Origin of the sequence: Agrobacterium sp. CNPSo 3708 (assembly GCF_028674915.1) — a bacterium.
GTDB lineage: Bacteria > Pseudomonadota > Alphaproteobacteria > Rhizobiales > Rhizobiaceae > Agrobacterium > Agrobacterium cavarae.
In genome coordinates, this window is the sequence record NZ_JAQZSF010000012.1 from 1 (window position 1) to 55,748 (window position 55,748).

Annotated in this window: 57 protein-coding genes (1 of these 57 running past the window's edge); 21 read left to right on the forward strand and 36 right to left on the reverse strand. The window is 57.7% G+C overall.

Annotated features, from left to right (window positions below; genetic code table 11):
* Window positions 1-73: 73 nt before the first annotated feature.
* A complete protein-coding gene (locus PVA19_RS21325) occupies window positions 74-1,006 on the forward strand; it encodes a DMT family transporter (protein ID WP_062425357.1) in 933 nt (310 codons plus the stop codon).
* Window positions 1,007-1,037: 31 nt separating this feature from the next.
* Here PVA19_RS21325 and PVA19_RS21330 read toward each other — a convergent pair whose 3' ends face one another.
* Window positions 1,038-2,765 (reverse strand): ABC transporter ATP-binding protein, encoded by a 1,728-nt coding sequence (locus PVA19_RS21330; protein ID WP_274104110.1) that lies wholly within the window; start codon window positions 2,763-2,765, stop codon window positions 1,038-1,040.
* A gap of 222 nt (window positions 2,766-2,987) precedes the next feature.
* On the opposite strand from PVA19_RS21330, the gene PVA19_RS21335 reads away from it, so the two are divergent.
* Window positions 2,988-4,202, forward strand: a complete 1,215-nt coding sequence (locus PVA19_RS21335; protein ID WP_440598639.1) for an AI-2E family transporter — start codon at window positions 2,988-2,990, stop codon at window positions 4,200-4,202.
* A gap of 9 nt (window positions 4,203-4,211) precedes the next feature.
* On the opposite strand, the gene PVA19_RS21340 is transcribed toward PVA19_RS21335, so the two are convergent.
* Window positions 4,212-4,667, reverse strand: coding sequence for a GNAT family N-acetyltransferase (locus tag PVA19_RS21340; RefSeq protein ID WP_062438880.1), 456 nt, complete (start codon window positions 4,665-4,667; stop codon window positions 4,212-4,214).
* Window positions 4,668-4,768: 101 nt separating this feature from the next.
* Here PVA19_RS21340 and PVA19_RS21345 point away from each other — a divergent pair, with 101 nt between their 5' ends.
* On the forward strand, window positions 4,769-5,167 hold the full coding sequence (locus PVA19_RS21345) for a hypothetical protein (protein ID WP_111850632.1): 399 nt from the start codon (window positions 4,769-4,771) through the stop codon (window positions 5,165-5,167).
* 154 nt (window positions 5,168-5,321) lie between these two features.
* Here the strand turns inward: PVA19_RS21345 and PVA19_RS21350 are convergent, their stop codons facing one another.
* The 3 genes from PVA19_RS21350 to PVA19_RS21360 form a co-directional block, all read right to left on the reverse strand.
* Window positions 5,322-6,458, reverse strand: coding sequence for a DUF2336 domain-containing protein (locus PVA19_RS21350; RefSeq protein ID WP_274104111.1), 1,137 nt, complete (start codon window positions 6,456-6,458; stop codon window positions 5,322-5,324).
* A gap of 149 nt (window positions 6,459-6,607) precedes the next feature.
* Window positions 6,608-7,213 carry a flavin reductase family protein gene (locus PVA19_RS21355; protein ID WP_274104112.1) on the reverse strand — a complete coding sequence of 202 codons (606 nt, stop codon included), beginning with the start codon at window positions 7,211-7,213 and terminating at the stop codon, window positions 6,608-6,610.
* On the reverse strand, window positions 7,213-7,794 hold the full coding sequence (locus PVA19_RS21360) for a nitroreductase family protein (RefSeq protein ID WP_274104113.1): 582 nt from the start codon (window positions 7,792-7,794) through the stop codon (window positions 7,213-7,215). Before PVA19_RS21360 ends, PVA19_RS21355 begins: the two co-directional genes overlap by 1 nt.
* Window positions 7,795-7,902: 108 nt before the next feature.
* Here PVA19_RS21360 and PVA19_RS21365 point away from each other — a divergent pair, with 108 nt between their 5' ends.
* Window positions 7,903-8,883: a hypothetical protein gene (locus tag PVA19_RS21365; RefSeq protein WP_274104114.1), complete on the forward strand. Its 981-nt coding sequence runs from the start codon at window positions 7,903-7,905 to the stop codon at window positions 8,881-8,883.
* Between the two features lie 98 nt (window positions 8,884-8,981).
* Here the strand turns inward: PVA19_RS21365 and thrS are convergent, their stop codons facing one another.
* The 4 genes from thrS to PVA19_RS21385 all read right to left on the reverse strand — a co-directional run bounded on the left by thrS (window position 8,982) and on the right by PVA19_RS21385 (window position 12,358).
* Window positions 8,982-10,991, reverse strand: coding sequence for a threonine--tRNA ligase (gene thrS / locus PVA19_RS21370; RefSeq protein WP_062425364.1), 2,010 nt, complete (start codon window positions 10,989-10,991; stop codon window positions 8,982-8,984).
* A gap of 109 nt (window positions 10,992-11,100) precedes the next feature.
* The gene (locus tag PVA19_RS21375) at window positions 11,101-11,535 is read right to left on the reverse strand and encodes a DUF2267 domain-containing protein (protein WP_274104115.1); all 435 of its coding nucleotides are present in this window, start codon (window positions 11,533-11,535) and stop codon (window positions 11,101-11,103) included.
* A 9-nt stretch (window positions 11,536-11,544) separates the two neighbouring features.
* Complete coding sequence (gene yidD / locus PVA19_RS21380) at window positions 11,545-11,907, reverse strand: membrane protein insertion efficiency factor YidD (RefSeq protein WP_113260634.1); 363 nt, start codon at window positions 11,905-11,907, stop codon at window positions 11,545-11,547.
* A 4-nt stretch (window positions 11,908-11,911) separates the two neighbouring features.
* The gene (locus tag PVA19_RS21385; protein ID WP_274104116.1) at window positions 11,912-12,358 is read right to left on the reverse strand and encodes an iron-sulfur cluster assembly scaffold protein; all 447 of its coding nucleotides are present in this window, start codon (window positions 12,356-12,358) and stop codon (window positions 11,912-11,914) included.
* Between the two features lie 274 nt (window positions 12,359-12,632).
* On the opposite strand from PVA19_RS21385, the gene folE reads away from it, so the two are divergent.
* The 3 genes from folE (at window position 12,633) to PVA19_RS21400 (ending at window position 14,807) form a co-directional block, all read left to right on the forward strand.
* The gene (gene folE / locus PVA19_RS21390) at window positions 12,633-13,259 is read left to right on the forward strand and encodes a GTP cyclohydrolase I FolE (RefSeq protein ID WP_062425368.1); all 627 of its coding nucleotides are present in this window, start codon (window positions 12,633-12,635) and stop codon (window positions 13,257-13,259) included.
* Window positions 13,260-13,291: 32 nt separating this feature from the next.
* Window positions 13,292-13,753, forward strand: coding sequence for a phosphoribosyl-AMP cyclohydrolase (gene hisI, locus PVA19_RS21395; RefSeq protein WP_116493712.1), 462 nt, complete (start codon window positions 13,292-13,294; stop codon window positions 13,751-13,753).
* Between the two features lie 103 nt (window positions 13,754-13,856).
* On the forward strand, window positions 13,857-14,807 hold the full coding sequence (locus PVA19_RS21400) for a patatin-like phospholipase family protein (RefSeq protein WP_113274066.1): 951 nt from the start codon (window positions 13,857-13,859) through the stop codon (window positions 14,805-14,807).
* A gap of 57 nt (window positions 14,808-14,864) precedes the next feature.
* On the opposite strand, the gene PVA19_RS21405 is transcribed toward PVA19_RS21400, so the two are convergent.
* A complete protein-coding gene (locus tag PVA19_RS21405; RefSeq protein WP_274104117.1) occupies window positions 14,865-15,299 on the reverse strand; it encodes a CBS domain-containing protein in 435 nt (144 codons plus the stop codon).
* Between the two features lie 129 nt (window positions 15,300-15,428).
* A complete protein-coding gene (locus PVA19_RS21410; protein WP_274104118.1) occupies window positions 15,429-16,193 on the reverse strand; it encodes a rhomboid family intramembrane serine protease in 765 nt (254 codons plus the stop codon).
* A gap of 310 nt (window positions 16,194-16,503) precedes the next feature.
* Between PVA19_RS21410 and PVA19_RS21415 the strand changes: the two genes are divergently transcribed.
* Both PVA19_RS21415 and PVA19_RS21420 read left to right on the forward strand, forming a co-directional pair.
* Window positions 16,504-17,109, forward strand: a complete 606-nt coding sequence (locus PVA19_RS21415; RefSeq protein WP_062425373.1) for a PilZ domain-containing protein — start codon at window positions 16,504-16,506, stop codon at window positions 17,107-17,109.
* 642 nt (window positions 17,110-17,751) lie between these two features.
* A complete protein-coding gene (locus PVA19_RS21420) occupies window positions 17,752-18,363 on the forward strand; it encodes a transglutaminase-like cysteine peptidase (protein WP_062425374.1) in 612 nt (203 codons plus the stop codon).
* Window positions 18,364-18,578: 215 nt separating this feature from the next.
* On the opposite strand, the gene PVA19_RS21425 is transcribed toward PVA19_RS21420, so the two are convergent.
* Complete coding sequence (locus PVA19_RS21425; protein WP_062437550.1) at window positions 18,579-19,013, reverse strand: DUF1489 family protein; 435 nt, start codon at window positions 19,011-19,013, stop codon at window positions 18,579-18,581.
* Window positions 19,014-19,077: 64 nt separating this feature from the next.
* Window positions 19,078-20,481, reverse strand: a complete 1,404-nt coding sequence (locus tag PVA19_RS21430) for an L-serine ammonia-lyase (protein WP_062425376.1) — start codon at window positions 20,479-20,481, stop codon at window positions 19,078-19,080.
* 768 nt (window positions 20,482-21,249) lie between these two features.
* Between PVA19_RS21430 and PVA19_RS21435 the strand changes: the two genes are divergently transcribed.
* Window positions 21,250-21,603: a hypothetical protein gene (locus tag PVA19_RS21435; protein WP_062598976.1), complete on the forward strand. Its 354-nt coding sequence runs from the start codon at window positions 21,250-21,252 to the stop codon at window positions 21,601-21,603.
* Here the strand turns inward: PVA19_RS21435 and PVA19_RS21440 are convergent.
* Entirely contained in the window at window positions 21,598-22,353 is a 756-nt protein-coding gene (locus PVA19_RS21440; RefSeq protein ID WP_274104119.1) for a phosphodiester glycosidase family protein, read from the reverse strand. The two genes, PVA19_RS21435 and PVA19_RS21440, sit on opposite strands and share 6 nt — an antisense overlap.
* A 235-nt stretch (window positions 22,354-22,588) precedes the next feature.
* Between PVA19_RS21440 and PVA19_RS21445 the strand changes: the two genes are divergently transcribed.
* Window positions 22,589-23,326 (forward strand): ParA family protein, encoded by a 738-nt coding sequence (locus tag PVA19_RS21445; protein ID WP_274104120.1) that lies wholly within the window; start codon window positions 22,589-22,591, stop codon window positions 23,324-23,326.
* A gap of 205 nt (window positions 23,327-23,531) precedes the next feature.
* Here the strand turns inward: PVA19_RS21445 and PVA19_RS21450 are convergent, their stop codons facing one another.
* Complete coding sequence (locus tag PVA19_RS21450; protein WP_062425379.1) at window positions 23,532-23,693, reverse strand: entericidin A/B family lipoprotein; 162 nt, start codon at window positions 23,691-23,693, stop codon at window positions 23,532-23,534.
* A 116-nt stretch (window positions 23,694-23,809) separates the two neighbouring features.
* Window positions 23,810-24,760: a LysR family transcriptional regulator gene (locus tag PVA19_RS21455; protein ID WP_186330186.1), complete on the reverse strand. Its 951-nt coding sequence runs from the start codon at window positions 24,758-24,760 to the stop codon at window positions 23,810-23,812.
* A gap of 196 nt (window positions 24,761-24,956) precedes the next feature.
* Here PVA19_RS21455 and PVA19_RS21460 point away from each other — a divergent pair, with 196 nt between their 5' ends.
* Both PVA19_RS21460 and glgX read left to right on the forward strand, forming a co-directional pair.
* Window positions 24,957-25,157: a hypothetical protein gene (locus PVA19_RS21460; protein ID WP_274104121.1), complete on the forward strand. Its 201-nt coding sequence runs from the start codon at window positions 24,957-24,959 to the stop codon at window positions 25,155-25,157.
* A gap of 136 nt (window positions 25,158-25,293) precedes the next feature.
* Window positions 25,294-27,369 (forward strand): glycogen debranching protein GlgX, encoded by a 2,076-nt coding sequence (gene glgX / locus PVA19_RS21465; RefSeq protein WP_274104122.1) that lies wholly within the window; start codon window positions 25,294-25,296, stop codon window positions 27,367-27,369.
* Between the two features lie 107 nt (window positions 27,370-27,476).
* Here the strand turns inward: glgX and PVA19_RS21470 are convergent, their stop codons facing one another.
* Window positions 27,477-27,887 carry a response regulator gene (locus PVA19_RS21470; RefSeq protein ID WP_246666337.1) on the reverse strand — a complete coding sequence of 137 codons (411 nt, stop codon included), beginning with the start codon at window positions 27,885-27,887 and terminating at the stop codon, window positions 27,477-27,479.
* Between the two features lie 381 nt (window positions 27,888-28,268).
* Here PVA19_RS21470 and PVA19_RS21475 point away from each other — a divergent pair, with 381 nt between their 5' ends.
* A complete protein-coding gene (locus PVA19_RS21475) occupies window positions 28,269-29,303 on the forward strand; it encodes a GlxA family transcriptional regulator (protein ID WP_062426109.1) in 1,035 nt (344 codons plus the stop codon).
* A gap of 210 nt (window positions 29,304-29,513) precedes the next feature.
* Here PVA19_RS21475 and gndA read toward each other — a convergent pair whose 3' ends face one another.
* The 5 genes from gndA to ccoG all read right to left on the reverse strand — a co-directional run bounded on the left by gndA (window position 29,514) and on the right by ccoG (window position 35,613).
* Window positions 29,514-30,950, reverse strand: coding sequence for an NADP-dependent phosphogluconate dehydrogenase (gndA, locus tag PVA19_RS21480; RefSeq protein ID WP_116493860.1), 1,437 nt, complete (start codon window positions 30,948-30,950; stop codon window positions 29,514-29,516).
* A 133-nt stretch (window positions 30,951-31,083) separates the two neighbouring features.
* On the reverse strand, window positions 31,084-31,239 hold the full coding sequence (ccoS, locus tag PVA19_RS21485) for a cbb3-type cytochrome oxidase assembly protein CcoS (RefSeq protein ID WP_113227305.1): 156 nt from the start codon (window positions 31,237-31,239) through the stop codon (window positions 31,084-31,086).
* Window positions 31,236-33,536, reverse strand: a complete 2,301-nt coding sequence (locus tag PVA19_RS21490; protein WP_274104123.1) for a cation-translocating P-type ATPase — start codon at window positions 33,534-33,536, stop codon at window positions 31,236-31,238. The genes ccoS and PVA19_RS21490 overlap by 4 nt, the downstream gene beginning before the upstream one ends.
* A complete protein-coding gene (locus PVA19_RS21495) occupies window positions 33,533-34,033 on the reverse strand; it encodes a FixH family protein (RefSeq protein ID WP_274104124.1) in 501 nt (166 codons plus the stop codon). Before PVA19_RS21495 ends, PVA19_RS21490 begins: the two co-directional genes overlap by 4 nt.
* Window positions 34,030-35,613 carry a cytochrome c oxidase accessory protein CcoG gene (gene ccoG / locus PVA19_RS21500; protein ID WP_274104125.1) on the reverse strand — a complete coding sequence of 528 codons (1,584 nt, stop codon included), beginning with the start codon at window positions 35,611-35,613 and terminating at the stop codon, window positions 34,030-34,032. Before ccoG ends, PVA19_RS21495 begins: the two co-directional genes overlap by 4 nt.
* A 112-nt stretch (window positions 35,614-35,725) precedes the next feature.
* Between ccoG and PVA19_RS21505 the strand changes: the two genes are divergently transcribed.
* A complete protein-coding gene (locus tag PVA19_RS21505) occupies window positions 35,726-36,127 on the forward strand; it encodes an SRPBCC family protein (RefSeq protein ID WP_112952697.1) in 402 nt (133 codons plus the stop codon).
* 42 nt (window positions 36,128-36,169) lie between these two features.
* On the opposite strand, the gene ccoP is transcribed toward PVA19_RS21505, so the two are convergent.
* From ccoP to cobU, 6 genes are all read right to left on the reverse strand, one after another.
* Window positions 36,170-37,033: a cytochrome-c oxidase, cbb3-type subunit III gene (gene ccoP / locus PVA19_RS21510; protein WP_274104126.1), complete on the reverse strand. Its 864-nt coding sequence runs from the start codon at window positions 37,031-37,033 to the stop codon at window positions 36,170-36,172.
* 4 nt (window positions 37,034-37,037) lie between these two features.
* Window positions 37,038-37,190: a CcoQ/FixQ family Cbb3-type cytochrome c oxidase assembly chaperone gene (locus PVA19_RS21515; RefSeq protein ID WP_062425388.1), complete on the reverse strand. Its 153-nt coding sequence runs from the start codon at window positions 37,188-37,190 to the stop codon at window positions 37,038-37,040.
* Window positions 37,191-37,202: 12 nt separating this feature from the next.
* Window positions 37,203-37,934, reverse strand: coding sequence for a cytochrome-c oxidase, cbb3-type subunit II (ccoO, locus tag PVA19_RS21520; protein WP_062437571.1), 732 nt, complete (start codon window positions 37,932-37,934; stop codon window positions 37,203-37,205).
* A gap of 11 nt (window positions 37,935-37,945) precedes the next feature.
* Complete coding sequence (gene ccoN / locus PVA19_RS21525; protein WP_113176213.1) at window positions 37,946-39,568, reverse strand: cytochrome-c oxidase, cbb3-type subunit I; 1,623 nt, start codon at window positions 39,566-39,568, stop codon at window positions 37,946-37,948.
* A gap of 167 nt (window positions 39,569-39,735) precedes the next feature.
* Window positions 39,736-40,413: a hypothetical protein gene (locus tag PVA19_RS21530; RefSeq protein ID WP_274104127.1), complete on the reverse strand. Its 678-nt coding sequence runs from the start codon at window positions 40,411-40,413 to the stop codon at window positions 39,736-39,738.
* A gap of 231 nt (window positions 40,414-40,644) precedes the next feature.
* Window positions 40,645-41,169 (reverse strand): bifunctional adenosylcobinamide kinase/adenosylcobinamide-phosphate guanylyltransferase, encoded by a 525-nt coding sequence (gene cobU / locus PVA19_RS21535; RefSeq protein ID WP_113179605.1) that lies wholly within the window; start codon window positions 41,167-41,169, stop codon window positions 40,645-40,647.
* A gap of 1,066 nt (window positions 41,170-42,235) precedes the next feature.
* On the opposite strand from cobU, the gene PVA19_RS21540 reads away from it, so the two are divergent.
* The gene (locus tag PVA19_RS21540) at window positions 42,236-42,922 is read left to right on the forward strand and encodes a DUF599 domain-containing protein (protein WP_274104128.1); all 687 of its coding nucleotides are present in this window, start codon (window positions 42,236-42,238) and stop codon (window positions 42,920-42,922) included.
* Window positions 42,923-43,000: 78 nt separating this feature from the next.
* Window positions 43,001-43,960 (forward strand): DUF1624 domain-containing protein, encoded by a 960-nt coding sequence (locus tag PVA19_RS21545; RefSeq protein WP_062425393.1) that lies wholly within the window; start codon window positions 43,001-43,003, stop codon window positions 43,958-43,960.
* Between the two features lie 24 nt (window positions 43,961-43,984).
* On the opposite strand, the gene PVA19_RS21550 is transcribed toward PVA19_RS21545, so the two are convergent.
* The 3 genes from PVA19_RS21550 to mgtE form a co-directional block, all read right to left on the reverse strand.
* Complete coding sequence (locus tag PVA19_RS21550) at window positions 43,985-45,763, reverse strand: bifunctional diguanylate cyclase/phosphodiesterase (protein ID WP_274104129.1); 1,779 nt, start codon at window positions 45,761-45,763, stop codon at window positions 43,985-43,987.
* Window positions 45,764-46,097: 334 nt separating this feature from the next.
* The gene (locus PVA19_RS21555) at window positions 46,098-46,484 is read right to left on the reverse strand and encodes a MerR family transcriptional regulator (RefSeq protein ID WP_062426111.1); all 387 of its coding nucleotides are present in this window, start codon (window positions 46,482-46,484) and stop codon (window positions 46,098-46,100) included.
* Between the two features lie 66 nt (window positions 46,485-46,550).
* A complete protein-coding gene (gene mgtE / locus PVA19_RS21560) occupies window positions 46,551-47,921 on the reverse strand; it encodes a magnesium transporter (RefSeq protein WP_112519267.1) in 1,371 nt (456 codons plus the stop codon).
* A gap of 386 nt (window positions 47,922-48,307) precedes the next feature.
* Between mgtE and PVA19_RS21565 the strand changes: the two genes are divergently transcribed.
* From PVA19_RS21565 to PVA19_RS21575, 3 genes are read left to right on the forward strand one after another with little or no spacing between them, the layout of a single operon-like run.
* The gene (locus tag PVA19_RS21565) at window positions 48,308-50,614 is read left to right on the forward strand and encodes an FdhF/YdeP family oxidoreductase (RefSeq protein ID WP_274104130.1); all 2,307 of its coding nucleotides are present in this window, start codon (window positions 48,308-48,310) and stop codon (window positions 50,612-50,614) included.
* Window positions 50,614-50,940 (forward strand): hypothetical protein, encoded by a 327-nt coding sequence (locus PVA19_RS21570; RefSeq protein WP_274104131.1) that lies wholly within the window; start codon window positions 50,614-50,616, stop codon window positions 50,938-50,940. Before PVA19_RS21565 ends, PVA19_RS21570 begins: the two co-directional genes overlap by 1 nt.
* On the forward strand, window positions 50,937-51,428 hold the full coding sequence (locus tag PVA19_RS21575) for a peptide deformylase (protein WP_274104132.1): 492 nt from the start codon (window positions 50,937-50,939) through the stop codon (window positions 51,426-51,428). The genes PVA19_RS21570 and PVA19_RS21575 overlap by 4 nt, the downstream gene beginning before the upstream one ends.
* A gap of 28 nt (window positions 51,429-51,456) precedes the next feature.
* Here the strand turns inward: PVA19_RS21575 and PVA19_RS21580 are convergent, their stop codons facing one another.
* Window positions 51,457-51,879 (reverse strand): OsmC family protein, encoded by a 423-nt coding sequence (locus PVA19_RS21580; RefSeq protein WP_274104133.1) that lies wholly within the window; start codon window positions 51,877-51,879, stop codon window positions 51,457-51,459.
* Window positions 51,880-52,111: 232 nt separating this feature from the next.
* Between PVA19_RS21580 and PVA19_RS21585 the strand changes: the two genes are divergently transcribed.
* Window positions 52,112-52,279 (forward strand): Thivi_2564 family membrane protein, encoded by a 168-nt coding sequence (locus PVA19_RS21585; protein ID WP_111850603.1) that lies wholly within the window; start codon window positions 52,112-52,114, stop codon window positions 52,277-52,279.
* 169 nt (window positions 52,280-52,448) lie between these two features.
* On the opposite strand, the gene PVA19_RS21590 is transcribed toward PVA19_RS21585, so the two are convergent.
* The 4 genes in view from PVA19_RS21590 to PVA19_RS21605 are tightly spaced (at most 37 nt apart) and all read right to left on the reverse strand, a layout consistent with a single transcriptional unit that may run on beyond the window.
* Complete coding sequence (locus PVA19_RS21590) at window positions 52,449-53,522, reverse strand: BMP family ABC transporter substrate-binding protein (RefSeq protein WP_062425400.1); 1,074 nt, start codon at window positions 53,520-53,522, stop codon at window positions 52,449-52,451.
* A gap of 37 nt (window positions 53,523-53,559) precedes the next feature.
* Entirely contained in the window at window positions 53,560-54,480 is a 921-nt protein-coding gene (locus PVA19_RS21595; protein ID WP_274104134.1) for an ABC transporter permease, read from the reverse strand.
* On the reverse strand, window positions 54,480-55,568 hold the full coding sequence (locus PVA19_RS21600) for an ABC transporter permease (protein WP_113225606.1): 1,089 nt from the start codon (window positions 55,566-55,568) through the stop codon (window positions 54,480-54,482). Before PVA19_RS21600 ends, PVA19_RS21595 begins: the two co-directional genes overlap by 1 nt.
* Window positions 55,558-55,748 carry the 3' portion of an ABC transporter ATP-binding protein gene (locus PVA19_RS21605; RefSeq protein ID WP_274104135.1) on the reverse strand. The gene runs 1,399 nt beyond the window's last position, so only the last 191 of its 1,590 coding nucleotides appear in the window; its start codon lies off the right edge, out of view; the stop codon is at window positions 55,558-55,560. Before PVA19_RS21605 ends, PVA19_RS21600 begins: the two co-directional genes overlap by 11 nt.

Here is a 55,748-nt window from a genome sequence, read left to right on the forward strand (position 1 = left end):
TGGTTTTCCAAAAATCGAGGCCGTTTTGCGTAAAACCACGATGCGTAGCCCGCCATAGACGCAAGGACATGACATGAACAAGACCGGGTTGGGGCTATTTTACGGAATGCTGGCGGGGGCGCTGTGGGGCGGGATTTTTCTTGCACCGAAGCTCATCCCGGCAGGCTTCACACCGTTGCAACTCTCCACCGCCCGCTATCTGACCTTTGGCGTTATCGCGCTTGTGCTGATTGCGCCGAAGATCAAACGTGTCTCGGCGCAGTTCGGCCGTGCAGAGTGGATAGCCCTCCTGTGGCTTAGCCTTGTTGGCAACCTGCTCTACTATGTGTTCATCTCGACCGCCGTTCAATTGAGTGGGGTCGCCTTCACCTCCATCATCATCGGCTTTCTGCCGGTCGCCGTCACCATTATCGGCAGCATGGACCATGGCGCCGTCTCGTTGAAGCGGCTCTGGCCATCCCTGTTTTTTGGCGCCGTCGGTATCATCGGCATTTCATGGCAGTCGCTGATGCATGACGGAACACCAATGGATGCTCGCAAGCTCATAGGGCTTGCAGCCGCGATCGGCGCGCTGGCATCGTGGACGGCATTCGCGGTCGGCAACGCGCGCTGGCTCGTTCGCTTGCATGCTGTCAGTGCGGATGAATGGAACCTGATGACCGGTGTCGTCACCGGCGGCATCGCGCTTGTTCTTGCTGTCCCCGCTTTCGCCTTTGGCGGTGTTGCCCATCCCGCTTCGGACTGGATGCAGTTTACCATGGTTGCCGTCGGTCTTGGCATTTCGGCATCGATTTTCGGCAACGCGCTTTGGAACCGCATGAGCCGACTCCTGCCACTAACAATGGTAGGGCAGATGATCCTATTCGAAACGCTGTTCGCCCTGCTCTATGGCTTTCTATGGGAAGGCCGTGGACCGACGCTGATCGAAAGCGTCGCGATCGTCTCTGTTGTTCTCAGCGTTTTGCTGTGCATGCAGGCGCATCGGCCGCGTAAGGTGCATGGTTGAGGGCACAGCCCTCAGCCACATGTTCGATCTACTACGCGATAAGGCCTGCGCCAAACTGTGCTTCATAAAGCCGGCTGTATGGTCCTTTCGCGGCAAGAAGCTCCTGATGGTTTCCGCTTTCGACGATGCCGTTGGCATCGACTACGACAATGCGCGAAGCGTCACGGATCGTCGCCAGACGATGGGCGATGATGAGCGTCGTGCGGCCTTCGGCAAGTTCACCAAGCGATTGCTGAATGGCGCGTTCGGTTTCGGTGTCGAGTGCGGATGTCGCCTCATCGAGAATGAGGATTGGCGGGTTCTTCAGGAACATGCGGGCAATCGCGAGACGCTGCTTCTGGCCACCGGAGAGCTTGACGCCACGCTCGCCAATGACCGTCTCCATGCCGTCTGGCATGGCTTCGATGACCTGATCGAGCCGCGCGCGCCGCGCTGCAATCCAGATATCCTCATCGCTCGCGCCAAGACGGCCGTACTCGATGTTCTCGCGCACGGTACCACCGAACATGAAGACGTCCTGTTGCACGATGCCGATCTGACTGCGCAGCGATGCCAGCGTCATGTTGCGAATATCGATGCCGTCGATGGTAATGGCGCCGTCCGTGACCTCGTAGAAACGCGGCAACAGCGAGCAAAGGGTCGTCTTTCCGGCACCCGAAGGCCCGACGAAGGCGACGGTTTCGCCGGCATCAATCGTCAGATCAATGTTGGACAAGACGCTCTTGCCGTCGGCATAGCCAAAGCTGACGTTCTTGTAGGCGATGTCTCCACGAAGCGACGGAGCCGTGATCGCGTCCGGCGCGTCGGCGATATCCGGCTCGGTATCGATCAACTCGGTAAAACGACGGAACCCGGCGATGCCCTTGGGGTAGGTTTCGATCACGGAATTGATCTTCTCGATCGGGCGGAAGAAGACGTTGACCAGCAAGAGGAAGCTGACGAAGCCACCATTGGTCAGATCGCCGTGCAGGACGAGCCACGCGCCGCAGATCATGATCACCATCTGCGTCAGGCGCATGCTCATATAGCTGAGCGACGTACTGGCAGTCATGATCTTGTAGGCGTCGAGCTTGGTGCGGCGATAGCGCTGATTGTCCTTTTCGAACAAAGCGCGCTCGTGATCCTCATTGGCGAAAGCCTGAACCACGCGCATGCCGCCGACATTCTCCTCGATGCGGGCATTGAAGGCGCCGACGCGATTGTAGAGCGAGCGGAAATTGTTGGTCATGCGCGTGCCATACCGGCTGGTGACCCAGGCCGTCAGCGGCACGATCACAGCTGTGATCAGCGCGAGAGGCACATTGACCCAAAGCATCAGCAGGAAAGCGCCGATGAAGGTCATGATCGCGATGAAAAGATCTTCCGGTCCGTGATGCGCAACCTCACCGATCTCCTCCAGATCCTTCGTCAGGCGACCGACAAGATGGCCGGTCTTCTGATTATCGAAAAAGCGGAAGGGGAGTTTCTGCAAATGGTCGAAAGCGGCACGGCGCATATCGGTTTCGATGTTGATGCCGAGCATATGTCCCCAGTAGGTGACGGTCGCCATCAGGCCGGTATTGAAGACATAGATCACCAGCAGGCCGAAGGATGCGGCCATGATCACCGGCCAGTTCGATGATGGCAGCAGGACATCAACGAGAAGCTTCACCGCCATGGGAAAACCGAGTTCGAGAAGACCCGAGAGCACGGCGCAGGAGAAGTCGAGAATGAAGAGCCCCCGATATGGGCGGTAGTAAGCAAAGAATCGGCGCAGCATGATGAATAGCCCAGAACGGAGCAGGAAACCTCAGAGGTTGTAAAAGTGCCTGCTCATTCTCACATTCATGTCAGAAGTCCAAGCTTGTTGCTCAATTTTTACCAAATTCGTTCAATATGTTTTGCGACAACATAAAAGCGAAATAACGGGGGAATAGATTGCACCCCATATCTCACCTGTGACAGTGTGACCCGCTGCTCCGGGAATGCGAAAGAGACTAGAGTGAATAAAGCCGACAATCATCATCCGGATGGAGAACACCGGTGGCTGGGTGCTGCTACCCACGCCCGCATTGCCTTGGTCCCCTCTATTTCGGCGGCGCGCTGGCTTCTGCTTTTGATTGTCGCAGCCGGGATCTACTTCTTCTACGGCTTTCTCGTTCCGGTTCTTGCCGCTCTCGTCATCGGCTTTGCAAGCTGGCCGATCTATCGGCGCCTGCTGACCCGTGTGGGCGGCAACAATACGATCGGGGCGACGGTCGCAATCCTGCTGATTATCACCTTCCTCATCGTGCCGATCGTGATTGCTGCGTCCTATACGGCCGGTGAGATTCGCGAATGGTTCGGCTGGGCCGTCGAGGTCAACAAGACGGGCGCGCCCGTTCCACAGTGGATTGCAGCGCTTCCGGGTGTCGGCGTCTGGATGAGCGAACAGTGGACACGCTATGTCGGCACACCTGGCGCGATCGGCGAAGTGATCCAGCTCGTCAGCGGCGCCAATATCGGCAACATCTATCGCGCGATCGTGGCGGCAGGTAACGGAGCATTCCACCTTGTCCTGACGCTGCTCTTTATGCTGATCGCGCTGTTTTTCGTCTATCGCAACGGTGTGGGCTTTGCCCGCCAGGTCGACCTTGTCGGCGAACGCATTTTGCCAAACCGCTGGGAGCGCATCTCACGCGTCGTTCCTGCGACGATCAGCTCCACCGTGACAGGCATGACGCTGATCGCGATCGGCGAAGGCATCATTCTCGGTATCGCCTACTGGATCGCCGGCGTCCCCTCCCCGGTCACGCTTGGTGTGTTGACGGGCGTCATGGCACTCATTCCAGGTGGCGCGCCGCTTTCCTTCACGCTGGTCTCGCTCTACCTTCTCGCAAGCGGCTCGCCCGCGGCTGGTATCGGCCTCTTTATCTGGGGCTCGGTCGAGCTCTTCATCGTCGACAAGACGATCCGTCCGCGCCTTGTTGGCGGCCCTATCAAGCTTCCTTTCCTACCAACCTTCTTCGGCCTTGTCGGCGGCGTGAAGACCATGGGTTTCCTTGGTCTCTTCATCGGTCCCGTGCTGATGGCGCTGCTGGTTGCCGTCTGGCGCGAGTGGGTGCGCGAAGCCGAAATATCGGCGGGCGAACCCGTGATCGTCCATGACGTTCTTGAGGAGGAGATAGAGCTGGTGGAGGAACCTCCAAGGCCGCGGAAGGCCGCCAGCTCCGTTTAGGCGCCCCGCTTAAAGACGAAGTTCCATGAACATGCTGAGCGGATCCGGCTTGTAAGGCGGGAATGGCTCGATCTCGACAAATCCGGCCTTGCGATAAAGGCCGATCGCCTCCGGCTGACTGATGCCGGTTTCGAGGCGAATGGCTGAGAGCTTTAGCGCCTGTGCGCGTTCAATCAGCGCCGCCATCATGCGTTTGCCGATCTGAAGGCCTCTCGCTTCGGGATCGACGAACATGCGCTTGATCTCCGCCGTGCCGTCTCCAGCCTCCACCAGCGCACAACAACCGACAATGGCTCCGTCATTTCGCGCAACCAGGAATGAGACAGTGGGTTTTTCAAGCGCCTCGAGATCGACAAGGTGGTTGCTTTCAGCGGGATAGAGCGATGCCATGTAGGCATTCGACAAATCCATGAGGCGGGCGATTTCTGGCTGACGGGGTGATTCCGGATTGATTTCAACTGGCATGCTATTTCCATAATAATTGGGCGGCTTCAGCCGCAATAAGACTGCAATCATATTGAATGACACGCTGAGTAAACCAGCTCTTTCGTCCGGAGAAAAGTGAAATGCGAACCGCGCTCGTCTTGATGACAATCCTCGGCTGCGACGACACAGCATCCGATTGCCGCTACATCGCGACAATGCAACAGCGTTGGACGAGCGTTGAACTCTGCGACGCCGAGTCGGAAAAGCAGCTTGGCCAATTCACCAATGTCTCTTATCCGGTCGTCGTTGCCGTGTGTCAGATGCCGGACGCGCCCGTCGAGCAGGCAACCACCGGGCAGGATACTCCGAAGCAAACGCCGCAAACCGAGGAGCAAGAGGAGGAGAACCTTGCGCAGCGAGCGATTGGCCGCGTACGAAAAATCCTTCCCTCGACGGAAGGTGTAAGGGAGGTTCTGGGCAAACCAGTGCGCATGGTCGAAGACAGCTATTCCTGGATTGCCAGACGCCTATCCAAATAAGGCTTGCCACGCGGCCGTTGGACGACAGCATGTCATGCAAACGCGTGGAGCGGTTTTGCGATAACCACATGTGATAAACCAAGGGCATGAAGCGTATGAACGAATCTGAAAGATCGCAACACGCTTTATGCGTCATAGCTGTCTGTTCCGAAGATCAGGCGGCCTCGGCGATCAGTTCCTCGGCGAAGGAGCGTGCTCTCTGACGTTGATCGACGATCAGAAGCTTTTCAATCATCGACATCATTTCGTAGACGCTTGGATCGCTCTCACTATTCGAGAACGTATCGAGAAGCCTTTCGGCGACCCGCTGGACCGCTCCACCATAGGGCATCTCGGCCGCCTGGCGCCACAGACGAGTCGCCTCGATAAAAACCTCAAGGGCGCGGCCGGACAGACCGGTCGACTGATAGAGCGCCTTGACCGCATGGTTTCTGCCTGTTGCAAGGATCGAGCGGACACGTCGCTCCTCAAGCCCGGAGAGGTTGGACATGGCCTCGGAGAAGAAGTCGAGCTTTCCGGTGCAAAGAAGCTGCAGAAGAAAGGAAGGCGTCAACTGTCGGTGCTGGCGCAGATGCTCGACCAGATATGATCTTTCCTGACCGGATGCCTCGCCGGCAATCAGCGTAACAGCTGCGTCCGATGCATCCTGAACGATCTGACGGGCGCGTGCCACGGTGATGACCTGACCCACGATTCCAGCAGAGGCCAGCGCCTCTCCAACCAGAAGGACGAGGGTGTGGCGGACATCGGCTGGGAGATCGTTGCGATCCAGTAGGAGATTGCGGATTTCGGACTCTTCTCCGAAACGCTCCGAGACACGCCGCAGTGTGAAGGGTGTGATCTGGGCTGATAGGTTTTCCAGCATGATCATCACTTCACATTCGCTGCCGATTTCCGCCATGGCGGCGCAAACGCCGGCGCTCAGTTCAGCACGTGCCGCAATCAGCGCTCTGGTGGTCGACGATCCTCGACCGATCAGATCGACAAGATCCGATTCCCGAAGCACGGGGGAATTGATGATCACCGGACAGGCAATCTCGGCCTGGTCTTCAGCGAGTGCGATAATGATAGGACGAGGAGCATCGTCAGAGCAGGCAAGCGCGTCTGCAAGCGCCTGGCGGACTTTGGGCGATGGATCGTCCAGAAGGTAGGACATCGCCATATAGGCGCCTGCCTGTTTGTCTTTGGGCAAGGATGAGGTGACATAGGCTGCCCCCAAGGCCTTCGCAGCCTTGGCTCTATCGCCAGCACGCGCCTTATCCGTCCAGCTGAGAAACGCCTCTACGACCACCCTGCACCCCAAGAAATGTTCTTATGACCCCGCGGAGGTTATCGCGACTCGCTACCGAGCCGGCGATCACCTCCCATGGGTGAAACCTAGGGGGAAAAGGTTTACGATTGGTTCACCATGCTCCTTAACCATGGCGTAAATGGAGGCTATTAGGCCTTCGGGCGGGCCAGCTGGAAGACATCCGCGCCGCCGTCGGCGTAGTCCATATAGCCCATCCGGGCTACGGGCCGCGCAAGGCCCATATCGATCCGGCCATCGCGGATGATCGATTTATCGATATGAATGCCCATCACCTGCCCGAAGACCACCCAGGAGTCGGCCGCCTTGCCGTCGATATCATGCGGCTGCACGATCTGCGTGACGCGGCACTCCAGCGCGGCAAGAGCCTCCGCCACATAGGGCGCATCGACCACCTCGCCCGCACGTGCGGTCAGGCCAGCCAGAGCAAACTCGTTGACGGCGTAATCGACAGGTGCCGACGAGGCATTCATTCGGTCCACGAGATGGCGGCTGACGAGGCTTGCGGTGAAGACACCGCTTTCGCGAACATTGCGCAGGCTGTCCTTCTGTCCGCTCGATGAGAACATCACCAGTTTGGGCTTGTCCGCGATGGCGTTGAAGAAAGAATAAGGGGCGAGGTTCAGCGTTCCATCGCTTCCCTTGGAACCGATCCAACCGATGGGTCGCGGCGCGACGATCGCCTTGAAGGGATCGTGCGCCATGCCATGCTGGTTCGTGTCTGTGGTGTAGAACATCACGCTTCACCGACCCAGGTCACAACCTCGGCCAGTTCCGGGCGCGGACGCTCGACAGGCGGGAACGTCGTCGATCCGATATAGATAAGCCCAGCCACCTTCTCTCCATCCTTCACGCCCAACTCAGGTAGAAACTCAGGATCGTAGGACACCCATTCCGTCAGCCAGTTGGCGGCATAACCAAGCGCGTTCGATGCCATCAGCAGGTTGAGGCATACGGCGCCTGCCGACATCACCTGTTCCCATTCCGGGATTTTCACGTGAGGACCAGCCTTGCTGACCACGGCGATGACGACCGGTGCTCTGGTGAAGCGGGTTCTTTCCACCGATTGGAAGTCGGCGCTCAAGTCAGGGTTCTTTTTCAGAGCGAGTGCCAATGCGGCTTCGCCCAATCTCACCCTTTCTTCGCCTCGGATCACGATGAAGCGCCAGGGTGCAATCTTGCCATGGTCTGGAACGCGGACCGTCAGGCGAAGAATCTCCTCGAGTTCCTCACGGCTCGGGCCCGGCTCCGTCAATTGTGGGGCGGGGGTCGAGCGTCGTACATTCAGATAGTCGATGAGCTTGATGTCAGTTGTCATGGTCGCACCGTTCCATTCGCATGCAATGTAAAGACAGGCCTTGAAATAGCCTTGCGGTTCGGATTGAAGTGGTCCCACAAAAACAAGAAGTCAATCCGGTCGAGAGAAATGACGTTTACCAAAATCGGAGTAGGTCTGTGCATCGCGCTCGTCTCGGCTAGCGCGCTACCCGGTATTGCCATCTCGCAGGATGCCTTCAAGGAATTCAAGCAGCTTGGCGGCACGCCTAAAATGCCGAAGCTGAACGCGTTCGCCGTTCCCTCGCCCAGCGAGCCGGAGCCGGCCAAATCCCGTGATATTGTGCTGGAAGCAAAGCTGACCCAGCAAGGCGAGCCGATGATGGAGGGGCTTGCCTGGCGGGTCTTCAGCCCTATTCCGGGCGCCGATGGCAAGCTGCCGATGCTGGCGAGTTCCGAAGGCGGTTCAGCCGAGTTTCACCTTGAGCCGGGAGATTACTTCGTCAACGTCGCCTTCGGTCGCGCCGGTGTCACCAAGAAGCTCAGCGTTCCCGAAACCGGTAAGATCGACAAGCAGGTCCTCATTCTCGATGCTGGCGGCTTCGTCCTCAATGCCGTTGCCGGCAACGACAAGACCATTTCCGCCAATCAGTTGAAGTTTTCCATCTACGCCTCTGAAGCCTCCGAAAACGGAGAGCGGAAGCTGGTGATGACCGATGTGAAGCCGAACACTATCGTCCGTCTCAATGCCGGAACCTACCATGTCGTATCGGAATACGGGTCGGTCAATGCGGTGGTGCGCGCCGATATCCAGGTGGAAGCCGGCAAGCTGACCGAAGCAACGCTGCAGCACCATGCGGCACAAGTGACGCTGAAACTCGTCTCCGAGCATGGCGGCGAGGCGATCGCCGATACGGCCTGGTCTGTGCTGACGGGCGCCGGCGACGTGGTGAATGAGAGCGTCAGCGCCTTTTCCACCATGGTGCTGGCCGATGGCGAGTACACCGCGATCGCCCGTAACAAGGACAAGGTGTACCAGCGCAATTTCAGGGTGAAGGCCGGACAGGATTCCGATGTCGAAGTGCTGATGAAGGACCAGGCACCGGAAGACGCTACGGGCGATTTCGAATAGCCGTCTCCCCACAGATCCGCTCCGCTGCGGTAGTCCCCAACAAGCCCCACAGCAGCATCTTATGAAAACGGCGCCCGAAGGCGCCGTTTTCTTTGAGATCAAGCAAGCTTGGCTTTCGCCTTTGCAGCGCGCTTGCGCTTGACGTCAGGCGGCGTCGCCTCGTCAACCAGATTGGCAATCGCCTCATCCAGAGCAAACGAGGTCTGGGCCTGCGAACCGAGGCGGCGGATGTTGACCGTGCGCTCTTCGGCTTCCTTTTTGCCGCAGACGACGATCACCGGAACCTTGGTGACCGAATGCTCCCGGATCTTGTAGTTGATCTTCTCGTTGCGGAAATCGGTTTCCACCGAGAGACCGGCCTCCCGAAGCGCCTCGGCAACTTCACGACCATAATCGTCGGCATCTGAGGTGATCGTGGCAACGACAACCTGTAGCGGCGCGAACCACAGCGGCATGTGGCCAGCGAAGTTCTCGATCAGAATGCCGAGGAAGCGTTCCATCGAACCACAGATCGCGCGGTGGATCATCACCGGTTGGCGCTTTTCAGACGCCTGGTCGATATAGAAGGCACCGAAACGTTCCGGCAGATTGAAGTCCACCTGGGTGGTGCCGCACTGCCATTCGCGGCCGATCGCATCCTTCAGGGTGTATTCGAACTTCGGACCGTAGAAAGCGCCCTCGCCCGGCAGAATGCCGGTCTTGATACGTCCGCCAGATTGATCCTCGATGGTCTTCAAGACCTCGGTCATCACGCTCTCGGCGCGATCCCAAAGGTCGTCCGAACCGACGCGCTTTTCAGGGCGCGTGGACAGCTTGACCACAATCTCGTCGAAGCCGAAATCCTGATAGACCGACAGGATCAGATCGTTGATGCGCAGGCATTCCGCTGCCATCTGCTCTTCAGTGCAAAAGACGTGGGCGTCATCCTGGGTAAAGCCACGAACGCGCATCAGGCCGTGGAGAGCACCCGACGCTTCATAGCGGTGGACAGTACCGAACTCTGCAAGTCGAACAGGCAGTTCTCGGTAAGACTTCAACCCATGCTTGAAGATCTGAACGTGACCAGGGCAGTTCATCGGCTTCAGGGCGAAGACGCGATTGTCCGCTTCCTTGTCCTCCGGATGGGTGAAGGCATAGGCGGATTTTACCGCGAACATGTTTTCCTGGTACCAGCCCCAGTGACCGGAGGTCTCCCACAGCGAAGCATCCAGAACCTGCGGTGCGTTCACTTCCTGATAGGTGCCTTCCAGATGGCGGCGCATATAGGCGGTCAGCGTCTGGAACATGCGCCAGCCCTTGCCGTGCCAGAACACCACGCCCGGACCTTCTTCCTGGAAATGAAACAGGTCCATTTCGCGGCCAAGGCGGCGGTGGTCGCGCTTCTCGGCTTCCGCCAGGATGTGCAGATACTGATCCAGTTGTTCCTGCGTGGCCCAGGCGGTGCCGTAGATGCGGGTCAGCATGGGGTTGTTGCTATCACCACGCCAGTATGCACCGGCAACCTTCATAAGCTTGAAGGCCGTACCGATCTGCCCCGTATTGGCCATGTGCGGGCCGCGGCAAAGGTCGAACCAGTCGCCCTGATAATAGATCTTGAGGTCCTGACCTTCAGGAATCGCATCGACGAGCTCGACCTTGTAGTTCTCGCCCTTGGCGGCAAAGACTTGCTTGGCCTTCTCTCGCGACCAGATTTCGCGCGTAAAGGGCTTCGAGCGGCCGATGATCTCTTTCATCTTCTTTTCGATCTTTGGCAGATCGTCCGGGGTGAAAGGCTCGTTCTTGGCGAAGTCGTAATAGAAGCCGTTTTCGATCACAGGACCGATGGTCACCTGGGTGCCGGGCCACAGTTCCTGCACGGCTTCGGCCATGACGTGAGCGGCATCGTGGCGGATAAGCTCAAGCGCACGCTTGTCATCACGGGTGACGATCTCGATTGCGCCATTGGCAATCGTATCGGAAAGGTCGCGCAATTGGCCGTCCAGCGCGATGGCGACGGCTTTCTTTGCAAGCGACTTGGAAATGGATTCGGCAACATCACGTCCGGTCGTACCCGCGGGATACTGACGAACGGAGCCATCTGGAAATGTAAGGGAAACGGCGTCTGACACTTTGAATTCTCCTGTCCAGTCCCGCCAACGAATGCGGGTGGGGTAACGGTCAGCCGAAAGGACTGACAATGCAGCGCGTGGATACTGAAATTTGCCTGTTCAGTAAAGTCTATTCAATTTCGGTCGAAAAACCCCAGAAAGAGAGCGCATCCGGTGAAACGGATTTGAGAAAGCTCTTCAACTTCTCCTCGTCCATGTGGAGACGCAACGCTTCCGTCACATCGCGGATAGCCGTGTCTGGTGAAAGATTATGGTCTCGCCTGAACGACATGACCTCCTCTTGCATCTTGGGCCTGGCGGCGAAAGGAACGACGGGCTCGTCCATCGTCCAGTCAGCGACGAAAAGCGCTCGCACGCCCGTTTTCAGCAACCCGGCGAACGCCAGGCTTTGATCCGCCGTCAGACGCCGCCGGAAAACACGAAGCACCGCCTCAAGCGTCGTGAAGGCACGGTGCGTCGTGCTGACCAAGGCTTTGTCGCGAATATCGACAAGGACGGCTTCGAAATCTCGCGATGCCTGAATGTATTCCTGGGGTACCGTCATAAACCCGCATCACCCTTTGTGCTTTCCGACAGTCCAGAGTTTCCAGAGCTGCCAGGAACGGACTGATCGGAGACTTTCTGGCACGCCATCATACCCGCTCGTTCCACCCGGTCCGCAACGTGCGACGCGGAACAGGCTCAGCCAACCGCCAGACCACAGGCCATGACGGGCAATCGCTTCATATCCATATTCCGAACAGGTCGGAATGTGACGGCAAGAATTTCCGATAAAGCCGGAAAGCGTCAGTTGATAGAGCCGAACAAGGCCCATGCCGAGTAGTCTGCCCGGGGTCTTTCGAAACGGGCCAGCCCAATTGCGGGAGCGGCTTACAGGCTTGTCCGATTTATGATGACAACCGGGTTGTCCGCACATGAGATCAACTCGCTGCGGACAGAGGCTGCTTCGCCTCCAACTGATCCAGGCAATCACAGACCGCCTCGAAGGTGAGCAGAGTGGAGGCATGGCGGGCCTTGTAATCCTTGACCGGCTTTAGAACCCGCATATCCTCGAAGCGTCCCTCAGGCCCCTCGCCGTTCGCCGTCAGCATGTTGATCATGTCCTGGCGCGCCTTGCGGATTTCTGCCCGGCTGGCGCCCACCACATGATGCGCCATGATCGAGGAGGATGCCTGACCGAGCGCACATGCGCGCACTTCGTGCGAGAAGTCGCAGACCTGGTCGCCATCCATCTTGATGTAGACCTTGACCTTGGAACCGCAGAGCTTGGAGTGCTTTTCCGCTTGCGCATCGGCATCTGCCATGCCGCCAGCGAGCGGAATATTGCCGGCAAATTCCAGGATGCGGTTATTATAGATGTCGTCCATGGTCGATATTCCAGGTAAAGGCGCGGGCGTGAGGTTCCCAGCGCTGTCATCATTTTCTAAACGATGTGTCGCTCTGGGAAAAGCTTTCCTGCATTTGGCCACTGTAATATGTTAACTCATTAACCGTACATCAAGGTTTGATAAAATAATGGAGGCGAGACGCGCAAACTCTTGCCAAAATTCGGAAAAACAACCAGATAGCAGCAACGTGGCGCGCAAGCGTCGTTGCAGGGCGTGTGCAGGTGTGGCCTTGAACCATACCGGGAGATAGAAAATGGATGCAATCGTGAAGAATTTTCCTGGCGCAGGCGCGACGGACGATGTGACAAAGGCACGGCCAACGCAGGCTGAAGCCGAGGATGCCGTGCGCGTCCTTCTGAGTTGGGCTGGCGACGATCCAACCCGTGAAGGTCTGCTCGATACGCCGAAGCGCGTGGCCAAAGCCTATCGTGAACTCTTCTCCGGCTATGACCTTGATGCCAAGGACGTCCTCGGCACCTTCTTCGAAGAGGTCGGCGGCTATGACGACATCATTCTCGTGCGCGATATTCCGTTCTTCTCCCATTGCGAACACCATATGGTGCCGATCATCGGCAAGGCGCATGTTGCCTATCTGCCGAATGGACGCGTTCTCGGCCTGTCCAAGATCGCTCGCGTCGTCGAGATCTTCGGTCGTCGCCTGCAGACCCAGGAAACCATGACGGCGCAGATCGCCTCCGCTATCGAAACCACGTTGAAGCCACGCGGCGTTGCCGTGATGATCGACGCCGAACATATGTGCATGTCCATGCGCGGTGTGCAAAAGCAGGGCTCAACGACGTTGACGACGAGCTTCACCGGCGCGTTCAAGAAGGACCCTGCCGAGCAGGCCCGCTTCATGTCCATGGTGCGCAGCCGCTGAACCGGCTGCCTCCCTCTCACCCAGGGGATCTCATGTCCGCCATTTTCCCGGTCGCGCCATCCGATAAGACGGCGCTGGAAGCATCTGGACCGTTCACGCCTAAGTTCGACGCGAACGGTCTCGTGACTGCAGTCGTCACCGACATCAAGGACGGTGAATTGCTGATGGTGGCGCATATGAATGCGGAGGCGCTGAAGCTCACGCTTGAAACGGGCATTGCGCACTACTACAGCCGCTCGCGAGACAAGATCTGGAAGAAGGGGGAAACCTCCGGCAATCTCCAGACGGTTCGCGAGTTTCGCACCGATTGCGATCAGGATGCCGTGTGGCTCAAAGTCTCCGTCGCCGGACATGATGCCACCTGCCACACCGGCCGTCGTTCCTGCTTCTATCGCACCGTGACGATGGAAGACGGCAAAGCGGTTAATACCATCACCGACGACACGCGGCATTTCGACCCCGAAACCACCTATGGCTCATCCTCTTCGCCTTGATGAAGAGCTCAATCTTTTCGATTTCTTTGCCTTTTGCTACGATCATGCGACGAAGCCTTGAGGAGACTCACGGTTCTCGGGAGATGCAAGTGGGAGACGTCGAATGCTTGGATGGGGAATGAACCGCGATAATCCATCGTCCGCGACGACACTTGGCACCCTGGAGAAAATCGCGCCCTCGCCCAAACCGCAGCTCCCACCGAACCGCATCGCGCTTGCGCTTGGCGGAGGTGCGGCTCGTGGCTGGGCGCATATTGGGGTTTTACGAGCGCTCGACGAAGCCGGCGTCAAGATCGGCATGATTGCCGGGACGTCGATCGGCGCTCTTGTCGGCGGCTGCTATCTCGCAGGCAAGCTCAACGAGCTGGAAGAGTTTGCCCGCTCACTGACGATGCGCCGCATTGCCGGACTTTTGGACCTGACGATTGGCGGTAGCGGCCTGTTCGGCGGCATGCGTCTAACCAAGCGCATGCAGGAGCATCTTGAAGGTCTCAACATCGAAGATCTCGAGCATCCGTTCATCGCGGTTGCGACCGAACTGCGCACCGGCCACGAGGTCTGGGTTCACCAGGGCAATCTGATCACGGCGCTGCGCTCGTCCTATGCCCTGCCCGGCATTTTCGAGCCGGTGCGCTGCAACGGCAGGACGCTGATCGATGGGGCTCTTGTCAATCCGGTACCGGTGTCGGTTTGCCGCGCCTATGAGCAGGCTCTGGTCGTTGCGGTAAACCTCAACTACGATATTTTCGGTCGCTCGGCCGTGGTCAAGCACGGTGCGGGTGCCGGCAGCAAGAGCGAAGCCGAAACGCCGATCAAGGCCACATCGCGCATGGGGCTGCCAGGTGTGATGGTTCAGGCATTCAACATTATTCAGGACCGCATTTCGCGCGCAAGACTGGCGGGCGATCCGCCGGATCTGACCCTGCATCCGCGCATCAGCCATATCGGCCTCTCGGAATTTCACCGGGCGGCCGAGGCGATCGACCAGGGCTATGAGGAAACACGGTCTCGAATTCCGGAATTGAAGCGCATGCAGCAGGTGTTTCAACCCTGATACCATGAAAGGCAGGCTGGGTGCCTGCCCTCCTACCTGCTCAAGGCGGACCGCCGATCAGCCGGCAATATAGGCCTTGATGTGCTCGGCTTCCGTCTCGATCTCGCTGATGCGGGCCTTGACCACGTCACCGATGGAAATGATACCCGCAAGGCGCCCATTGGCCTCTACCGGCAAATGACGGAACCTGCCGCCGGTCATGATCTCCATAAGGTCGTCTGTCGTGGTTTCCTCGTTGCAGCGGGTCACACTCTTGGTCATCACGTCGGAGACCTTGGTCTCCAAGGCTGCGGAGCCTTTTGCGGCCACGGCACGCACGAGATCGCGCTCTGTAAAGATGCCCAGGACTGCGTCCATATGGTCGGTCACGACAACAGCACCAATCCGATGCTCGTAGAGCGTCACGGCAGCATCGGCAATCGACATGCCGGGATCGACCGTCACGACCTCTCTACCCTTGATATCGAGAATTTCCTTTACAAAAATCGGCATGCGTACCTCCCTTATCCGTTGCAGCCCGGCTATCGCACCCAAGTCTCCTCCCTGAGAACGAAGCACCGTCTTCAAATTTTTGCGCTCCCTCGACAGGGAAAGCAACAGGATTTGAGGTTCGATCAAACTTCAATCGATTGAGGCAGCCTTCTCTCCCGACGCGATTTTGGGATCGAACAGGCCGAAGAAAAGGAAGCCGAAGAAGAAGCCGAAGATGTGAGCGTCCCACGCCACCTCGCCTCCGACATCACCGAATAGCGGGAAGCCCACGGCAATCAGCGCATTACCCGCGAGCCACGCGATCGTGAAGATCAAAACCGTTTTATTGGTCAGCGCCTGGACAATTCCCTGGCGCGGAAGAAGGTGGCCGAAGGAAGGATGATAACGCTGCCCGCGGCGCGGAAAGGCGAAGCGGCAAGCTGCACCCATCAGGGCTGAGACGACGCCGGACGCACCAATCAGAACCGTGATGCTGCTCCAATCAAGCGCCGCATGGCCGAAAGCAGAAATCGCCGAAGAAATTATCCAGAAGAGAATAAATCGTGGTGTGCCGATGCGGCGCGCCACGGGCGCACCAAACGCCATCAGCCATAGCCCGTTGAACAGGATGTGCTCAATACCACCATGCAGGAAGGAATAGGTCACTGGCGTCCAGAGCCATTCAAGGCCTTGCTGCGCCAGGGGAATAGTATAGCGCGCAGGGATGAAGCCGAAGGTGAAGAGGAAGGCCTCATAAGTCATGTCCGACATCAGGTAGGCCAAACCTAACTGGATGGCGATCATGAAACCAAGGACAGCGACGATGATAAAGGGAAGGTTGAACACCGGTTGCTTCTGCGGCGGGGGGCGATCGTCTCGCGGCTCTTGCAATTCACCGCCGTCATGATGCGTCATTTCATTTCCATTTCATATCGTTCGACCCAGTTTCAGCCATATAGGAAGGGTCGACCAAATAAAAGCAGCCGCGAGGTGCCAACACGGTCGATAAGGCTCTTTTTCAAAATCGTCAGACCCGCCAAGGAGACGATGAAAACCGGCATATTTTCCGCCTACAACAGTTTTGCTTCACAATGAGACAGTGGAGCAGAAGCTTTCGCTGATATCGCGTAATTCTCCTCAAATATTGCTGTACGACAAAACAGTCTGTTAACCCGCGCGTAGTAAATAGGGCTTGTCCTTTTCTTCATGCAACATAGCGCAGGCCATGTTTTCATCACATCTCGCACACGCCCACGTTTCGAAGTCAGTCGACACCGCCGAACCGCCGGTTACCGTCGGTCTTTCCGGACGTCTTATGTTGCCGACTGAAGATGAGTTTGACTGTACTGCCACAGAAATGACGGCGGAAAGTGCGCGGCTGACGTGCTTTGCCAGACCGAACCGGAATGACCGGATCATCATCTATCTGCAGCATATCGGTCGCGTCGAAGGCAAGGTCACACATCTCACTGGCGACGGTTTTTCGATCGCTATTGCAGCGACAGAACGCAAGCGCGAGAAACTCGCCGCTCAACTGGCGTGGATTGCAAAGCGCCAGGCGCTCGGCCTGCCTGAGGACCGGCGGCATGATCGTCTGACTCCGCGCAACCCAAATGCCTCGCTTCTCCTGAATGACGGCAATACGGTCGGCTGCCGCATCATCGACCTTTCGCTCTCCGGTGCCGCTATCGAGATCGAACCTCGGCCAGCGCTCGGCACCACCGTCCGCCTCGGCAATATGGGGGGGCGCATCGTTCGCCATTTCATGGAAGGCGTTGCGATCGAGTTCGACAGTGTTCAGTCCAAGGACGCACTGATCGAGTTTCTCTGAGACTTTTTCACGATCGAATTTAAGGACCGGCGACGCCCAGCGTTTGCCGGTTTTTTCTTGCCTTTCGATCGTTAGTTTCCGCTGCAGATCTTGCGCATAAGGTGCGACAGGCCGTCACCATCTCGAGAGCGCTCGTGAGTCCCGAGCCTTGTTCCAACGATTTATCGGTCGAACTCCCTCCATGCTGCGTAAGTATGCTTGGCCAAAGGCCTTCCAAAGGTTGGGATCAACCTGCTCCAAAGTGGGACTCAAAAGAAATTTCTGAAAAAAGCGCAGAAAAAGACGGTTGAAGTACGATTTTTTCTGCAATCAGAACAGGAATTTTCGCCGCTTTCAGCCGTTTTGAGCGGGCTTTCACCTCCAAAACAAAGTGAATGAATGGTTGAGTGTTGCTCAACACTGGCTGAAATCACCGTGCTCGTTAACCCTACTCCATTCACAGGGTGCCGGAATGTGGGCGGTTTGCAGCCTTCGGTCGACTGACGAGCTAATCGGATCGATAAAATTCTATTCAAATTCCATTCAAACATGAATCAAATAAGCTGTTGTTTTTGCTTAATTTAAGCTCGAATTTGAGCGCGCTTTTTTGCGTGCGATCAAAGTGTCGCTGGCATTGTCCTCCTCACAACGGGGAGACAAGAAATGAAAAAACACAGCCGTTTGGGACTGATCATAGCAGCACTGGCAATTGGCGCATTCGCCCCGCAGGCAGAAGCATCGCCAGGAGCAGCAATGCGCATCATCGGAAAGGCCAATCCTCCGATCGGGCATTATGAGTTCTGCCAGACCTACCAGAGCGAATGCCAGCCAACCTCGGCCGATATGGGCCCGCTTCGGTTGACGGAAGAAACCTGGAAGACGATGCTGGACGTGAACTACACGGTCAACACCACCATCACGCCAGCGACCGATATGGAGATTTACGGCGTCGAAGAGCGCTGGGCCTATCCGACGACAGCAGGCGACTGTGAAGACTTCGTGCTCTTGAAGCGTAAGATGCTGATGAACAAAGGCATCTCCGCCTCCAACCTGTTGATCACCGTCGTGCTGCAGCCGAACGGCTCGGGCCATGCGGTGCTGACGGTGCGGACCGACCGCGGCGACTTTATTCTCGACAACCTCCGCAACAAGGTCATGGACTGGTCGGATACCGAATACACCTATCTCAAGCGCCAGGATTCGAACAATCCAGGCCGCTGGGTCAAGGTTCAGGACGGCCGCAACGTCAGCGCCGTCGCCGGCATCAAGAACTGATTGCAAGGGACAGAGCGACGGAACGCCTCCCCGCAGCCCGGTGCAGTTTAATAAGCGGAAGTCGTGACGGCAAAGACGTTCGTCGCAAGTGCTTCCAAGGTTTAGGCAGGTCGCTTTACCCCGTGTCGATCCTGCCGCAGAACCGGTTCCGTTGCCCCCGGAGCCGGTTTTTCTATTTTGACATGTGCCGGCGCTTAAGAACTGCGAGGGTCGTGCTAAAGAAGTCCGAGTTCCGCGAGTTCCCGTCGGAGATCGGAGGGCATGTCGTCCGCAAGGCCTGAGCCGCCCAGATCGCGTGGAGCTTCCTCGTCTTTAAGATAACGCCAGCCCTGGAAGGGACGCTTTGGTGCAGGCGAGGTCTCGATGACTTCCGGTCCCAGAACCAGATCACACCGCGTGATGCCATCGCCACCGGTGAAGGAACGGATATCGAGAAGCTTTTGGCGCGCCTGTACCTGTCCCTTGATCACCCAATAGAGAGAGCCACCGTCGAGCAGCTCTTCCATGCGCTTCGGGATCATGCGAGTGGTGTGGACGCTGTGCGGTTCCAGGCCAGCCGCCATAGCGGTTAGCGAACGTTGGGATACCCATTCGCGCAGATCCTCGATGGAATCCGCGCCGACGCAGAGCTTGATCAAATGTAGAGCCATGCCGCTATCAATGCCGTTTCGACGGACGCGTCAAGCGCCCGTCAAACAATCGCGTCATCAAATATCAACATTCCACGACATTGACGGCGAGGCCACCGGTGGAGGTTTCCTTGTATTTCTCGCTCATGTCATTGCCGGTCTGGCGCATGGTTTCGATACAGGCGTCGAGCGGCACGAAATGTTCTCCATCCCCCTTCAACGCGAGCGAGGCAGCCGTCACGGCTTTCACTGCGCCAAGCGCGTTGCGTTCGATGCAGGGCACCTGCACCAGACCTGCAACCGGATCGCACGTCATGCCAAGATGGTGCTCAAGCGCGATCTCCGCAGCGTTTTCCACCTGTGCCGGCGAGCCGCCCATCACCGCAGCAAGACCCGCCGCCGCCATAGCCGCCGCGGAGCCCACCTCCCCCTGACAGCCGACTTCGGCGCCGGAAATCGACGCATTGTGCTTGATGATCCCTCCGATCGCCGCTGCCGTCAGCAGGAAGTCACGAACGTCGTCGACCGAGGCATCCTCATGGAAGTGGCGGAAATAGCGAACAGTGGCGGGCACGACACCTGCCGCTCCATTGGTCGGAGCGGTCACGACACGACCGCCGACTGCGTTCTCTTCATTCACCGCCATGGCGTAAACGCTCAGCCAGTCGTTGGCGAGAACGGGATTTAACCGGTTGCTGCGCCACTCGGCATTCAGTTTGTCGTGGATAGAACGCGCGCGGCGACGAACCTTGAGCCCGCCCGGCATGATGCCTTCGCCCTTCAGGCCGCGTTCGATACAGCCGTTCATGGCATCCCAGATCTGGTCAAGCCGGCTATTCAGCACGTCGCGGCTCATAACCGTCTCTTCATTGGCGCGCTTCATCTGGGCGATGGTGCGGCCAGAGCGCGCTGCCATGTCCAGCATCTCCTTCGCGGTGGCAAAGGGATAAGGCACCTTGGGGCCGTTATCGACCGTCTTTCCGCGCTGGCGCATGGCGTCGAGTTCGGTGTCCGTGACAACGAAGCCGCCACCGACGGAGTAATAGATGCGCTTCAAAAGCATCCTGCCCTGATTGTCATAGGCAGAGAAGGTCATGCCATTGGCGTGGCCGGGAAGCGGGTTCTTCTTGTCGAATACGAGATCTTCGTTCGGACGAAAGGCATAGGACGGATGACCTGCCGGCTTCACAAGGCCCGTGCGCTCCACCTCAGCGATAATCCCGTCCATGGCATCCGGATCGACCTGATCCGGCTTCTCGCCCGTCAGGCCCAAGACAACAGCCTTGCCCGATCCATGGCCGATGCCCGTGAAGGCAAGCGAGCCGTGCAGGCTGACCTTTATGGCAGATACTGCTGCGCCTGAAGGCCTGGGCCAGTCATCCGACAGGATCAGTTCAAGAAAGCGGTTGGCAGCCGACATGGGTCCCATTGTGTGGGAGCTAGAAGGTCCGATGCCGATTTTGAACACGTCGAAGACGGAAAGAAACATTCTGGGATGCCCTATGTATAGACCTATTGGCGCGACTCTATCGGAAGCGCACGGCACGAGCCATATCAAAAAGCGGCCAAAACTGTGTCGGTAGCGCTGTGGCAACGACGGCATCGACCCGGAATCGGGACCGGTTTCGGGAAAGCGCGATGCGTGGAGTCTAAAACGATGAAGCGTCCTCTGTGCGTCCAAAGGGACGCACGGCGCTCAAGCGGTATCGCCAGACGAAAACAACGCGGCTCTTGGGAGAGGCCGCGCTGTTTTGCGAAAAAACTTTTTAAAAAGTGAGATGCTTACGGTGTACCAAAAAGATAGGTCAATGCGAGAAAAGCAGCGAAGCCTGCAAGTGCGCGTAACGTAACACCCCAGCAGGATTTCTGAGCGGTTTCTTCCATGATGACTCCAGCGTGTTCACTCTTCGGGCGGCTCTTGCAGCGCGTCCCATGGCGCAACCATTTATTAAAAATGTATGACGAACGCAAATGCAAAAAGAGGCTAAACCAAGGCGAATCCTGTGACCTGCCATACGTCCAGCGCATAGGTATATGAAAAAACAAGCGCTTAATAGGCGATGGCCATCGGGATGCAGTCAGCTTTGTGACCTCAATTCGGACACGAGTGTAAACACTGCAAGACACGCCTTACGTTGGAAACTGATCTTTCGTTAAAGAGGCGCTCGGCTTGGCGCACTGCACGAGGCCGCAAAGACTGCTTGAAAAGCATCTATCTCTGCACTACCGGAAGGACACTCAAGCAGAGCGGGGAATCATGCAGAGCGCTTCATCAGCCTTTCCAGACCGGGATACCGTGGCCTCGAAGATTTCGACGCTGAGCGCGGACGACGAGGCCTGGTTGAGACTTCTCTTAGAAAATCCAAAGCAGGACGAAGCGCTGCTGGAAGGCCTTCTCGTCTTTTTAGACAGGGAATCTCAGTCGCGCTTTCTCAATGCTCTGAAGCTGGAAAAATGCGGCAGATGGTTTGGTGACAATGCCCCTGCGCGCCTGCAGATCCGCCTTCACGAGGTCGCCAAGAGCAGCCAGCACCCCGCCTATAATGCGTTTAAAAGCGGGCTCGCCAAATCTGGCGGGCTTGAAAAAGCCTATCCCAAGTCACCTCTATAAGTCCGGTACCCGTTCCACGACAGCGATGATCGGGCCCATAGGGAAAAGACTATCGCGCCTGCCCGCTGCGGGAATATCGACGCTGGAGATCGTGCCATCCAGATAGAGAGCGTTGTCGGTCTTCAATCTGTCGCGGAACAGCGTGGCGAAATCATAGAAGCGCACCGGGTCTTCCGAGATGACGAAATGAACGATGCCGTCGGATGAGACGCCAACGCCGTTTCGGCGTTTGAAACTGTCGCTGTCGGCAAGGAAGCGCGGATGGAGTTTTCCATCGATGACGAGCATCGGGCCTGATTGCGTGGCAAGATCGGGTTTGAGATTGGCATTCAGGTAAGCGCTGGTTTCGCGCACGCCAGCTTTCCCGTCGGCAATGAAGAAAACGCCATTCGGCTGCATGTGGAAATTGCCCCAGCCCCCGGCAGAGCTGATCGGTGTCTTCTCGATCTTGTTGTCTATGTAGAGCCCGACTGGCGAGAGATCGCGGTGGTACATGCCGCCATTCATGGCGAAGACGATGAATTGATGCTGCCGCCACAGGGCCGACGACAATGCAGCAAAGCCGCCATAGGAGGCGCCCGTGACGTCGTCACGGCTAAAAAGCCGGATATCGGCTTTGCTCGGGTCAAAGCTGCAAACCGTATAAGCCGCGCCGGCGTGTTCCATTCTGAGACAGTAGGAAGGTAATTCACTACCGCGTGCTTGTGTTGCAAGAAGCAATGACAAAAAATATATTACAAAGCGGCGCATATTTTCCCTTGGCGGAAGTAAAGAATCATCGTTTCTATTGGGTGGGCGCCGGTGCGCCGCATAAGCAAGATTCAAAAGATCTGAGACGAGGCCACCTTCTTTCCAGACGGACTTTCCGCCTGAATTGAGGCCGCAGCACTACAATCAAACAAGAAAACACGTTCCGTTTTATGATGAAGCGGTTGTCGATTGCGGGCGATGATACGGCTCGAACACAGGATCAGGGGTTCAGACAGTGCCAGTCATTACATTTGCAAATACCAAAGGCGGAGCGGGAAAAACGACGGCTGCCGTCATCATTGCCAGCGAACTTGCCCGACTGGGACACCGCGTCACGTTGCTGGATGCGGATCCGCAACAGTGGACGTCCAGGTGGTACGGGCTGACGAAAGCCCAGAAAAACCTTTCCGTCATTTCGGACGTGAGCGATGATACCATCGAAGGCCATATCAAGGGCAGCAAGAAGCGCGGCGGTTATGTTATCGTCGATCTTCCCGGCGGGCGGTCACCACTCATGGCGAAGGCCATTGGCTTTGCCAACCACGTGCTTATTCCTGTCCAGGGCTGCGCCATGGATGCTGTGGGCGGCGCCGAAGTTCTCGGTCTTCTGAAGGACCTCGCCGAGCGTTGTAACATCCATATTCCGCATTCGGTCATTCTGACGCGCATCAGCCCAATCATCACCACCCGCTCCATGCAGGCTGTGAAGTCGTTGCTGGCGGAGAAGATGGTGCACGTGATGGGAACGCCTCTGGTAGAACGCGCTGCCTATCGCGATATGTTCGTGACCGGCGGTGCTCCGCATATGATGAATCCGGAGCGCGTCAGCAACCTGGACAAGGCGTGTGAGAATGCGCAGGCGCTTGCTCTCGAGGTCCTAAGTCTCGTGCCTGCAAAGACCGTTGCGGCCAAATCCGCCAAGGCTGCGGGTGCAAAGGCCGTCGCTTCGAAGCCGGCTAAGAAAGCGGCCTGAAGCAAGTCGCGCAAGAGTGCGAAGCGGTTTTGCGATAACGACATGCGACAATACAGGGATCGAAAGCGTGAGGAGCGAATCTGAAAGATCGCGACACGCTTGAAAAGCCAGTTTGGCACTTGTTGAAAACAGAAAAGCCGACGATTGCTCGTCGGCTTCATCATTTTCGTCAACCTATACGGCACGCGGCGGTGCCATGATCGTGTCAACGGCGCGCTGCGCGGTCCACGCTGCGTCCTGCATCCTGCGTTGCATCCACGGCATTCGCTGTGTCACGGCCGACGCCGCGAATTGTGTTGCCGCAAGAGCTAAGGCTAGCGACCGTAACGAGAATGGCAGCAACGGTTGCGAGTGCACGTGTCGTCATATTTCAAAACTCCCCTTGAGCCTGCACCTGCAGGCGTGATCCGTGACGCACGAAAAACGCTGCAAACTTGTTCAGGTTCCACGCGTTTTCAAAAAAACGTGAGGGCGCAACCTATTTCACCCACGATCTGCGCCGACCTGTGCGACATCGCGAAACGCATTGCGAATACTGTCTGCAACGGCCTGGATTGGACGGGACACTTTGTCGGTCATGATCAGGCGGATATCGAAACTGCCAAGCGGCGGCAGTCCCTCCTTCTCTCCAAGAATGACCATGTCGTTATGAACATAGGAGCGCGGAAGCGGCGCAATCGCCAGATCGGCTTCGATTGCCGCTCTTTGCGCCATCGTGTGACCGCTGAGATAGGCAACCCGATACGGACGATTGCGCTTGTCCAGCGCGTTGATCGCCTCTGAGCGCCAGATGCAGCCATCCTCCCAGATCGAGATCGGCAATGGATCGCGCAAATGCGCGGTGCCGCATTTCGCACCCGCCCAGACCAGCCGTTCCCGCATCAAGACTTCGCCGGTATCGCGTAGAGGATGGGAGGCGCAATTGACCAGCGCCAGATCAAGCCGCTGCTCATCGATGCGCTTGTAGAGTTGCGAACTGGAGTCGATCGTGACGTCCACCATGATTGCAGGAAAGGCTTCTGCGAAGCGCTTGAGGATTCCGGGCAGCAATCCGCGCTGACCGAGATCATCTGGCGCACCCAGCTTCACGACGCCGGACAGCTCCGGCATGACGAAGCGAGACACGGCCTCGTTCGACAGCGCGATCATTCGTCTGGCATAGGTCAGCAGGGTCTCGCCATGTGCGGTCAGCGTCACTGAACGTGCATCACGCAGGAAGAGCGTCGTCTTCAACTGCTCTTCGAGTTTCTTGATCTGCATGGACACTGCGGAGGGCGTTCGAAAAACCGCCTCGGCAGCCGTCGAAAAATTGCCCGTCTCGGCGATCGCGACGAAGGTGCGGAGGATATCGTTATCGAGCAAGGGAAGAGGCTGGCGAAATGAAACAGTCATGACCGTGTCCGTCAATTTTTCTGAATGATAGATCGATATCATTTCGTTTGATTGAATGTCAAGTGACGTCCATTCTTCCTCACATGCAGAAACGATCGCACCTGCAATCGGAATAAAGCAACACAAAATGTCATGGATGCCATCACTGTCATTCGATTGATTGATGATTTTGGCAAGCGCATAGGTGTCGTGTCGCATTCACGACAGACGCTGAAACAAAAAGGAAGGAGCGTTAAAAATGACTATGATAATCCCGCATGAGGAGACCGGTAGCTGGCTTCGGCTACGCCCGCCGTCCTGGATATCCCGCGTGGTCACCGCTGGATTCGAGCTTCGTGCTTCCTGGCAACGCAGACGCAACCTGCGCATTCTCGAGAGCCTGCCCGCAGACACATTGAAGGACATTGGATGGCCTGCCAACGACACCATCCGCAAGTGACCAAATGCTGCCGACGCTGCGTCGAGATAAATGAGTAAATGGCTCGCCAGGATATTCCGGCGGGCCATTTTTTTGCGCTGCGGAACAAACCACAGACAAGCCAGTTTCACTCGGTCACTTCATCAAGAGGAAACCCATGTCTAAGTTCGGCTCTAGCATTCAGCCCGGCGATTTCACGCGTCTGGGCGCCAATTTCGATGGCGACGGCGTAAATTTTGCAATCTTCAGCGCATGTGCACAACGGGTCGAACTTTGTCTTTTCGATGAGACGGGCAACACCGAAATCGAGCGCATCACTCTGCCTGAGTTTACCAACGAAATCTGGCACGGCTATGTTCCGGGATTGAAGCCCGGTGCCCTTTATGGATATCGCGTCCACGGCCCCTACGATCCGGAAAACGGCCACCGCTTCAACCCCAACAAGCTGCTGGTCGACCCTTACGCGCGCGAACTGGTGGGCGACATCCAATGGGGCCAGGAGCAGTTCGGCTACGACCTGAACAGCGAAGACAAGGATCTGTCCTATAACGAGGCCGACAGCGCCTCCAAGATGCCCAAGTGCCGCGTGATCGATCCCAAGGATTATGACTGGAGCGGCGACAAGCGTCCGAACATTCCGTGGTCAAAGACCATCTTCTACGAAACGCACGTCAAGGGATTCACCAAGCTTCACCCTGCCCTGCCCGAGGAGCTCAAGGGCACCTATGAAGGGCTCGGCCACAAGGATGTCGTTTCTTACATCAAAAGCCTCGGCATCACGTCGATCGAGCTTCTTCCGATCCACTACTTCCCCGACGATTCCCATCTGCTCGACAAGGGACTGAAGAACTTCTGGGGATACAACTCCCTTGCCTTCTTTGCACCGGCATCGCGTTACTACGGCCCGCGTGCCATGGCAGGCTTCCGTGATATGGTGCGGGCCTTCCACGATGGCGGCATCGAAGTCATTCTCGACGTGGTCTATAACCATACGGCAGAAGGCAATGAGCTTGGACCGACCCTCTCCTTCAAGGGGATCGACAACTTCTCCTATTACCGCACCCTGCCCGATCAGCCCCGTTATTACATTAACGACACGGGAACGGGAAACACCGTCAATACCTCTCACCCGCGCGTGCTGCAGATGGTGACGGACTCGCTGCGCTACTGGGCCGAAGATATGCATGTCGACGGCTTCCGCTTCGACCTTGGCACTATTCTGGGTCGCGAGCCGGAAGGGTTCGATCAGCGCAGCGGCTTCTTCGATGCTGTCGGCCAGGATCCGGTGCTGTCTCGCTTGAAGCTCGTGGGTGAGCCCTGGGACATCGGCCCTGGCGGTTATCAGGTCGGCGGCTTCCCGCCCGGCTGGGCGGAATGGAACGACAAGTACCGCGACACGGTGCGCGAATACTGGAAAGATGAGGATGGCACGGCCGGCGATTTTGCCGCGCGCGTTCTCGGTTCCGGCGACGTCTATGATCTTCGCGGCCGCAAGACCTGGGCAAGTGTAAACTTTATCACTGCGCATGACGGCTTCACACTGAACGACCTCGTTTCCTACAACGAGAAGCACAACGAGGCGAATGGCGAAGACAACAAGGACGGTCACAGCGACAATCGCAGCTTCAACTACGGCGTCGAAGGCCCGACGGATGACGAAGGCATCACCGCCGTTCGTGATCGCCAGAAGCGCAATTTTCTCGCAACCCTTCTGCTTTCTCACGGCACGCCAATGATTCTTGCCGGCGACGAGTTCGGCCGCAGCCAGATGGGCAACAATAACGGCTATTGCCAGGATAGCGATCTGAGCTGGGTGCACTGGGAAGGGCTGCCGGAAAGTGCCGAGACGTTGCGCGAGTTCACCCGCCGTCTGATCGAACTAAGGCAGACCCATTCCGTGCTTCGTCGCGACAGCTGGCATGACGGCACGCATGTTACCTGGCTGAACCCGGGCGGTGGAGAGCAGACGCCGGAACATTGGGCGGACGCGGGAAGCACATCGCTTGGCCTGAGGATGACCCGAGAAGGCGGCACGGAAGGCGACGAATGGAATGATGTCCTCATTCTCTTCAATCCGCATGAGGGCGATGTCGAGTTCAAGCTTCCCGAAGTCGAGCATGGCTGGACGACGGAGCTGACCACAGCCGACCCAACCGTGACCGGCAACCAGATTGCCAACGCGCAGAACTATACGATGGAAGCCCGCAGCCTGGTCTTGCTGCGCGCCGCGTAATCATCGATCACAGAGTCTGATTTCAGAATGAAAGCCGGAGTGACCCTCCGGCTTTTTCTATATGCGCGGAACCGGTCGTTCACCGACCGGCGCGGCACCTTCAAGGGTCAGCGTGCCGCGGCGCCGACGAGGCGCAAGCCGCGGCGCTTCTTCAACAGCTTCGCCTTGGCGGCGATAGCAGAGCGCACGGCGAAGAGAATGTCGTCGAAATGATAGGGCTTGCTGAAGAAGCGGGCATCTGCCGGAAGGTCCAAGCTTTCAGATGCATGTCCCCCGGAGGTGACGACGACTGCAATGTGATGTTGAGACTTGTCTAGTGTCTCGACGAGATCAAGGCCGGACAAACCGCCCGGCATGTCGATATCCGTCACCACGGCAGCGATCTGCTCGTTCTTGCCGATCACACCCACGGCTTCCAGCACATTGGATGCTTCCAAAACGCGGTAGCCCTTCTCTTCCAGGGCATCCACGAGGGCAAATCGAATGATTGGTTCGTCTTCGACAACCAATACCGTCACGCCAGCTTCCTGCATACGCAATACTCCGCTTTAAGCCTTGACCGCCAGACACAAGACTTGGCGGTTCACGTGCTGTGGCACCCGATGGGTGGCGGTGGCTTCGACGTCCGCCATTCCATCTTTTCAACAGAACGCGCAATTCGGCGACATTGATGAGAGCATGCGGGACAAAATTGAAAACAATATTAATAAAATGCAAAATATCTCGAAACGGCATGTCGCAAATTAGATATTGCCGTTTGTCAAGCCAGTCTCACGGATTGTTTTTTTGACGTGGACGAACCCGCGTCGTATTTCTCCTTCAGGCCGTCGCATTCAGAACATACAGATGATAGTTTCCAAGCAAGAAATTGCTTTTCCGCAAAATGGGGCATGGTCGTCATGAGCAAAACTCCCAAGAAACGTTCAATCGTATTTTTTATGGTTCCTCAGTTCACCATGCTTCCGTTTACGGCGGCGGTGGAAACGTTGCGTATCGCCAACCGTATGCTCGGTTACGACGCCTATGAATGGCGCCTTGCTTCCATTGACGGCCTCAAGGTGACCTCCTCCAGCGGTATTGCGCTCGAGGCAAACACCTCTCTTGCTGAAGAGCGCAAATGCATCGGCGGCGAGAACCGCCCAAGCATGGTGCTGGTCTGTTCCGGGATCGACATCGATCAATATGTGAACAAGTCGGTCAATGCCTGGCTGCGTGAAGTCAACAATCGCGGCATTGCTGTCGGTAGTCTCTGTACGGGCGCACATGTGCTTGCCCAGGCGGGACTGCTGAATGGCAAGCGCTGTGCGATCCACTGGGAAAATCTCCCAGGTTTTTCCGAGGCTTTTCCGCAAGTCGAAGTCTATGCCGATCTCTACGAAGTGGACGGCAATATTTATACCTGCGCCGGCGGAACGGCTTCGCTCGACATGATGCTGAACCTGATCGGTCAGGATTTCGGCGAAAACCTCGTGAACCGCGTGTGCGAGCAGCAGTTGACGGACCGCGTGCGCAATCCACACGATCGCCAACGCCTGCCGCTCCGCGCCCGTCTTGGCGTGCAGAACGACAAGGTTCTCTCGATCATCGAGCTGATGGAAAGCAACCTCTCTGAGCCTCTTTCGCTTCTCGATATTGCCGAAGGTGCCGATCTTTCCCGCAGGCAGGTGGAGCGATTGTTCCGCCAGGAAATGGGCCGATCACCCGCGCGCTACTATCTTGAGATCAGGCTGGACCGGGCGCGTCACCTTCTGGTACAATCGGCCATGCCGGTCGTGGAAGTCGCGGTCGCCTGTGGCTTCGTCTCGGCCTCGCACTTTTCCAAGTGTTATCGCGAAATCTATAACCGCACGCCGCAACAGGAGCGAGCAGAGCGCAAACTCGTGATCAGCGCATCGAGAATGCTGGCAGCCAGCCAGGGCAAGGCCGCACATTGAATTTGCCGTTAGCACGCGCCGCGCTACGTCAGTGCAGCGCGTTGTCGGTCGCTTCCAAAGAGTGAGACAGCCTAAATTCTCGGCCGCGTGTCGGGACTGGCAATCCGTTGAAAGACCAATGGTCGGGTCAACCTCGGCCATGATGCCTGAGTCCACGTAGATCTACATCGCCCCGAAAAAGAAAGGCCCGCCGAAGCGAGCCTTTGTTCGTTACTTCGAGAAGATATCGAGGCCGCTACCCCACGGGCCGTGTGGTTTGTCGACGCCATCGGTCCGCTCAAAACCATGCGCGCCGAAGAAGTCGCGCTGCGCCTGTATGAGGTTGGCTGTGCCACGACCACGGCGGTAGGCGTCGAAATAACCGAGTGCGGAGGCAAGAGCCGGAACAGGCAGGCCAGACAGGATGGCGTGCGAAACGACGTGGCGCAACGGTGCGTCGGTGTCCTGAACCATCTTGGAGAAGGCAGGCGTCACGATCAGGTTTGCCACATGCGGATCTTTGGTGAAGGCCGAGGTGATTTCATCCAGGAACTGCGAGCGGATGATGCAGCCAGCGCGCCAGATGCGGGCGATGGTGGGCATCGGCAGGTCCCAGTTGAACTCCTTGGAAGCCGCAGCCATCACGGCAAAGCCTTGCGCATAGGCGCCGATCTTTGCAGCAAGAAGTGCGTTTTCCAGATCGTCGATGAAGGCCTGCTTGTCGGCGGGTGCGGCAAGCGCCTTCGGAACGCCGAAGATCTTCTCAGCGGCTTCGCGCTCGTCCTTCTGCGACGAAAGAATACGGGCAGCGACGGCAGCTTCGATAGCCGTTGCCGCGACGCCCATGTTCTGGGCCTCGATGACGGACCACTTGCCAGTGCCCTTCTGACCTGCCTTGTCGAGGATCAGATCCACCATCGGCTTGCCGGTGACCGGATCGGCGGCGCGTAGCACCTTCTCGGTGATCTCGATCAGATAGGAATTCAGGCGGCCCTTGTTCCACGTGCCGAAGACATCGGCAATTTCGCCGGCGCTGAGCTTCAGACCATCGCGCAAGATGCCGTAGATTTCGGCGATCATCTGCATATCGGCATACTCGATGCCGTTATGGATGGTCTTGACGAAGTGTCCGGCGCCATCATTGCCTAGCCAGGCAACGCAAGGGTCGTTATCATATTTGGCCGAGATCGATGTCAGCACCTTTTCGACGCGCTTCCAGCTCTCTTCGGTGCCGCCGACCATGATGGACGGACCATGGCGAGCGCCCTCTTCACCACCGGAAACACCCATGCCAATGAAGGTCAGGCCGCTGTCTTTGAGAGTGTCGAAACGACGGATCGTGTCACGGAAATTGGCGTTGCCCGCATCGATCATGATGTCGCCGTTTTCCAGATAGGGCTTGAGAATTTCCATCTGCTGATCGACGGGATCGCCGGCCTTGATCATGATGATGATCGGGCGCGGCGGGCGGATGGCTGCAACGAAGTCTTCAATAGTTTCGCAAGGGATGATCTGTCCCTGCAATTCGCCGGCGTCGGCGTAAAATTTCTTCGTCGCTTCCGGGGTTCGGTTGAAAACGGCAATCTTGTTGCCTTTTTCCGCGATGTTGAGCGCCAGGTTCGAGCCCATGACGCCAAGACCGATCAAACCGATTTCTGCCTGTTCCACGGATGTGTCTCCATTTTGCATTTGATGGCGCCTGTTTTGGCACTCCAGCCTTCAAACGGCAAGGTGAGACCCAATTGAAACGGTTAAATTTTGATGACAGCGGTCACCTTTGGTGTCGCCGTCCCCAAAACCGTCACGCGGAAGGTTTGTCGTCACCATCCTCCAGCGCCCGCCAGGCGGAGCCGTCCATGTCCTCATACTGACCGCTTTTCAGCGACCAGAGGAACGCGGACAGACCGAGCCCGCCGAGAAGCAACGCGACGGGAATCAGGAACACCAACATGTTCATGCGATCTGCGCTCCAGTTGCCATCCCAATTTCGGCGGCCCGCTGCTCAAGCCTTCGTGTCGCTTTCCGTTCGAAGCCACTGAGGCGAAGCGCGTTGGTGACCACGATGATCGAGGACGTCGACATGGCAATGGCTGCAATCATGGGCGTGGCGAGACCTGCAAGCGCAATCGGAACAGCGATGACGTTATAGCCAATCGCCAGCGCAAAATTCTGCCGGATGAGCCGCCCTGCCCGTCGCGAAATATCGACAGCGAAGGCCACGGACCTTAGATCCTCTCGGACGAAGACGAAGTCTGCGGCCTGCCGGCCAATGTCAGCTGCCGATGCCGGAGCAATGGACACATGGGCTGCGGCCAGCGCCGGGGCGTCGTTGATCCCGTCGCCCACCATCAGCACCTTACGACCTTCGGCGGCAAGCTCCTCGCAGCGCCGCGCCTTGTCCGCCGGAGCGAAGCCGCCGTGCCAACGTTCGAGCCCGAGCTTGCCTGCCAACGCCTCTACGGCGGTTGGTCTGTCTCCGGAGACGATCTCTGCGCTGAACCCGAAACCCTGCAAGGTTTTGATCGTCTCGCACGTGCCGGGCCTCGTCTGATCCTCGAAGCGGAAGCACGCAACTTCTTCACCCTCCAGTGACAACACCACCTCCGACGCGGTTTCTGCATCACTTCGCGGCACCTCGGTCGGGCAGCAAAAGCGTCTGTTGCCGAGCCGGTAGATGCCTTTGTCTGTCTTCGCCTCCACGCCGCATCCGGGTGTCTCGCTGACAGCATCGAACACTGGGAGCGCGCCTCGAACCGAGCCGTAGAGCGCCTGGGAAAGAGGGTGACGAGAATTGGCGGCAAGGCCTGCGGCAAGCCGCAGGGCATCGTCCGGCACATCCGCCATACCGAGCAAGCGGGGCTCGCCGAGCGTCAATGTACCGGTCTTGTCGAAGAGCACGGTATCGGCCTCGGCAAGCCGCTCCATGGCCGAGCCATCCTTGATCATGACTCCATTCTTGAACAGTTCTCCCGCTGCAACAACCTGCACGACAGGAACAGCGAGGCCAAGGGCACACGGGCAGGTGATGATCAGAACGGCAATTGCAATCAGCATCGCCTGTTTCCAGTCGCCGCCAAATATGCCCCAGGCAACGAAGGATATGAGCGCCAGGAGGTGAACCACAGGCGAATAGTATTGCGCAGCGCGATCTGCCAGGCGCCGATAACGCGCCCTGCCCCCTTCGGCCGCTTCCATCAAGCCAATGATCTCCGCCAGGAAGGACTCACGCGCAAGCGCCGTTGCCCTGATGGTCAGTGGACCGGTGAGGTTCAGGGTACCCGCCTGAATACTCTCGCCTGGCTGGACAATGCGGGTGGCGCTCTCACCGTTGACGATGGACATGTCCAGGTCGCTGGTGCCCGCTATGGTCACGCCATCCACCGGCACCCTTTCGCCCGCTGCAATAAGGATGGTATCTTCCGGAACCAACTCGGCAATTGCCCGGTATTCGCGCTTTCCACCGTTGAGGAGAACCATAGCACCGCGCGGTGACAGTCTGGCAAGACCGGCAACGGCTGACCGGGCGCGGTCGCGCATGACGTGATCGAGCGTGCGGCCGATCAGCAGAAAGAACAGCAGCGAGACGGTCGCATCGAACCAGGCATGGCTGCCGCTATGCATCGTTTCCCAGACTGAGACGGCATAGGACAGCGTGATTGCAAGAGCGATCGGCACATCCATATTGGTCCGGCCGTGCTTCAGAGCGCGATAGGCAGACTGATAGAAGAACCGGCCACCATAGATCAGCGCAGGTGCCGCGATCAGGGCGGATATCCAGTGAAACATGTCGCGTGTGGAAGCATCCGCGCCGGACCAAACCGACACGGACAGCAGCATGATGTTTGCGGCTGCAAAACCCGTTAGACCGACGGCCCGGATCAACTGGTTCCTGAGTTCGTCGGAGGCTTCTTCGGCACTGGTAAAAAGATGGGTGTCGTATCCCGTCGAGGCGACTGCCCTGGCAAGGATGCCCGGATCGGTGCGGACGTCGGCGACTTCCTCCCGCCAAACGATGGAAACGCGTTTCGAGGACAGGTTGACGCGGGCGCGCTCCACCTCGGGCAGTCTTTTCAAACAGGTTTCGATCGTGGTGATGCAGGTGCCGCAATAGACGCCGGGCACCGAGAGATCGATCTGTCGTAACCCCTGCCCGAGATCGCGACTGGCGAGCATCATCTCCTCCGACGACGGCAAAGCCTTTCTCAATCCCGCATGGTCGAGAGCACTTTCGGTGCCTGGTGCGCAGCAGCTCATCTGACGCCCCCGGCAATATCGATGCGTTTGCCTTCATGAACGATGATCTTGCCATCCTTCACGGCGACAGCCTCGACGATCCAGTCTCCTGGCGCCAACTGGTGATGGGCCGCAAACCCATTCACCGATCGTTTGTCCAGAACCAGAGAGAAATCCTGTTTCTCTCCGACCGGGCGGCGGAAATTGAGCGTCACGGCGTCGGTCTCGACAGGCCCCTTGGTGGGGTGGGTCACCTCGTAAGCGATGGTATCGCCATCGAGTTTGAGCTTGCCGACGATGCCGCTTGCCGCACGCGCCTTGGCGGCTTCCGCCTTGCCGTTGAACTGTTGGCTGGCAACATAGGTGTTTTGCACCACAAGCCCGCTCCAACTCGAAACCGCGTTCCACGCCATGGTGACATTGACCGCAATCACCGTGCCGAAGAACAGCACCATGATGGTGAGCATGTGCCAGCCGGTGAAGATAAAGCCTGGCTTTTCCTGTCGCTCGATCGTCATTTCTTTACTCCCGGTCCATTGAAGACGGCCTTGTAGTGTGCGGTCTCTGAGTTTTCAGCGTCCGACGCGAGGAAGGTGAAATCGCTTGCTGTTTTGCTGGCACCGGCGGGCGTGGTGACGAAGAGCTTGAGGCTTGTGACTTCGTCCGGCTTGACCTTGATGTCGAAGCTTCGCGCAGGCTGATCGACCAGACCGTTGATCTTCATCACGGCGCCTGGCAACCCTTCCAGTGACAAGGTGATGGTGCGCGGCTGCGCGATCATGTTGAGAAGCCGGACGGTATATCCGTTGCGGATCGAGCCATCCGATTCCAGCACATATTGCGGATTGCGATCGTGAATGACGTTGACCGCAAGGCGCTCGCGGGTGGCCAGCGTCACCAGCATGACGACACCGACCAGACACCAGACTGTCATGTAAAAGATCGTACGTGGACGCAAAATGATCCGCCAATTGAAATGGCGTACGGCATTGACGAAGCTGCCATCTGGATTGCGGACCGCACTCGGCTGAATGTCATGCGCGCCATTGCCGGTCGCCAGGGCCATGTTTGCATCGTATTCCTGAAGCGTGGCATAGGCGATCAGGCCGCGCGACTTACCGACCTTGTCCATGACGCCATCGCAGGCATCGATGCAAAGGGCGCAGGTGATGCACTCCATCTGCTGCCCGTCGCGGATATCGATCCCCATCGGACAGACGGCAACACAGGCATTGCAGTCCACGCAGTCGCCCACCGGCTCACCTGCGGCAACCGCCTTTTTGGCGTGACGCGAGCGGGGTTCGCCGCGCCAGTCGTTATAGGTGACAACCAGCGAATGCTCGTCCAGCATCGCACCCTGGATGCGGGGCCAGGGGCACATATAGGTGCACACCTGCTCGCGCATCAGACCGCCAAAGACGTACGTCGTCGCCGTCAGGATCGCCACGGTGTAATAGGCGACCATCGGCGCCTCGCCCGTCATGAACTGCTTCAGCAGTGTCGGAGCATCGGCGAAGTAGAATATCCAGGCACCGCCCGTCATCACACCGATCGCCAGCCAGACGAGATGCTTGGAGACGCGCTTTCGCAGCTTGTCCAAGCTCCACGCAGCGGCCTCGAGCCTCATGCGCGCGTTTCGGTCGCCCTCGATGGCGCGCTCTACCACGAGGAAGAGATCGACCCACACCGTTTGAGGACAGGTATAGCCGCACCAGGCGCGGCCTATTGCTGACGTGATGAGGAAGAGGCCGAAACCTGCCATGACCAGAAGCCCGGCAACATAGTAGAATTCCTGCGGCCATATCTCGATGAAGAAGAAGTAGAAACGCCTGCTGGCAATATCGACGAGCACCGCCTGATCAGGCGCATAGGGACCACGGTCCCATCGGATCCAGGGCGTCAGATAATAGATGCCGAGCGTGATCAGCATCACGATCCATTTGAAACGACGAAACTGTCCCTCCGCCCGCTTCGGGAAGATCTTCTTGCGCGCCTCGTAAAGCGGCTTCCTGTTTTTCGCAGAATTGACCGGTTCGGCATTCAATCTCTCGACAGGCTCGGAGCCATTGCCGGGGTCGCGGGGGGTATAAAGGTTCATAATCGCAAGGTCCGTTTCTGTCCTTGCGTTTTGACATCTTGGGGGTCCATCATCCTTGACTTAGGTCAAGTCGGGACAATGTGGCGCAGGCGCTGTGAACGGAAGAAGAATGATGGCAACGATGATCTCACGGATCGTGCACATGACAATCGATCGGCCATGGCGGGAGGTCTATGCCCTCGCCTCAGATCCCAACAGGATGCCGCGCTGGGCGGCGGGTCTGGCAAGTGGATTGCGACAGGATGGTAAAGACTGGATCGCCTCGGGGCCGCTGGGAGACGTCTGCGTGCGCTTTGCTGACCCGAATGATTTTGGCGTCATCGACCACACGGTGACGCTGCCGGATGGGATGCAAGTCTACAATGCGCTTCGGGTGACACCGAATGGTGACGGGGCGGAAATCGCCTTTACCGTTTTACGACTGCCGGGCATGACGGAAGAGGATCACGACCGGGATGCCGCCGCCGTGTTGGCGGATCTGAAGACTTTGAAGGGCCTTCTGGAGCATCAATGAAAAGGGCCGCACGACGCGGCCCCTATTGCCTTTTAAGTCGCGCTATTCACCACCACCCAGCGAGTGGACGAAGAGCGCCAGTTGCTTGACCGTGGTATCTCCCAGACGCTCGCCCCAGGCGGGCATGACACCATGCTTGGGTGCCCGGATTTGAGCGACGATGCCCTCTTCGCCGTGTGCCTTCAGCCAGATTGCGTCAGCGAGGTTCGGGGCGCCCATATCGCGGTTGCCCCTGGCATCATCACCGTGACACGAGGCGCAGTTGTCGGCGAATATCTGCTTGCCCGCATCAATCATGGCCGGATCATGCGGCGTTCCTGTCAGGCTGACGACATAGGCCGCGACGGCACGGATTTCATCGCTCTTCAGCACGTCGGCAAAAGCCGGCATTTCCGACACGCGTGTTTCCGGATCCTCGGTGAAGCGTATGCCGTGGGTGATGGTCGTGTAGACATCCTCTGCCTTACCACCCCACAGCCAGTCATCATCGTTGAGGTTGGGATAGCCGTTGCCGCCCTCAGCACCAGAGCCGTGGCACTGGATGCAGTTGACCTTGAAGGCCGCTGCGCCACCGGCAACGGCAAACTGCATGAGTTCGCTGTCGGACTGGATATCTTCCAGTGACAAGGATGCGATCTTGTCGAGGTAGGCGTTCTGGCCTGCCTTGGCATTGGCCATCTCGGTTGCCACAGTGGCGCGGCTACTCCAGCCAAGAACGCCATGCGTCGCACCGCTGATCAGCGGCCAGGCGGGAAAGGCAATGGTGTAGCCGATGGCCCAGATGATGGTGGCGTAAAACGTCCACACCCACCAGCGGGGCATGGGGTTGTTCAGCTCGCGAATGCCGTCCCACTCGTGGCCGGTGGTTTCGACGCCGCTGATCTGGTCTATCTGTTTGTCCGACATGGTATCAATCCTCCTTGAGAGGAATCTTGGCGGCGTCGCTGGCGGCCTTTCCGCCACCGGGACGCAAGGTGAAAAGGACGACGCAGAGGAAGAAGAGCGTCATGACGAGCAGGCCCCAGCTATCGGCGAAGTGGCGCATGGCGGTGTAGGTTTCCATCTCGTGCTCCTCCTATCGGTAGCCGGCGGCGTCGTCGTAGGTCGAAAAATCGACCAACGTGCCGAGCATCTGCAAATAGGCGACCAGCGCGTCCATTTCGGTCAACTTCGTCGGATCACCGTCGAAATCTCCGATCTTTGCCTTGGGATAACGCGCCTCCAGGGCCGTCGTGTCGGCGTTCGGATCCGCCTGCGCCTTCATGTCGGCCTCGGCGTTCTGCAGCATGTCGTCGCTATAGGGCACGCCGACAGCTCGGTTGGCTTTCAGCTCCATCGCCACATTCGACACCTGCAGAGGTGTCGTCTTCAGGAAGGCGTAGCTTGGCATGACCGATTCCGGCACGACGGAGCGCGGCGCGCTCAAATGCTGGACATGCCATTCGTTCGAATAGCGATCCCCCACGCGCGCGAGATCCGGTCCGGTTCTTTTCGATCCCCACTGGAACGGATGGTCGTACATGCTTTCTGCAGCAAGGCTGTAATGGCCGTAGCGTTCCACCTCATCGCGGAAGGGGCGGATCATCTGGCTATGGCAGACATAGCAACCTTCGCGGATGTAGATGTTGCGCCCCATAAGCTCCAGCGGCGAATAAGGCCGCATGCCCTCTACCTTTTCGATCGTGTTTTCGAGATAGAAAAGCGGCGCGATCTCCACGATGCCGCCAATCGAGACGACCGCCAGAGATCCGACGAGAAGCAAGGTCGCGTTGCGCTCGATAATGCCGTGTTTGTCCAGAATAGACATGATCGATCTCCTTACTCGGCCGGTTGTAGCTTGGGCGCTGCAGCCGTGCCGGTATTCTCTTCGCGCATATGGCCGAGAATGGTTCTGGTGATGTTGTAGGCCATGACGATTGCGCCACTGAGGAACAGCAGGCCGCCCATTGCGCGCAGCAAATAGTATGGGAACATGGCAGCGACGGTTTCAGCGAAGGAATAGACGAGGAAACCCTGCGCATCATACTCACGCCACATCAGGCCCTGCTGGATGCCGGCAACCCACATGGAGGCGGCGTAGACGACGATACCGAGCGTGGCCAGCCAGAAGTGCCAGTTGACCAGCACCAGGCTGTAGAGCCGTTCGCGATGCCACAGTTTCGGGACGAGGAAATAGACCGCTCCGAAGGTGATCATGCCGTTCCATCCAAGCGCACCTGAATGCACGTGGCCGATGGTCCAGTCCGTATAGTGGCTGAGAGAATTGACGGCCTTGATCGACATCATCGGCCCTTCGAACGTCGCCATGCCGTAGAAGGCAACGGCCATGATCATCATGCGCAGGATCGGGTCGGTGCGCAGCTTGTCCCATGCGCCAGAGAGCGTCATCAGACCGTTGATCATGCCGCCCCATGAGGGCATCCAAAGCATGATCGAGAACACCATGCCGAGCGTCTGTGCCCAGTCGGGAAGCGCTGTGTAATGCAGGTGGTGCGGACCAGCCCAGATATACATGAAGATCAGCGCCCAGAAGTGGATGATCGACAGGCGATAGGAATAGACCGGGCGGTTCACCTGCTTGGGAATGAAGTAGTACATCATCCCTAAGAAGCCGGCGGTCAGGAAAAAGCCGACGGCATTGTGGCCGTACCACCACTGCGTCAACGCGTCCTGGACGCCCGAGAAGACCGAATAGCTCTTCACGCCAAGGAACGACACCGGCACCGCCAGATTGTTGACGATGTGGAGCATCGCGATGGTAACGATGAAGGAAAGGTAGAACCAGTTCGCTACATAGATATGCGGTTCCTTGCGCACGAAGATGGTGCCAAGGAAGGTAATCAGATAGGCCACCCAGACGATGGTTAGCCAGATATCGACATACCATTCAGGCTCGGCATATTCCCTGCCCTGCGTGATGCCGAGCAGGTAACCGGTCGCTGCCATGACGATGAAGAGATTGTAGCCCCAGAAGACGAACCAGCCGAGGTCGCCGCCGAACAGTCTGGCGCGACAGGTGCGCTGCACCACGTAAAAGGAGGTTGCGATCAGCGCATTGCCACCAAAGGCAAAGATGACGGCGGAGGTATGTAGCGGACGGACGCGGCCGAAATTGAACCATGGCTGGATGTTCAGGTCCGGATAGGCAAGCTGAAGCGCAACGATCACGCCCACCAGAAAACCGACGACGCCCCAGAAGACCGTGGCGATCACCCCATAGCGGATCACGTCATCGAAATATTCGGTCTTCCTGCGTGCCTGGACTGCCGGATCGACAGGCGCGAAGGAGACACGGCGCAGCATCACGACCGTGCCGACAAGGAGCACGAAGAACAGCACCCACATATGGGCGGCGAAAAGATTGTCGTGAGCGAAGGCCGCCCCGAGCAAAGCGAGGAAGGCCCCTACGGCCACCATCGCTATTCCTAAAGTAGAGTTCATTGTTGGCTTCCCCCAACGTCACATCAGATATGACGCGGAGCGAAGGAACCGGAATCACAGCGGCAAACATGCTTTCGCGTCGTTTGCAGCTTTGCCACCCGCAACGGCAAGCGACCTTGATCCAAATCAAGACCGCAGCCTCAAAGGACGGCCGCGAGGTCACCCGATCAACGAGCGATAGCGGGCGGCGGGAAGCTCAGGAGCGCGGCCTTATAGTTCTCGATGACGAAGCTGATCGGGGTCCCATCCGGCTTTGTGAGAACGGCTTCATTGGTGATCAGAGTTTGGGGGATATCCAGTGCGGTGCTGTGGCCGGCGGGAATTGCCTGTCCCATTTGCCAATGCTCTGGAAGAGGCTGCCAGATTAGCTGGGAGGACACGGTGTGGCGCTGGAAATGAAGTGGTAGCACGACCTTGCCGAAGGGCGTATCCGTGGTATCCAGCGTCTGGTTCATGTCCGTCGTCAACCGATCCGGCACATACCAGTTATCCGCTTCCGAAAGCACCAGATCGCCGCATTTCAGCAAAACGTGCCGGTAGCCGAGCGGGTCGGAGGCGGTAACGTTCAATTGGTGGCGCACCTCATCCGGCGCTGTCTTCGTGTCCTTGAGGCGGACCGCCGAGATTTTCGCGTGTTCGGCGAGCTTATGGTCGGCGCACCAATGCTCCAGTGTCAATGTCGCGCTGTCCTGACTGAGCAGCTGGACGCTCAGATCCTGAATGGTGGCCAGCGCCGCGAGACGGCCGACAGGCGTGTCCGGCCAACTTGCTTGCGCGGCAAGGGCTTGCCCGGAGATGGAGACGGCTAGGCCGCAGAGAAGGGCTTTGAAGGCGGAGGATGACATTTGCTGCTGGCTCCGGATCGATTTGATTGGATAAAATCGCATCAAGCAGTCGGCATCAAAACGATGCAGACGCAGCAAATCACGATGCCTCTGTGGCGGATTTGTGGGAGGCTGAGAGAGATACCACAGCATAGGGCCGAAAACAGAACTCGATGTTCGGATCAGCACGACGCGTAGATTTAAAGAGTTGGAGGGCCGCGCCGAGGCAAATCCGGGCGTGCGATAGGCGACCTAGCCTTTCATCTTCAAAGGCAAGCCAGCCGCGATGAAATAGACTTCCGAGGCCACAGCAGCGATCCTCTGATGCAGCCGACCAGCGTGATCGCGAAAGTCTCGCGCCATGCGATTCTCGGGCACGATGCCGAGGCCTACCTCGTTCGAAACGAAGACGATCTTCGCTTTGGCTTTTGCCACATGTTCAACGAGTGGAGGAAAAGCCGCCTCAACGTCCAGCCCCTCCTCCATCATCAGGTTCGTGACCCAAAGGGTCAAGCAATCAACGAGGATGGTGTTGGACGCGTCATCCAGTCGTTCCAGCGTGTCGACCAGATGCAACGGTTCCTCATGCGTGATCCATTGATCCCCGCGCTGAAGACGATGGCTGGCGATACGAGATTTCATTTCCTCATCCCAGGCGCGGCCCGTTGCCACATAATGAGCGACACCCTCAGACGAGAGCACCAGCCGTTCAGCAAAAGCGGACTTGCCCGAGCGTGCGCCGCCGAGCACCAGCATGGCACGAGATATGTCGCTCATTCAGAACCTGCAGGGAGAAAAATTGAGAGCGATCCGACCGCCAGTTCGGACTGTGCCGAAAGCCTTGAGGCGCCAGACATGAAAAGAGAACGATTCGTAGATATGGAGGCGTTCTCCCGGTCGATCATGCTGGATCGTCGCGGTAACCGTCATAAAAGACTGATGCCCGTCCGCGCTGCGCGGTCAAGTCGACATCGGCTCTCATGGGGAAAGCGTCGGATCGCTGAAATGAAGGTAGGATGCGATGCGGCTCTTGTCAAATTTGATGTCTCTTTGGACCGTGATGAACGATAAGTCCCGGCTGTGTCAAAGCCATCCGCAACGAAAGGTTTTTACTCCTTCCTTTTCTATGCCGTTGCGTTTGGTAGGAACCCTTCGGTATTCTCAGCGGGAATGCACAAGGGATGCAGTTTGCTCTGTGGCCCCAGCTTGGATTTGGCAGGTGGAGAAGGCAGGGATATTTAGGTCCATAAAGAGGGTGCTGACAGGAGAGATAATACGGCGCTCTGACGTTCCTATCATGAACGGAACGTGCGTAATGTCCTTCCGTCTCAAGCGCGATGGCGGCGGTGAGTATGTGGTTCTGGCAGCCAACGCGCCTGGAAGCCATCAATACTTTCCCTTTGATATGAACGAGTTCGAGAAGTTCGTCCAAGCAGCAATAAACATTAGAGACGCACTACCCGCGGTCCTCAATCGAAATACAACAGATGGAATTGTAGAGTGAACTCGCCAGGCGCCTTCGCTAAGCAGTGCTTTAATCTCATCCCACATAGGACCAGCCAGACAAAGCGGATGAAGAATGCTCCGACCAAGGGTTTTCCGCTCATGGAATGAACGGAAATGAGAAGAAGAGGCCCGGTACTCAATACCTGCTCCGGAGCCCCGCCGATCTGTCTAATGGTATAAGCTTACCGGATGGTTAGCGCCCGCTAAAATGGATCGGATTTTTCTGCGAGCATGTCTCGATTGCCTTGCAATCATTTCTTGGTATGACAACCTTCGAAAACACTCCAGGTCATTGCCTGGCGGAAAAGGCGAGAAGCGGGTTACGGGCGGGACCGACATGACGACAATGGACTACATCGCGCTCGTCATATTCCTGGTTCTGTGGGTGTCCTACGCCTATATCACGACCGCACGATCGCCCTTTGGCAGAACCAGCCTTAATCGAGCCATGGCCGACCGGCGCAGACGGTGGATATACAACTCTCTTTCGCGCGATCTGAAGATGATCGATACGCAGATCATGGCAGGCCTTCAAAACGGCACGGCCTTCTTCGCGTCGACCTCGATTTTCGCGATCGGCGGGTGCTTCGCGCTCCTCGGCGCCACCGACCGAGTCGAATCGGTGTTTCGGGACATGCCATTCGTCTATTACGGCGGACGAACCGCTTTCGAACTGAAGGTTATCGGGCTGACCTGTCTTTTCGGCTATGCCTTCTTCAAGTTCGGTTGGTCGTATCGGCTGTTCAACTATTGCACCATCCTCTTCGGTGGAATGCCGATGATGCATGAGGCAAATGCGGATAGAAAAGCGGCCGAGCGCGCGGCGGAAAACGTCATCCGCATGAATGTCATTGCGGCAAAGAATTTCAATGACGGCCTCAGGACCTTCTTCTTGTCGATCGGTTATCTTGGCTGGTTTATCAACGCCTATGTCTTCATCGTCATGACCGTCATCATCATCGTCGCGCTGTTGAGACGCCAGTTCTACTCGGAAGCGCGTCTCGCTATCATGGACGATCATTAATCGCCTGTCATGAAATCGCCCCACTTTGCGGGCGAAGCGCAGGCAAAGCCCCCTCACCGTTGCGAAGGAAATCACAGAATGAATGAGGCAACCGCAACGGTTACCAAGTCCGGCCGTATCGGCTTTCTCGACACATGGCGCGGCATCGCGCTCATCGCCATGGCGAGTTACCACTTCACCTGGGATCTCGCGATGTTCGGCTATATCCCGCCGGAAACGCCGACCGAGGGTTTGTGGCGTCTTTATGCGCGGGCGATTGCCAGTTCGTTTCTGTTTCTCGCAGGTTTCAGCCTGTTTCTGGCGCATCGAAAGGGTATAAACTGGCCGGCCTTCGGCAAACGGTTTGCGATGGTCGCGGGTGCAGCGTTGCTGATCTCGGTTGCGACATTCTTTGCCGTTCCGGGTGGCTGGATCTTCTTCGGCATTCTGCACAATATCGCCGTCGCGAGCCTGATCGGTCTCATATTTCTGCGCTTGCCTGCGGTCGTGACGTTGGCCGTCGCTGTTCTGGCCTTCCTCGCGCCGATCTATTTCTCGTCGGATGCCTTCAACTCAATCTGGCTGTCCTGGATCGGATTTGCCACAGCACCTCCCCGCTCCAACGACTATGTGCCGGTGTTACCGTTCCTGGCGCCGTTTCTCGCCGGTCTTGGTGTCGCGCAAATCGCCGTGCCGCGCGGGTGGCTGGATCGGTATCGCAAGCCCAGCGGCAAGCGCAATCTGCTTGCCTTCTTCGGCCGCCACAGCCTGTCCTTCTACCTCATTCACCAGCCGGTGCTGATCGCGCTGGTCTATTTGGGATCGATCACTTTCCCGCCCCCGCCGGTGGATCAGGTGGAGGCTTACAAGAAGAGCTGCGAAGCGAGCTGCATGCAGACCCAAAACAACCTCGATCTCTGCCAAAGCTTTTGTGGCTGCACCCTGGAGAAACTGCACAGCGAGAATGTCTTCGACGCGATGATGGCGAATACAGCCAGTATCGAGCAGCAGAGCAAGATTAGGGATGTCGCAGCCCAGTGCTCGGCGGAGGTTCAATAATCCGGGGTGAGCTTGAGGTCGCAGTCAGGCGCTGATCGCTTCAAGACGGTAATGCTGGGCAGTGTGACACTCCGACATCCAACGGATGAGAGCGTCCGGAGCAATCGGCTTTGACAACCAGTAGCCCTGGAGCTCATCGCATCCCATGACGGTCAGCAGTTCGGCTTGCTCGCGCGTCTCCACACCTTCCGCCACGACCTCGTAACCGAGCGAGTGGCAGAGCGTGATCATGGACTGGACGAGGACGCGCTCTCGATTGCCTTCCTGCATATCGTTGATGAAGCTGCGATCAATCTTGACGGTTTTGACCGGCAGCTTTTGCAGATAGGATAGGCTGCTGTAACCAGTGCCGAAGTCGTCAATTGATAGCTGAATGCCCGATGCGGCAAGCGTTTCGAGCAGGTCCTGCGACCCTTTCGTCTCCATCATCATCGCCGTCTCGGTTATTTCGAATTCGATCTGGTCATGATCGACGCCGAAGCGAGCCAGATCGACGCTCAGCCGATCCCAGAAGTCAGCCTCCTGAAGATTGGTGGCTGACAGGTTGATGGAAAGCTTGATGGGAAAACCTGTGGAATTCCATTCGGAAAGTTGCTGGAGGGATGTCGCGATGACCCACATGGTCAATTCACGAGCATAGGCTGACGCTTCGATAACCGGGATGAATTCGGCAGGCGAAATTGGGCCAAGCTCTGGATGGGTCCAGCGCAACAGAACTTCCGCACTCTTGAAAAGGCCACTGGCGGCGTCCACCCGCGGCTGAAATACGAGCGACAGCTGCGCGTCGTCGATGATCGCCCGTGGAAACTCGCGCTGGATCATGAAGTTGCGCTGATGCTGTACATCGAGAGAGGGGCAAAAAAAGGCGATTTTCGATGGATGAATACGCGCGTCCTGCACTGCACTTTGCAACGACCGTAAAATTTCCTCGGCACTGGTCTCGCCAGGGCGGAAAACCATCGAGCCGATGGACGGCGTCATGGTGATCTGGAACTCGACCTCGTTATAAAGCGCACGCATGATCTGCTCCAGGAACGGTCGATAGTCTTCGACCTTCGTACCCCTGGAGACAATGAATGCGAATTGCGTCGGGCCGATATGATAGGCGAATGTTCCCCCATCCAGATGCTCCCTTAGAATGCGCGCCACCTTGGTCATCAGACCATCGAGATAGGAAATGCCGACGACGCGCATCATTCGGTCGAACTGCGTTGTCTGGGCAAGGTCAATCAGGCTGATGATCTGCTCTGAACCTTTTTCGTGAAGAGCAAGGTCAGAGAGATCACTCATCAACTGGTGACGGTTCGGCAATCCGCTCGACGGATCAATCCGTCCCATCGAATGGTGCAACTCAATCTGATCCATGACCATAGCAGCAAGATCGGAGAGGGTCGCCATCTGTTCATCGGTGACTTCGAAAGGCTCGATCCCCAAGACACAGAGTGCACCAAGGCCGTAGCCATCCGGTGTTACAAGTGGAACGCCGCAATAGAAACGAATTCCGGCCTGACCTAGCGTGCTGTCGGCATAGTAATCGTCTTTTTGCAAATCCTTCACGACCACAGGACGCTTGTGTTCCGCTACCTGCGAACAAGGCGCCTTGTGTCGAGGTATCTCGTTGTGGTCGACGCCCACTTTCGACTTGAACCATTGGCGGTCCGTGTCCGTCAACGAGATGGCTGCAATCGGCAAACCAAAGTAATTTGCCACCAGTCGCGTGATACGATCGAAGTGCTCGCTCGGCATAGTATCGAGTAAGCGCATATTCTTAAGCGCGGAAATACGCGCATGCTCGTCCAACATAAATCTATATACCCATGCCACGCACGATAATGGCGCGGCTTCGCCGTTGATCAGGGAAACATTTTTTATCAGCCCTGCGTCACGAGAACCGACATACACAGTCGGTTGCAGTCACCATTGCGAGCATCATGCCCGGGCTTGAAGATCCGATTTAAAACTAACGCTATAAAACAGTTACATGACTTAACCGTTCCAAAGGGTCTTCAAGCGTGGTTAGCAAAGGATTAAATTACGACGATGGGGAGCATGAAGCTAGAATGAAGTTGGGCGCCAGATTGGCGCTACTGACAGATTTCAGTGCCCAACTCTCAACAGCAAAAGGCGAAGCGGTCCGTCAGGTTCCGACGCCGATTTCTGCCAATCGTGTAAGGCAGGCTTCCTCAACATTGTCGAGCTCGGCAAGCGTCTCTTCAATGTCGCGGCGCTTCTGGCGAAGGTCGGCGCGCTTCTCATCGACCTTCTTCATCAGAAGCTCGAGCTGGCCGGATTCACCCGGCGGCTCCTTGTAAACCTGGATGATTTCGCGAATTTCGGCGATCGTAAAGCCGATGCGGCGGCCACGGAGGATTTCCTGAATGAGCCTGCGATCGGCGGCGCGGAACAAGCGCGTACGGCCACGGCGCTCCGGATGGATCAGGCCCTCATCCTCGTAAAAACGAAGAGTGCGGGTGGATACACCGAATTCGCGCGTCAGTTCCGTAATGCTATAATACTTATTCAAGGCTTTGTCCGATTCTGGCTGCCGGACATTATGTTTGACCTTCACGTAAAAGTCAATTTTCGATCATCATCCTGATATGCCGAACCACCAGGTTGCCAGGCCGAGAAATGAGAAAAAGCCGACAATATCGGTCACTGCCGTGACGAAAACGGCGGAAGAAACGGCCGGATCGGCGCCAAACTTATCGAGGAACAGCGGAATAAGGATACCGGCCAAAGCTGCTGCAAGCATGTTGATCAGCATGGCTGTTGCGATGATGCCGCCAATATTCACGTCATGGAACCAGATGCCGGCAATAATGCCGATCGCGCAGCCGAAGAGCGCGCCGTTCAACAGGCCCACACCTGCCTCACGTCGGATGATGCGCGCCGCATTATGGATATCGAGGTTTTTGGTGGCGAGAGCGCGCACCGAAACGGTCATCGTCTGCGAGCCGGCATTTCCGCCCATCCCTGCGACGATCGGCATCAGGATGGCAAGTGCCACGACCTGCTGGATGGTGGCGTCGAAGAGTTCGATCACCGAGGCTGCCAGGAAAGCCGTCATAAGATTGATGCCAAGCCAGGGCACACGCGATTTGGACGTGCTCGCGATACTGTCGGACAACTCTTCATCGCCGACACCGCCGAGGCGAAGCAAGTCTTCCTCCGCCTCTTCCTGGATCACGTCCACCACGTCATCGATGGTGAGCACGCCGACGAGGCGACCGTTGCTGTCCACGACCGCCGCAGACAGAAGGTCATATTGCTCGAAGAGCTGGGCTGCCTCTTCCTGGTCCATCTCCGCTGGAATGGGATGGTTTGTTTCGTGCATGATGGTTTCGATCTTCACCTGCCGCTTTGAGCGCAGCAGCCGATCGAGATCGAGCGCGCCGACGAGCTTGAAGGTGGGATCGACAACGAAAATCTGGGAGAAGGATTCGGGCAACTCCTCCTCTTCTCGCAGGTAATCGATCGTCTGGCCGACCGTCCAGAATGGCGGCACGGCGACGAACTCGGTCTGCATACGGCGACCGGCAGAGCTTTCCGGATAGTCCAGCGCCCGCATGAGCCTGACACGTTCGGTGAACGGCATCTGCGAGAGAATGTCTTCGCGGTCCTCGCGGTCGAGGTCTTCCAGAATGTAGACGGCGTCGTCCGAATCGAGTTCGCCGATACCGGCAGCAATCTGCTCGTTCGGCATCTGCTCGACGATATCGAGGCGGATTGCTTCATCCACCTCGGTCAGTGCCGTCATGTCGAAGTCGGTGCCCAGCAGGCGCACGAGGGCGTGGCGCTGCTCCGGCTGGATCGATTCCAGCAGGTCGCCCAGTTCGGATTCATGCAGGCGGGCGACGTTTTCGCGCAGGAAAAGCACGTCGCGATCGGCGATCGCAGCACCGACCATGGCGAGAAAGTCTGACCGGATCGAGCCGTCGTCGGCATAGATGTCGGCCATCACTTCTGGACGCTTGGCCTCTTCCGTTGCGGGATGATCGTGGTCGGCTTGTGTCAACTTGCGCCCCCTTCTCCGGTCATTGGCCTGCTTTGCAAACGGGCTGGAGATTGTCGTTTAGAACAACAATGTCAACAACCCGTTAGGCAAGAACTGGTTTCATCTTCTTCCTCCCCGTCATCGCGCCGCAGCGACGGTTGGCTCCATGTCGTCAACACACGGACAGGGTGTCGCTAATGGGAAAACGAAACGCGCATCCGTGCAACGCAGAGAATTGATATATGCTAGGTAAGCGCCTATCTGAACTGTTATGCTGCAGTGCAAACTAAGGATCGGGTGAGTCTGTCGTGGCACCGATCGAGACGAAGCCTTCAAGGAGATACGTTATAATGGGCAAGATGGATTTCATCGGCAAGCCCTCATCCGCGGCCGGCGGCTGGGGTGCGCTGAAAAGCGTTGGCAAGCGCCTGCTGGAATCCGGAGCACCCTTGTCCAATGCGAAGGCGCTTCTTAAGACCAATCAGCCCGATGGCTTCGATTGCCCCGGCTGCGCCTGGGGCGACCCGGAGCATGGCTCATCCTTCGAATTTTGTGAAAACGGTGTGAAGGCCGTGTCCTGGGAAGCCACGGAGGCACGCGTTCCGCCGGAGTTTTTCGCCGTCCATACGGTCTCCGCTCTGAGCCAATGGTCGGATTACGAACTAGAGAAACAAGGCCGCCTGACGAACCCTCTGCGTTACGATCGTTCCTCAGACCGATACGTGCCCGTGTCCTGGGACGATGCATTTCGCGAGATCGGGACCATCTTGCGCGGCCTCGACAGCCCGGATCGCGCCGAGTTCTACACATCCGGTCGGGCCTCCAATGAAGCCGCCTTCCTTTATCAGTTGATGGTCCGACTTTACGGCACCAACAATTTTCCCGACTGCTCCAACATGTGTCATGAAGCGAGCGGCGTCGGTCTGAAGGCCTCGATCGGTGTCGGCAAGGGGACCGTGCTTCTGGAGGATTTCGAGAAGACCGATGCGATCTTCGTCATCGGCCAGAATCCCGGCACCAACCATCCCCGCATGCTGGGTGATCTGAGGCGAGCGGCACTTCGCGGTGCGCGCATTGCCGTTTTCAATCCGATCAAGGAAAAGGGTCTGCAGCGCTTCAGTGATCCGCAGGACAAGCTGGAGATGATCACCGGCAGTAACACCAAGATTGCCACCAATTACTATCAGCCACGCCAGGGCGGTGACATGGCCGCTATTCGCGGTATCAGCAAGGTGGTGTTCGCGGCCGATGAGGCGGCGCGTGCCGCGGGTCAACCAGCCATCATCGATTACGACTTCCTGACTGACCATGCCGTGGAGTTCGAGGCATACCGCGCTGCCGTGGATGCAACGCGTTGGGAGACCATTCTCGATCAGTCTGGTCTGACACGCGAGGCGATCGAGGAAGCGGCCTCCATCTACATGAGTGCCAGTTCCGTCATCGCCACCTGGGCGATGGGCGTCACTCAGCACAAGCACTCCGTCGCTATCGTTCGCGAGATCACCAATCTGATGCTGCTGCGGGGCAATGTCGGCCGCCCCGGTGCTGGCCTCTGCCCTGTTCGCGGCCATTCGAACGTGCAGGGCGATCGCACCGTTGGTATCGACGAGAAGGCACCGCCTGCCCTGCTTGATGCGCTTGAAAAGGAACTCGGCGTGACGATGCCGCGCAACCGTGGGCACAACACGGTCGAAGCGATCAGCGCCATGCTGGATGGCAAGGCGCAGGCCTTCATCGCGCTCGGTGGCAATTTCCTGCGTGCCACGCCCGACAGCCCGCTGATCATCGAGGCCTTCAAAAAGCAGAAGCTGACCGTCAACATCGCGACCAAGCTCAACCATTCGCATCTTGTGCCGGGAGAAACCTCGTTCATCCTGCCATGTCTTGGCCGCACCGAGATCGATCGCAATTCCGAAGGCCTGCCGCAGATCGTCACGGTCGAGGATTCCATGAGCATGGTCCATGGTTCTGGCGGCATAAATGAGCCGGCATCGCCTGAACTGCGTTCCGAAGTTGCCATCATTGCCGGTATCGCTGAAGCCACGCTTGGCAGTGATCGCGTCAACTGGAACGCCCTTGCCGATGATTACGATCTGATTCGAGACATGATCGAGCGGGTCATTCCAGGCTTCCACGAATTCAATGAGCGCGTGCGGGTGCCGCGCGGCTTCCATCTGCGCAACGCGGCAGCTGAGCGTGAATGGCAAACACCGGAAAAGAAAGCGGTCTTCTTTACCGGCGCCCTGCCGGAAATGACGGAGCATCAGGCGGCATTGTCGAAAGACGGTCTTTTCGTGCTCCAGACTTTCCGCAGCCACGATCAATATAACACCACCATCTACGGCCTTGATGACCGATACCGCGGTGTTTACGGCGAACGTCAGGTGATCTTTATGAACCCGAAGGATATGGAGACGCTTGGCGCCCACGCCAAACAGCGGGTCGATGTGATCGGCGAATATGGCGATGGCGTCGAACGGATCGCGAAGGATTTCCGTCTGGTGCCCTATGACATACCCCAGGGCAGCGTCGGCGGTTACTATCCCGAGCTCAACGTTCTCGTGCCGCTACATAGTTATGGCGAAGGCAGCTTCACCCCAACCTCCAAATCCGTGCTGGTGTCGGTGCGACTGCGGGGCGAGGCCGCGGCGGCATAATGGACGAGGAAGACACCGCAACGCGCTTCATGGCCGCGGTGGACGAACTGCTCCAGGTCGCGCCCGCTGGACTTCAACCGACAGGCGCTGCGCTCATTGTCGCGGTTCATATCGGTCTTGGCAGTGACAGTCGCAGCCTTTCAAACAAACTTGGTATTGCCCATGCTTTGGTGTTACGGGAGATCAGCGCGCTCTCCGGCACACTGCTCCATATCATTCGCCGCGAAGCCCGAACACAGCGGACCTTCGTAGAGCTGACGGAAATGGCGAAAGCGCTTGCGACCACCACTTCGAAGGCTTCATCTTTGAGTTCCGAGACGTCATGACCGTTCGTACCATCGTCCGATACCCAGCCCCTGCCCTTGCCACCCCATGCGAGCCGGTCGCGACGTTTGGCCCCGACCTCGTCATCCTACAGCAGGACCTTGTCGACACCATGCGCGCGGCGCCCGGTGTTGGGATCACGGCGGCACATATCGGCGTCTTTCAGAGGGTTTTCGTGCTGGAGCTTGAGCCCGGCAAGATCCTGACCTACGTCAATCCTGAGATCATCAAGAGTTCGACAGAGACGATGCGCCATGTCGAGGGCAGCGTTTCCATGCCGGGCATCACAGAGGAACTGGAACGTCCCCGGCAGGTGACGTTGCGGTTTCAGGATTTGACGGGCGCTGAACATGAAGAAATCGCGGATGGTTTTCACGCCGTCTGCATTCAGCACGAGATCGATCAGCTTGACGGCATCTTCTGGATCAAGCGCCTATCAAAGCTCAAGCGCGACCGGCTGATCCGCAAATGGGAAAAGACGCAGCGCTGATTGACGGCCAGCGCAGTTCGGAGCGGTATCAGGCGATAGACAGATGAAAGTACGCCTCGCCGCGCAGCGTATTGCTGACGGTGCAAATTCTCTCCGCTTCATGGGCAATTGCCTGCTTCGTCGGCTCGTCAAAATCACCGCTGATCGTCAGCCGCATGTCGAAGCGGAGAATGCGGGCGGGTTCACCCTCAGACTTTTCTCCCGTCACCTTCGCCTCGACCGCCTCGAACCTATCGAGAACGCCCATGCGGCTTGCTGCAATGCGCGCGCTCAAGGCCAAGCAAGCGGCGAGCGAGGAATAGAGAAGGTCGAGCGGATTGAAGCCAGGCTCCGACGCGGCCGTCACCACTGAGAGATTTCCGCCGGTCGGTGTTGCTATTTGCGGATGACCATTGCGTCCCAAAAGCGCTGTCGCACCGACGTCCCGCTTCTTAACCCGTAGCTCGCTCACATCATCCTCCTTATGCGGTGTTACGATCTTTCAGATTCGCTTCCACCGCTTCCGCCTGTGTTCTGTCGCATGTTGGTATCGAAAGACCGCGCGGAACTTTTGTGCGACGTGCTCTCAATCTCCATTTCCCGCAAATTCATTTTGCACAATGGAACCAAATTCTAAATTGCGGCTTTTACTCACGCAACGGTGATCGGGCCGTTCATCGAAACGGAAATAGGAGCTGGGACATATGGTTACCTCGACGCTAGTCAGCATTCTGATCACCTTTCTGGTCATCGTACTGGTGCTGTGGCTTATCGCACGCCTGCCGGTTGGCGGCAGTGCAAAGCAGATCGCTCAGGTCATCGTGATCATCATCGGTATTATCTCGCTGCTGAAGTATCTCGCAGTCTTCTGATAACGATTTTGTCCGATCCGCAGCATCCATATGCGCGGTAAAGACTTGAAAAAGCCCGTCGCTCCATCGGCGGGCTTTTGCTTTTCGGCATGAGCTTCGAGGAAGACGCCTCAATAAGAAAGGGCGCGCAAAACGGATTGCGCGCCCTTTCTCGTGTAAACACTTCGACTTACTGCGGCAGCTTGTCGTCTACGCCTTCAACGTAGAAGTTCAGACCGAGCAGAACGCCGTCTTCAGCCTTCTCGCCAGCCTTAAGCCACTCCGTTCCATCCTGCTTCTTCACAGGACCGGTGAAAGGGTGAAGCTCGCCGGACTTGATCTTCGCCTCGGTGTCCTCAGCCATCTTTTTCACATCATCCGGCATGTTGGTGTAAGGCGCCATCGTCAGGATGCCGTCTTTCAGACCGTCCCAAACCGACTCCGACTTCCAGGTGCCATCAAGAAGCGCCTGCGTGCGCTTGATGTAATAGGCGCCCCAGGTGTCGACGATCGCGGTCAGCTGTGTCTTGGGGCCAGCCTTGATCATGTCGGAGGCCTGGCCGAACGCCTTGATGCCGCGTTCTGCAGCAACCTGCATTGGTGCCGTCGTGTCGGTGTGCTGCGTCAGGATGTCGACGCCCTGGTCGATCAGAGCCTTGGCGGCATCGGCTTCCTTGCCGGGGTCGAACCAGGTGTTGGCCCAGACGACCTTGACCTTGAAGTCCGGATTGACGGAACGTGCGCCGAGCAGGAAGGCGTCGATGCCCATCACTACTTCCGGGATCGGGAAGGAGGCGATGTAGCCGGCCACACCCTTCTGCGACATCTTCGCAGCGATCTGGCCTTGAATGTAACGGCCTTCATAGAAACGAGAGTTATAGGTTGCGAGGTTTGCCGCCGTCTTGAAGCCGGTCGCATGTTCGAACTTCACCTTCGGGAACTTCTGAGCAACCTTGACCGTGGCATCCATGAAGCCAAACGACGTGGTGAAGATCAGGTCGCAGCCGGAACGGGCCATGCGCTCGATGGCGCGTTCGGCATCAGGGCCTTCCGGAACGCTTTCGAGGAACGGCGTCTCGATCTTGTCGCCGAAATGCTTCTGCAATTCCTGACGGCCGATATCATGCGCCTGTGTCCAGCCGCCATCCGTGCGCGTACCGACATAGACGAAGCAGACTTTCTTGGCGTCGGCAGCTTGCGCGGCCGGAACGACGCCGATGATGGCCGCAGCGGACGCGGCCAATGCGATGATGAGTCTTTTCATTTTTACCCCTGCTTGGTTAGGCATGACTTTTGGATTTTTAGCGATCCGGCACGAACGGTTTGCCGAGCGATGCCGGTGTATTGATCAGCGTCGTGCGCCGATTATGGGAGATGATAATCAACACTACAATAGTTGCTACATAAGGAAGCGCTGAAAGTAGCTGTGACGGCACTCCAATGCCGAAGGCCTGCGCATGCAACTGGCCGATCGTCACTGCGCCGAAGAGATAGCCGCCCGCCAGCACCCGCCATGGCCGCCAGGACGCGAAGACGACGAGCGCCAGCGCAATCCAGCCACGACCGGCAGACATGTTTTCCACCCATTGCGGCGTATAGACGAGCGAGAGCTGCGCGCCCGCGAGACCCGCACATGCGCCGCCAAACATCACGGCAAAATAGCGCGTGCGGATGACGTTTACGCCAAGCGCGTGGGCTGACGAATGGCTGTCACCGATCGCGCGAATCTTCAGGCCGGTGCGGCTTTTGAACAGGAACCAGCTGATACCGAAGACGAGCGCAATCGAGATGTAGAAGATCAAATCCTGGCGGAAGAGGATCGGGCCGATAAATGGAATATCCGAGAGCACAGGAAAGACGATGTTCGGCAGCTTGACGCCGGGCACGCCAACGAAGCTTTCTCCCAACATGCCGGAGACGCCGAGACCGAGAATGGTGAGCGCGAGACCGGTCGCCACCTGGTTGGTGACAAGCGTGAGCGTCAGGAAACCAAAGAGCAGCGAGAACAGCGCACCTGCCGCGATCCCGGCGAGAATGCCGATATAGGGCGAACCACTCAGATGCGAGGCGGCGAAGGCGCAGACCGCACCGATGACGATCATGCCTTCGACACCGAGATTGAGGACGCCGGCGCGCTCAGTGACGAGTTCGCCAAGCGCTGCAATGACCAGAGGCGTTGCGGCGGTAATGACGGTGAGGAGGATCGCCTGAAACATATCCATCATGCGGCTCCTTCACGGGCAGCGCTGCGCGACCAGCGGATGCGGATTTTGTAGAGGATCAGCGTATCGCAGGACAGGACGAAGAAGAGCAGCAGCCCCTGGAAGACCCGCACGACCTTGTCTGAAATCTGCAGCGACATCTGCACCGCCTCACCGCCAAGATAAGTCAGCGAGAGAACCAGCCCTGAGGCAATGATGCCGAGTGGGTTCAATCTGCCGAGAAAGGCAACGATGATGGCGGTGAAGCCGTAGCCCGGCGAAATCGAGGGCTGCAGATGACCGATGGAGCCGGAGACTTCCGAAATCCCGGCAAGGCCTGCCAGTGCGCCGGACAGGAGCAGCGAAAACCACACCATGCCGCGAGAGGAAAATCCGGCAAACCGCCCTGCCCGCGCCGATTGGCCGAGCACGGTGACTTCGAAGCCCTTCAGCATGTAGCGCATCATGAACCAGAGCGCGACGGCGGCGACGAGCGCAAAGACGACGCCCCAATGGGCACGCCCCGAATCCAGTAGTTCAGGCAAGACGGCGCTTTCGTTGAAAGGCTTGGTCTGCGGGAAGTTGTAGCCCTGCGGATCGCGCCAGGCCCCGCGCACCAGCCAGTCGAGAAAGAGCTGTGCGACATAGACCAGCATGAGGCTGGTCAGGATCTCGTTGGTGTTGAACCGCGTCTTCAAGAGCGCTGGGATACCGGCGTAAAGCGCGCCGCCTGCGGCCCCCATGACAAGCATCAGCGGCAGGATCATTGGCGACTGCCAATCGGGGTTCAACACGGGCAGGATGGAGCCGGTGATTGCGCCGATGGTGAACTGACCTTCCGCGCCGATATTCCAGTTGTTCGACCGATAACAAATGGCAAGCCCGACCGCGATCAGGATCAGCGGCGCGGCCTTGACCGCAAGTTCATGCAGGGACCAGACTTCCAGCAAAGGCTCGATGAAGAAGCTGTAGAGTGCGCCGACGGGTTCTTTGCCGAGCGCTGCGAAGATGATGGCACCAACGATAAGCGTCAGCACCAGAGCCAGGAGCGGCGAGAGAATGGCAAAGAGCTTGGAGACCCCTGCGCGTTTTTCCAGTTCAATGCGCATGAACGACCTGCTCCGTATGCCCTGCCTGCCCTGTGCTGCCTGCGTGCACGCCACCCATCAACAGGCCGATCTTCTCACGCGTCATTTCCTTTGCCGGATAGGCGCTGGACAGTTGCCCGTCGGAAATAACGGCAATGCTTGACGCAACCTCGAAGATCTCGTCGAGATCCTGGCTGATCA

What these genes read in the sequence shown, in the direction of transcription:
- PVA19_RS21325 (WP_062425357.1), top strand. Translation starts at nt 74, where the DNA reads ATGAACAAGACCGGGTTGGGGCTATTTTACGGAATGCTGGCGGGGGCG.
- PVA19_RS21330 (WP_274104110.1), bottom strand. Translation starts at nt 2,765, where the DNA reads ATGCTGCGCCGATTCTTTGCTTACTACCGCCCATATCGGGGGCTCTTC.
- PVA19_RS21340 (WP_062438880.1), bottom strand. Translation starts at nt 4,667, where the DNA reads ATGCCAGTTGAAATCAATCCGGAATCACCCCGTCAGCCAGAAATCGCC.
- PVA19_RS21345 (WP_111850632.1), top strand. Translation starts at nt 4,769, where the DNA reads ATGCGAACCGCGCTCGTCTTGATGACAATCCTCGGCTGCGACGACACA.
- PVA19_RS21355 (WP_274104112.1), bottom strand. Translation starts at nt 7,213, where the DNA reads ATGTTCTACACCACAGACACGAACCAGCATGGCATGGCGCACGATCCC.
- PVA19_RS21360 (WP_274104113.1), bottom strand. Translation starts at nt 7,794, where the DNA reads ATGACAACTGACATCAAGCTCATCGACTATCTGAATGTACGACGCTCG.
- PVA19_RS21365 (WP_274104114.1), top strand. Translation starts at nt 7,903, where the DNA reads ATGACGTTTACCAAAATCGGAGTAGGTCTGTGCATCGCGCTCGTCTCG.
- PVA19_RS21375 (WP_274104115.1), bottom strand. Translation starts at nt 11,535, where the DNA reads ATGACGGTACCCCAGGAATACATTCAGGCATCGCGAGATTTCGAAGCC.
- yidD (WP_113260634.1), bottom strand. Translation starts at nt 11,907, where the DNA reads ATGTGCGGACAACCCGGTTGTCATCATAAATCGGACAAGCCTGTAAGC.
- PVA19_RS21385 (WP_274104116.1), bottom strand. Translation starts at nt 12,358, where the DNA reads ATGGACGACATCTATAATAACCGCATCCTGGAATTTGCCGGCAATATT.
- folE (WP_062425368.1), top strand. Translation starts at nt 12,633, where the DNA reads ATGGATGCAATCGTGAAGAATTTTCCTGGCGCAGGCGCGACGGACGAT.
- hisI (WP_116493712.1), top strand. Translation starts at nt 13,292, where the DNA reads ATGTCCGCCATTTTCCCGGTCGCGCCATCCGATAAGACGGCGCTGGAA.
- PVA19_RS21400 (WP_113274066.1), top strand. Translation starts at nt 13,857, where the DNA reads ATGCTTGGATGGGGAATGAACCGCGATAATCCATCGTCCGCGACGACA.
- PVA19_RS21405 (WP_274104117.1), bottom strand. Translation starts at nt 15,299, where the DNA reads ATGCCGATTTTTGTAAAGGAAATTCTCGATATCAAGGGTAGAGAGGTC.
- PVA19_RS21410 (WP_274104118.1), bottom strand. Translation starts at nt 16,193, where the DNA reads ATGACGCATCATGACGGCGGTGAATTGCAAGAGCCGCGAGACGATCGC.
- PVA19_RS21415 (WP_062425373.1), top strand. Translation starts at nt 16,504, where the DNA reads ATGTTTTCATCACATCTCGCACACGCCCACGTTTCGAAGTCAGTCGAC.
- PVA19_RS21420 (WP_062425374.1), top strand. Translation starts at nt 17,752, where the DNA reads ATGAAAAAACACAGCCGTTTGGGACTGATCATAGCAGCACTGGCAATT.
- PVA19_RS21425 (WP_062437550.1), bottom strand. Translation starts at nt 19,013, where the DNA reads ATGGCTCTACATTTGATCAAGCTCTGCGTCGGCGCGGATTCCATCGAG.
- PVA19_RS21430 (WP_062425376.1), bottom strand. Translation starts at nt 20,481, where the DNA reads ATGTTTCTTTCCGTCTTCGACGTGTTCAAAATCGGCATCGGACCTTCT.
- PVA19_RS21435 (WP_062598976.1), top strand. Translation starts at nt 21,250, where the DNA reads ATGCAGAGCGCTTCATCAGCCTTTCCAGACCGGGATACCGTGGCCTCG.
- PVA19_RS21440 (WP_274104119.1), bottom strand. Translation starts at nt 22,353, where the DNA reads ATGCGCCGCTTTGTAATATATTTTTTGTCATTGCTTCTTGCAACACAA.
- PVA19_RS21450 (WP_062425379.1), bottom strand. Translation starts at nt 23,693, where the DNA reads ATGACGACACGTGCACTCGCAACCGTTGCTGCCATTCTCGTTACGGTC.
- PVA19_RS21455 (WP_186330186.1), bottom strand. Translation starts at nt 24,760, where the DNA reads ATGATATCGATCTATCATTCAGAAAAATTGACGGACACGGTCATGACT.
- PVA19_RS21460 (WP_274104121.1), top strand. Translation starts at nt 24,957, where the DNA reads ATGACTATGATAATCCCGCATGAGGAGACCGGTAGCTGGCTTCGGCTA.
- glgX (WP_274104122.1), top strand. Translation starts at nt 25,294, where the DNA reads ATGTCTAAGTTCGGCTCTAGCATTCAGCCCGGCGATTTCACGCGTCTG.
- PVA19_RS21475 (WP_062426109.1), top strand. Translation starts at nt 28,269, where the DNA reads ATGAGCAAAACTCCCAAGAAACGTTCAATCGTATTTTTTATGGTTCCT.
- ccoS (WP_113227305.1), bottom strand. Translation starts at nt 31,239, where the DNA reads ATGAACATGTTGGTGTTCCTGATTCCCGTCGCGTTGCTTCTCGGCGGG.
- PVA19_RS21490 (WP_274104123.1), bottom strand. Translation starts at nt 33,536, where the DNA reads ATGAGCTGCTGCGCACCAGGCACCGAAAGTGCTCTCGACCATGCGGGA.
- PVA19_RS21495 (WP_274104124.1), bottom strand. Translation starts at nt 34,033, where the DNA reads ATGACGATCGAGCGACAGGAAAAGCCAGGCTTTATCTTCACCGGCTGG.
- ccoG (WP_274104125.1), bottom strand. Translation starts at nt 35,613, where the DNA reads ATGAACCTTTATACCCCCCGCGACCCCGGCAATGGCTCCGAGCCTGTC.
- PVA19_RS21505 (WP_112952697.1), top strand. Translation starts at nt 35,726, where the DNA reads ATGGCAACGATGATCTCACGGATCGTGCACATGACAATCGATCGGCCA.
- ccoP (WP_274104126.1), bottom strand. Translation starts at nt 37,033, where the DNA reads ATGTCGGACAAACAGATAGACCAGATCAGCGGCGTCGAAACCACCGGC.
- PVA19_RS21515 (WP_062425388.1), bottom strand. Translation starts at nt 37,190, where the DNA reads ATGGAAACCTACACCGCCATGCGCCACTTCGCCGATAGCTGGGGCCTG.
- ccoO (WP_062437571.1), bottom strand. Translation starts at nt 37,934, where the DNA reads ATGTCTATTCTGGACAAACACGGCATTATCGAGCGCAACGCGACCTTG.
- ccoN (WP_113176213.1), bottom strand. Translation starts at nt 39,568, where the DNA reads ATGAACTCTACTTTAGGAATAGCGATGGTGGCCGTAGGGGCCTTCCTC.
- PVA19_RS21530 (WP_274104127.1), bottom strand. Translation starts at nt 40,413, where the DNA reads ATGTCATCCTCCGCCTTCAAAGCCCTTCTCTGCGGCCTAGCCGTCTCC.
- cobU (WP_113179605.1), bottom strand. Translation starts at nt 41,169, where the DNA reads ATGAGCGACATATCTCGTGCCATGCTGGTGCTCGGCGGCGCACGCTCG.
- PVA19_RS21540 (WP_274104128.1), top strand. Translation starts at nt 42,236, where the DNA reads ATGACGACAATGGACTACATCGCGCTCGTCATATTCCTGGTTCTGTGG.
- PVA19_RS21545 (WP_062425393.1), top strand. Translation starts at nt 43,001, where the DNA reads ATGAATGAGGCAACCGCAACGGTTACCAAGTCCGGCCGTATCGGCTTT.
- PVA19_RS21550 (WP_274104129.1), bottom strand. Translation starts at nt 45,763, where the DNA reads ATGTTGGACGAGCATGCGCGTATTTCCGCGCTTAAGAATATGCGCTTA.
- mgtE (WP_112519267.1), bottom strand. Translation starts at nt 47,921, where the DNA reads ATGGCCGACATCTATGCCGACGACGGCTCGATCCGGTCAGACTTTCTC.
- PVA19_RS21565 (WP_274104130.1), top strand. Translation starts at nt 48,308, where the DNA reads ATGGGCAAGATGGATTTCATCGGCAAGCCCTCATCCGCGGCCGGCGGC.
- PVA19_RS21570 (WP_274104131.1), top strand. Translation starts at nt 50,614, where the DNA reads ATGGACGAGGAAGACACCGCAACGCGCTTCATGGCCGCGGTGGACGAA.
- PVA19_RS21575 (WP_274104132.1), top strand. Translation starts at nt 50,937, where the DNA reads ATGACCGTTCGTACCATCGTCCGATACCCAGCCCCTGCCCTTGCCACC.
- PVA19_RS21585 (WP_111850603.1), top strand. Translation starts at nt 52,112, where the DNA reads ATGGTTACCTCGACGCTAGTCAGCATTCTGATCACCTTTCTGGTCATC.
- PVA19_RS21590 (WP_062425400.1), bottom strand. Translation starts at nt 53,522, where the DNA reads ATGAAAAGACTCATCATCGCATTGGCCGCGTCCGCTGCGGCCATCATC.
- PVA19_RS21595 (WP_274104134.1), bottom strand. Translation starts at nt 54,480, where the DNA reads ATGGATATGTTTCAGGCGATCCTCCTCACCGTCATTACCGCCGCAACG.
- PVA19_RS21600 (WP_113225606.1), bottom strand. Translation starts at nt 55,568, where the DNA reads ATGCGCATTGAACTGGAAAAACGCGCAGGGGTCTCCAAGCTCTTTGCC.